Origin of the sequence: Rhizobium giardinii bv. giardinii H152, from assembly GCF_000379605.1 — a bacterium.
Lineage (GTDB): Bacteria > Pseudomonadota > Alphaproteobacteria > Rhizobiales > Rhizobiaceae > Pararhizobium > Pararhizobium giardinii.
On record NZ_KB902680.1, the window covers coordinates 451,062 to 492,704 of the forward strand.

The 41,643-nt window shown below is 59.7% G+C and carries 47 protein-coding genes and 1 tRNA gene (1 of these 48 cut by a window edge); 18 read left to right on the forward strand and 30 right to left on the reverse strand.

Features of this window, described 5'->3' with window-relative positions; translation table 11 throughout:
* Window positions 1–68: the final stretch of a GNAT family N-acetyltransferase gene (locus A3AY_RS0117960; RefSeq protein WP_018327053.1), read on the forward strand. It extends 373 nt beyond the left edge of the window; 68 of the gene's 441 nt are visible here — the last part of the coding sequence; the start codon falls outside the window, past its left edge; the stop codon is at window positions 66–68.
* Between the two features lie 149 nt (window positions 69–217).
* On the opposite strand, the gene A3AY_RS0117965 is transcribed toward A3AY_RS0117960, so the two are convergent.
* The 5 genes from A3AY_RS0117965 to A3AY_RS0117985 are packed head-to-tail and all read right to left on the reverse strand — an operon-like array spanning window position 218 to window position 3,181.
* Window positions 218–805 (reverse strand): DUF3291 domain-containing protein, encoded by a 588-nt coding sequence (locus A3AY_RS0117965; protein ID WP_018327054.1) that lies wholly within the window; start codon window positions 803–805, stop codon window positions 218–220.
* Entirely contained in the window at window positions 805–1,233 is a 429-nt protein-coding gene (locus A3AY_RS0117970) for a DUF1178 family protein (RefSeq protein WP_018327055.1), read from the reverse strand. The genes A3AY_RS0117965 and A3AY_RS0117970 overlap by 1 nt, the downstream gene beginning before the upstream one ends.
* Window positions 1,230–2,087: a carbon-nitrogen hydrolase family protein gene (locus A3AY_RS0117975; protein WP_018327056.1), complete on the reverse strand. Its 858-nt coding sequence runs from the start codon at window positions 2,085–2,087 to the stop codon at window positions 1,230–1,232. The genes A3AY_RS0117970 and A3AY_RS0117975 overlap by 4 nt, the downstream gene beginning before the upstream one ends.
* 12 nt (window positions 2,088–2,099) lie before the next feature.
* A complete protein-coding gene (grxC, locus tag A3AY_RS0117980; RefSeq protein WP_018327057.1) occupies window positions 2,100–2,357 on the reverse strand; it encodes a glutaredoxin 3 in 258 nt (85 codons plus the stop codon).
* Between the two features lie 47 nt (window positions 2,358–2,404).
* Window positions 2,405–3,181 (reverse strand): ComF family protein, encoded by a 777-nt coding sequence (locus tag A3AY_RS0117985; protein ID WP_018327058.1) that lies wholly within the window; start codon window positions 3,179–3,181, stop codon window positions 2,405–2,407.
* A 103-nt stretch (window positions 3,182–3,284) separates the two neighbouring features.
* On the opposite strand from A3AY_RS0117985, the gene A3AY_RS0117990 reads away from it, so the two are divergent.
* Window positions 3,285–4,172 carry a methyltransferase domain-containing protein gene (locus A3AY_RS0117990; RefSeq protein ID WP_018327059.1) on the forward strand — a complete coding sequence of 296 codons (888 nt, stop codon included), beginning with the start codon at window positions 3,285–3,287 and terminating at the stop codon, window positions 4,170–4,172.
* Between the two features lie 6 nt (window positions 4,173–4,178).
* Here A3AY_RS0117990 and A3AY_RS0117995 read toward each other — a convergent pair whose 3' ends face one another.
* The 6 genes from A3AY_RS0117995 to A3AY_RS0118025 form a co-directional block, all read right to left on the reverse strand.
* A complete protein-coding gene (locus tag A3AY_RS0117995; protein ID WP_026203571.1) occupies window positions 4,179–4,352 on the reverse strand; it encodes a Flp family type IVb pilin in 174 nt (57 codons plus the stop codon).
* Window positions 4,353–4,488: 136 nt separating this feature from the next.
* On the reverse strand, window positions 4,489–4,809 hold the full coding sequence (locus A3AY_RS0118000) for a hypothetical protein (protein ID WP_018327061.1): 321 nt from the start codon (window positions 4,807–4,809) through the stop codon (window positions 4,489–4,491).
* Between the two features lie 196 nt (window positions 4,810–5,005).
* Complete coding sequence (mutT, locus tag A3AY_RS0118005; protein ID WP_026203572.1) at window positions 5,006–5,419, reverse strand: 8-oxo-dGTP diphosphatase MutT; 414 nt, start codon at window positions 5,417–5,419, stop codon at window positions 5,006–5,008.
* A complete protein-coding gene (locus A3AY_RS0118010) occupies window positions 5,416–6,186 on the reverse strand; it encodes a GNAT family N-acetyltransferase (RefSeq protein WP_018327063.1) in 771 nt (256 codons plus the stop codon). Before A3AY_RS0118010 ends, mutT begins: the two co-directional genes overlap by 4 nt.
* A gap of 15 nt (window positions 6,187–6,201) precedes the next feature.
* On the reverse strand, window positions 6,202–7,443 hold the full coding sequence (gene argJ / locus A3AY_RS0118015) for a bifunctional glutamate N-acetyltransferase/amino-acid acetyltransferase ArgJ (protein WP_018327064.1): 1,242 nt from the start codon (window positions 7,441–7,443) through the stop codon (window positions 6,202–6,204).
* 133 nt (window positions 7,444–7,576) lie between these two features.
* Entirely contained in the window at window positions 7,577–8,437 is an 861-nt protein-coding gene (locus A3AY_RS0118025) for a peptidylprolyl isomerase (RefSeq protein ID WP_018327066.1), read from the reverse strand.
* Window positions 8,438–8,671: 234 nt separating this feature from the next.
* On the opposite strand from A3AY_RS0118025, the gene secA reads away from it, so the two are divergent.
* From secA to A3AY_RS0118040, 3 genes are all read left to right on the forward strand, one after another.
* Complete coding sequence (secA, locus tag A3AY_RS0118030; protein WP_018327067.1) at window positions 8,672–11,383, forward strand: preprotein translocase subunit SecA; 2,712 nt, start codon at window positions 8,672–8,674, stop codon at window positions 11,381–11,383.
* A 399-nt stretch (window positions 11,384–11,782) separates the two neighbouring features.
* Window positions 11,783–13,204: a lipopolysaccharide biosynthesis protein gene (locus A3AY_RS0118035; protein ID WP_026203574.1), complete on the forward strand. Its 1,422-nt coding sequence runs from the start codon at window positions 11,783–11,785 to the stop codon at window positions 13,202–13,204.
* Window positions 13,201–14,484: a GNAT family N-acetyltransferase gene (locus A3AY_RS0118040; RefSeq protein ID WP_018327069.1), complete on the forward strand. Its 1,284-nt coding sequence runs from the start codon at window positions 13,201–13,203 to the stop codon at window positions 14,482–14,484. Before A3AY_RS0118035 ends, A3AY_RS0118040 begins: the two co-directional genes overlap by 4 nt.
* Here A3AY_RS0118040 and A3AY_RS0118045 read toward each other — a convergent pair whose 3' ends face one another.
* The gene (locus A3AY_RS0118045; protein WP_018327070.1) at window positions 14,485–16,113 is read right to left on the reverse strand and encodes an AMP-binding protein; all 1,629 of its coding nucleotides are present in this window, start codon (window positions 16,111–16,113) and stop codon (window positions 14,485–14,487) included.
* A gap of 161 nt (window positions 16,114–16,274) precedes the next feature.
* Here A3AY_RS0118045 and A3AY_RS0118050 point away from each other — a divergent pair, with 161 nt between their 5' ends.
* Entirely contained in the window at window positions 16,275–17,588 is a 1,314-nt protein-coding gene (locus A3AY_RS0118050; protein ID WP_018327071.1) for a calcium-binding protein, read from the forward strand.
* 32 nt (window positions 17,589–17,620) lie between these two features.
* On the opposite strand, the gene A3AY_RS0118055 is transcribed toward A3AY_RS0118050, so the two are convergent.
* The 9 genes from A3AY_RS0118055 to A3AY_RS41505 form a co-directional block, all read right to left on the reverse strand.
* Window positions 17,621–17,845 (reverse strand): hypothetical protein, encoded by a 225-nt coding sequence (locus A3AY_RS0118055; protein WP_018327072.1) that lies wholly within the window; start codon window positions 17,843–17,845, stop codon window positions 17,621–17,623.
* A 244-nt stretch (window positions 17,846–18,089) separates the two neighbouring features.
* On the reverse strand, window positions 18,090–18,398 hold the full coding sequence (locus tag A3AY_RS0118060; RefSeq protein WP_026203575.1) for a hypothetical protein: 309 nt from the start codon (window positions 18,396–18,398) through the stop codon (window positions 18,090–18,092).
* Between the two features lie 457 nt (window positions 18,399–18,855).
* The gene (locus tag A3AY_RS0118065; protein ID WP_234913063.1) at window positions 18,856–19,239 is read right to left on the reverse strand and encodes a hypothetical protein; all 384 of its coding nucleotides are present in this window, start codon (window positions 19,237–19,239) and stop codon (window positions 18,856–18,858) included.
* A gap of 561 nt (window positions 19,240–19,800) precedes the next feature.
* Entirely contained in the window at window positions 19,801–20,286 is a 486-nt protein-coding gene (locus A3AY_RS0118070; protein WP_154663304.1) for a hypothetical protein, read from the reverse strand.
* Window positions 20,287–20,311: 25 nt separating this feature from the next.
* On the reverse strand, window positions 20,312–20,878 hold the full coding sequence (locus A3AY_RS37090) for a glycosyltransferase family 2 protein (protein ID WP_162709233.1): 567 nt from the start codon (window positions 20,876–20,878) through the stop codon (window positions 20,312–20,314).
* Window positions 20,879–20,925: 47 nt separating this feature from the next.
* On the reverse strand, window positions 20,926–21,498 hold the full coding sequence (locus A3AY_RS35470; protein ID WP_026203576.1) for a polysaccharide biosynthesis C-terminal domain-containing protein: 573 nt from the start codon (window positions 21,496–21,498) through the stop codon (window positions 20,926–20,928).
* A 1,858-nt stretch (window positions 21,499–23,356) separates the two neighbouring features.
* On the reverse strand, window positions 23,357–23,560 hold the full coding sequence (locus A3AY_RS0118090) for a hypothetical protein (RefSeq protein ID WP_018327079.1): 204 nt from the start codon (window positions 23,558–23,560) through the stop codon (window positions 23,357–23,359).
* Window positions 23,561–23,819: 259 nt separating this feature from the next.
* The gene (locus A3AY_RS41500) at window positions 23,820–24,008 is read right to left on the reverse strand and encodes a BRO family protein (protein WP_268841559.1); all 189 of its coding nucleotides are present in this window, start codon (window positions 24,006–24,008) and stop codon (window positions 23,820–23,822) included.
* Window positions 23,944–24,117: a BRO family protein gene (locus A3AY_RS41505; protein ID WP_162709234.1), complete on the reverse strand. Its 174-nt coding sequence runs from the start codon at window positions 24,115–24,117 to the stop codon at window positions 23,944–23,946. Before A3AY_RS41505 ends, A3AY_RS41500 begins: the two co-directional genes overlap by 65 nt.
* Before the next feature lie 430 nt (window positions 24,118–24,547).
* On the opposite strand from A3AY_RS41505, the gene A3AY_RS35480 reads away from it, so the two are divergent.
* On the forward strand, window positions 24,548–25,483 hold the full coding sequence (locus A3AY_RS35480; RefSeq protein ID WP_083925987.1) for a M10 family metallopeptidase C-terminal domain-containing protein: 936 nt from the start codon (window positions 24,548–24,550) through the stop codon (window positions 25,481–25,483).
* Window positions 25,484–25,700: 217 nt separating this feature from the next.
* On the opposite strand, the gene A3AY_RS0118115 is transcribed toward A3AY_RS35480, so the two are convergent.
* Window positions 25,701–26,057 carry a hypothetical protein gene (locus A3AY_RS0118115; RefSeq protein ID WP_018327083.1) on the reverse strand — a complete coding sequence of 119 codons (357 nt, stop codon included), beginning with the start codon at window positions 26,055–26,057 and terminating at the stop codon, window positions 25,701–25,703.
* 606 nt (window positions 26,058–26,663) lie between these two features.
* Here A3AY_RS0118115 and A3AY_RS0118120 point away from each other — a divergent pair.
* Window positions 26,664–26,882: a hypothetical protein gene (locus tag A3AY_RS0118120; RefSeq protein ID WP_018327084.1), complete on the forward strand. Its 219-nt coding sequence runs from the start codon at window positions 26,664–26,666 to the stop codon at window positions 26,880–26,882.
* Window positions 26,883–27,107: 225 nt separating this feature from the next.
* Here A3AY_RS0118120 and A3AY_RS0118125 read toward each other — a convergent pair whose 3' ends face one another.
* Entirely contained in the window at window positions 27,108–27,806 is a 699-nt protein-coding gene (locus A3AY_RS0118125) for a recombinase family protein (protein ID WP_018327085.1), read from the reverse strand.
* Between the two features lie 637 nt (window positions 27,807–28,443).
* Here A3AY_RS0118125 and A3AY_RS0118130 point away from each other — a divergent pair.
* Window positions 28,444–29,277, forward strand: a complete 834-nt coding sequence (locus tag A3AY_RS0118130; RefSeq protein ID WP_018327086.1) for an IS5 family transposase — start codon at window positions 28,444–28,446, stop codon at window positions 29,275–29,277.
* Here the strand turns inward: A3AY_RS0118130 and A3AY_RS39220 are convergent.
* The gene (locus A3AY_RS39220) at window positions 29,203–30,369 is read right to left on the reverse strand and encodes a nucleotidyltransferase family protein (protein ID WP_154663305.1); all 1,167 of its coding nucleotides are present in this window, start codon (window positions 30,367–30,369) and stop codon (window positions 29,203–29,205) included. The two genes, A3AY_RS0118130 and A3AY_RS39220, sit on opposite strands and share 75 nt — an antisense overlap.
* 1 nt (window position 30,370) lies before the next feature.
* Window positions 30,371–31,024, reverse strand: coding sequence for a Cap15 family cyclic dinucleotide receptor domain-containing protein (locus A3AY_RS39225; protein WP_154663306.1), 654 nt, complete (start codon window positions 31,022–31,024; stop codon window positions 30,371–30,373).
* Between the two features lie 555 nt (window positions 31,025–31,579).
* Here A3AY_RS39225 and A3AY_RS0118145 point away from each other — a divergent pair.
* Window positions 31,580–32,161: a Cap15 family cyclic dinucleotide receptor domain-containing protein gene (locus A3AY_RS0118145; protein WP_154663307.1), complete on the forward strand. Its 582-nt coding sequence runs from the start codon at window positions 31,580–31,582 to the stop codon at window positions 32,159–32,161.
* 107 nt (window positions 32,162–32,268) lie between these two features.
* On the opposite strand, the gene A3AY_RS0118150 is transcribed toward A3AY_RS0118145, so the two are convergent.
* Both A3AY_RS0118150 and A3AY_RS0118155 read right to left on the reverse strand, forming a co-directional pair.
* A complete protein-coding gene (locus tag A3AY_RS0118150) occupies window positions 32,269–33,660 on the reverse strand; it encodes a tyrosine-type recombinase/integrase (RefSeq protein WP_018327089.1) in 1,392 nt (463 codons plus the stop codon).
* A 99-nt stretch (window positions 33,661–33,759) separates the two neighbouring features.
* Window positions 33,760–33,844, reverse strand: a tRNA-Leu gene (locus A3AY_RS0118155).
* Window positions 33,845–34,021: 177 nt separating this feature from the next.
* Between A3AY_RS0118155 and A3AY_RS0118160 the strand changes: the two genes are divergently transcribed.
* The gene (locus tag A3AY_RS0118160; protein WP_018327090.1) at window positions 34,022–34,609 is read left to right on the forward strand and encodes a YqaA family protein; all 588 of its coding nucleotides are present in this window, start codon (window positions 34,022–34,024) and stop codon (window positions 34,607–34,609) included.
* A 7-nt stretch (window positions 34,610–34,616) separates the two neighbouring features.
* Entirely contained in the window at window positions 34,617–35,138 is a 522-nt protein-coding gene (locus tag A3AY_RS0118165; RefSeq protein ID WP_018327091.1) for a disulfide bond formation protein B, read from the forward strand.
* Between the two features lie 31 nt (window positions 35,139–35,169).
* Here the strand turns inward: A3AY_RS0118165 and A3AY_RS0118170 are convergent, their stop codons facing one another.
* Complete coding sequence (locus tag A3AY_RS0118170; RefSeq protein ID WP_018327092.1) at window positions 35,170–35,727, reverse strand: HNH endonuclease; 558 nt, start codon at window positions 35,725–35,727, stop codon at window positions 35,170–35,172.
* 108 nt (window positions 35,728–35,835) lie between these two features.
* A complete protein-coding gene (locus tag A3AY_RS0118175; protein WP_018327093.1) occupies window positions 35,836–36,483 on the reverse strand; it encodes a DNA-3-methyladenine glycosylase family protein in 648 nt (215 codons plus the stop codon).
* A gap of 96 nt (window positions 36,484–36,579) precedes the next feature.
* Between A3AY_RS0118175 and gluQRS the strand changes: the two genes are divergently transcribed.
* A complete protein-coding gene (gene gluQRS, locus A3AY_RS0118180; RefSeq protein ID WP_018327094.1) occupies window positions 36,580–37,467 on the forward strand; it encodes a tRNA glutamyl-Q(34) synthetase GluQRS in 888 nt (295 codons plus the stop codon).
* Here gluQRS and A3AY_RS0118185 read toward each other — a convergent pair.
* Window positions 37,462–38,376, reverse strand: a complete 915-nt coding sequence (locus tag A3AY_RS0118185; protein ID WP_018327095.1) for a YihY/virulence factor BrkB family protein — start codon at window positions 38,374–38,376, stop codon at window positions 37,462–37,464. The two genes, gluQRS and A3AY_RS0118185, sit on opposite strands and share 6 nt — an antisense overlap.
* A gap of 91 nt (window positions 38,377–38,467) precedes the next feature.
* On the opposite strand from A3AY_RS0118185, the gene A3AY_RS0118190 reads away from it, so the two are divergent.
* From A3AY_RS0118190 to A3AY_RS0118210, 5 genes are all read left to right on the forward strand, one after another.
* On the forward strand, window positions 38,468–39,301 hold the full coding sequence (locus A3AY_RS0118190) for an SDR family oxidoreductase (RefSeq protein WP_018327096.1): 834 nt from the start codon (window positions 38,468–38,470) through the stop codon (window positions 39,299–39,301).
* Between the two features lie 22 nt (window positions 39,302–39,323).
* Window positions 39,324–39,521, forward strand: coding sequence for a twin transmembrane helix small protein (locus A3AY_RS0118195; protein WP_018327097.1), 198 nt, complete (start codon window positions 39,324–39,326; stop codon window positions 39,519–39,521).
* Between the two features lie 3 nt (window positions 39,522–39,524).
* Window positions 39,525–40,103 (forward strand): cob(I)yrinic acid a,c-diamide adenosyltransferase, encoded by a 579-nt coding sequence (locus tag A3AY_RS0118200; protein WP_018327098.1) that lies wholly within the window; start codon window positions 39,525–39,527, stop codon window positions 40,101–40,103.
* A 32-nt stretch (window positions 40,104–40,135) separates the two neighbouring features.
* Window positions 40,136–40,930, forward strand: coding sequence for a rhomboid family intramembrane serine protease (locus A3AY_RS0118205; protein WP_018327099.1), 795 nt, complete (start codon window positions 40,136–40,138; stop codon window positions 40,928–40,930).
* A 280-nt stretch (window positions 40,931–41,210) separates the two neighbouring features.
* On the forward strand, window positions 41,211–41,643 hold a 433-nt coding region (locus A3AY_RS0118210; protein ID WP_018327100.1), incomplete at its 3' end, for an electron transfer flavoprotein subunit beta/FixA family protein.

Sequence of the window (41,643 nt, forward strand, 5' to 3'; positions counted from 1 at the left end):
TCGCGCTTTATGAAAAAGTCGCCGAACGATCGGGCTACATCCAGTTTCGGAAGTCGGTTCCGAGCTAAATTTTCCCCCGAAGCGAAATGCAACCCAGGCCAAGCGGGGGGCCAACCTTCATAGGGCCGCATTGATCGGCATTCTCTTGGCTAAGGATTTCCCGAGCTAAAGCCTGCTCCGCGGGGCAGGCCCGACATCCCCGCCCCTTTCGGCCGTGCTAGACTTTCAGCGACTGAACATGGGCAAGAAGATCGGCCTGCCCACGGCTGTTTGCCTCGGCAATCGAGCGGACACGCTGCCGGTCGATAGTATAAGCTTCGCCATCAGCGGCGAAGGGTTCTTTGAACGTGAAGGCCCGGGCCGTTGCGCCATTGTCATGGAGATACTCCAGCCGCTCGACGCCTTCTGACCAGTCGGGAATATGCCGCCCGTCGACCCACCAAAGCACCAGTGGCGGCCAGTCCGGTTTGACGTTCCAGTTGCGCGCGTGTTTCAGCGCGTCGGCATGCACGCCGCTGTAGGCAAAGGCCATCAGCGATTCGATGTCTTTCCAGACGGACAGCGACGAGGGCGCGCTGTCGAAGCCGCTGCCGAGGATAAACCGGGGAAACACCTGGGGCCCCCAGCTTCGCGGGCCCGGTACGCCGCGGTAACCGGACCGGCCGATAAAACCGGAGGCCCGCGCCGCCGCCTCGAAATTGGCCGGCTCGCGAAGAACGAAGCCTTCGACGGCGGGATCGCCCTCAGGGCCGACATGCAGGCCGAAATTATAGATCGCCAAATGATACCGGCTGTCGCCGGACATCAGTTCACGTCGTCCGGCAACACCGGCAGCGGCGCGATCTCTATGCCCTCTTCCAGCAGCGCCCGCGCCTCGTCGGCCGTCGCCTTGCCGATCAGGCCGCGCTCCTCGGCTTCACCATAGTGAATCTTGCGCGCTTCCTCGGGAAACTTTTCGCCGACATCGTCGGAGTTCTCGCGAATCGCCGTCACCAGTTCGCGGATCTTGGCGACTGCTTCCTTGCGCGCCTGATCCATCATCAGGACTTTCGCTTCGTCCTTCTTGCGGCTGGTCGACACCGAGGGCGCCATCAGTTCCTTGGCGACGGACACGGAGCCGCAGACCGGGCAAGAAACCAGCCCAAGCTCCGCCTGCCGGTCGAAATCGGCGCTCGACGAAAACCAGCCATCGAAGGAATGGCCGCTGTCACAGGAGAGCGTGTATTTGATCAAGCCGCCACACCTCCCGCAGCAGGGAGCGGCACTTCCTCCAGCGAAAACGCCCGGCCGTTTTTCAGGTTCGGAATTTTCGCCCGCGCGGCTGCAACTGCCGCAATATCGATTTCGGCCATTACGACCGCCTCGCCGGTGCTGCCGGCCGAAGCCAGAACGACGCCCCAGGGGTCGACGATCATCGAGTGACCGTAGGTCTCGCGGCCATCCTCGTGCCGGCCGGCCTGCGCGGCGGCGATGACGAACATGCCGTTTTCGATCGCTCGCGCCCGAAGCAGCACTTCCCAATGCGCCTCGCCGGTCTGGCGGGTAAAGGCGGCGGGCAGCGACATGATCTCAGCCCCGGCCGCCGCCTGCGCCCGGAAGAGTTCGGGAAAGCGGACGTCGTAGCAGATCGCGCAACCGAGCTTGCCGAACGGCAGGTTCACCAGCCGCGCCGTGCCGCCCGGCGTATAGGCCGAGCTCTCCCGCCAGCTTTCGCCATTGTCGAGATCGACGTCGAACATGTGGATCTTGTCGTAGTGAGTGATCTTGCTGCCGTCGGGGCCGAAGAGGAACCCGCGATTGGCCATCTTGCCGTCCGCAAGTCCGATCGCCGTCGAGCCGACATGCAGATGGATGCCGAGCTCGGCCGCAAGCGCGCGGGCCGCCTTGACGATCAGGTCGCCGTCCTCGTCGCGCAAGGCCGCCTTCATCGCGGCGCGGTCGCGCTGCAGCGCGCCGGTCATTTCCGGCGTCTGGACATAGATTGCGCCGCGCGAGGCCGCGTCCCGGACGAGCCGGGCCATCGTCTCGGCGTTCCTCGCCGGATCGACGCCGGAACACATCTGGATCGCTGCAGCCTTGAACGTCATCGAAGCGTCTCCTTATGCGGCAAGCATCTCGTCGAGCTTGCCGGCACGGTCGAGCGCATGCAGGTCGTCGCAACCGCCGATATGAGCGTTGTTGATGAAGATCTGCGGGAAGGTCGTTCCACCGTTCGACCGCTCGATCATCTTCTGCCGCACCTCCGGCGCATAGGTGGCGTCATGCTCCTCGAATTCGACCCCCTTGGTTTCGAGAAGTTTCTTCGCCGCTGAACAATAACCGCAGAACTGACGAGTATAAATCACCACCGAAGCCATGTCTTACCTGCTCCTTCGCCGACCCTCTGCCGGCATCATCTTTCCTGTCATATAAGGCCGGACATGGCTCTTGCAAAGGTCAAAACCGTGACATCGCCGGCCCCTGCCTTCTTCAGCGCCCGCGTCGCCGCCGAAACCGTCGCACCCGTCGTGTATACGTCGTCGACCAGCACGACGCGCTTGCCGAACAGCGCCGTCTTGCCCGCCTCGGTGACGGCAAACGCGCCGCGCACATTGTTCTCGCGCGCCTGAGCACCAAGCCCGACTTGCCGCGCGGTCCGCTTGGTGCGGATCAGGGCGGTCGCCAGATAGGGCTTGCCCGAGAGCCGGGCGATGGCGCGGGCAAGCTCGGCCGACTGGTTGAACCGGCGTCCCCAAAGCCGATAGGCGTGCAGCGGAACGGGAAGGATCGCATCGCACGCCTCGACAGTCCCGTCGCTGGCACGGACCATCCAGCCAGCCATCATGATGGCGAGATCGGTGCGGTCACGATATTTCAAGCCGTGGACGAGCGAGCGGGCAATGCCGTCATGGATGGCGACCGATCGCAACCGGTCGAACACCGGCGGGTTGGCGATGGCATCGGCCGAAAGTATGCCGGCACCGAGATCATGTGAGAACGGTAGGCCGAGAACCTCGCAATACGGCCGCTCGATCAGCCGCAAGGTCGCCCAGCAGGCGGGGCACACGCCACGATGCTGGCCAACCATGCGGCCGCACCCGGTGCAGACCGGCGGATAGACGGCATCGACCGCCGCGGTGATCAGACCGCGCAAGCCCCTGCCCAGCCGCCATCCCGGATTTTCCGCCTCTTCGCCCCGCATGAGGTTGACTTTACGATGAGGCGGGTTTCATTGCGATCAGATTTTTGGGCGACCAGATTTTTGGGCGATCAGATTTGGGCGATCGGATTATTGGAGAGCCACCGTGGATATCGTTTTCGACCAGACACTCATCGAAGCCCGCCGCAAGCGGGCGCTGCGCAACGGCGACCCGAAGGCGCAATTCCTGCTTGAGATCGCCGGCCGCGAGCTCGCCGAGCGCCTGAGCGTCGTCGAGCGCCATTTCGACAAGGCCGTCGAGCTGCATGGCTATACCGGGCTGACCGCCGCGTTCCTCGCCGAAACCGGCAAGGTGTCCGACATCGAGCGCGTCGAGATCGACGAGGTCTTCGCAAAGGCCGATGATACCGTCTCTGTCGCTTCGCTCGAGACGGTGCCGCTGGCGCCGGAATCGGCCAATCTCATCGTCTCGCCGCTGTCGCTGCACCTGACCAACGACACGCCCGGCGTCTTCATCCAGATCCGCCGGGCCCTGAAGCCGGACGGCCTGTTCCTTGCAGCCATCCCCGGCAGCGGCACGCTGCAGGAATTGCGCGAGGTCCTGCTTGCGGCAGAGAGCGAGATGACCGGCGGCGCCAGCCCCCGCGTCATTCCCTTTGCCGATGTCCGCGACATCGGCGCGCTCTTACAGCGGGCCGGCTTCACGCTGCCGGTCGCCGACACGGAGACCTACACCGTGCGCTACGATTCCCTGTTTGCGCTGCTGAAGGACCTCCGGGCGATGGGCATGACCAATCCGCTCGCCGCACGCAGCCGCAAGCCCCTCACCCGTCAATTTTTCTTGAGAGCCGCGGAAATCTATGCGGATCGTTTCTCGGATCCGGACGGCCGCATTCGGGCGACCTTCTCGATCATCTACATTTCCGGCTGGGCGCCGCATGAAAGCCAGCAGAAGCCGCTGAGGCCGGGCTCGGCAAAACAACGGCTATCAGATGCCCTCAGCACACGCGAACTGCCGCTGAAAGATCAGTGAAACACGTCAGGAAGAAGCGCCGTTGATCGCGGTGCTGATTTTGTCGAACACCTCCAGCAGGGAATCCGAGAAGCCTCCGAGACCGACGATCAGCGCAACCGATATGAGGCTTGCCAAGAGGCCGTATTCGACCACCGTGGCGCCGGATTTGTCGGTCACGAAATGAGCGAGTGTCTTCATATGCTCCCAGCCTGTCAGGCGCATGTCCCGCGGATGACGTCATCCGGAAAGGACGGGCATGCGCGCATCGTTGTCGGACCGCGTTGGTCCAGGCTGGCAGCGAACGTGGACCGGGCGCATGCCCGGCACAAAGGCTTCAGCAGCCGCTTTTGGCTCCATCACCGTCGATGATGCAGACGGCGCCCGGCATTTCCTGCAGCACGCTCCGGCGCACCGTGTAGCGCTTGGCATTCGGGCTGCTGGGAATGGAGCCGGTCGAGATATTGTCGTAGTCGATCGGTGCATCCGCGAGCACCTTCTTGTCCGACTTCGACGCCAGCATCGGTGTCAGGATCAGGGTCAACGCGATGACGGCCGTTCCGAACAGCAGCGACAGATTGAGCACGCCAGTCCGACGGCTCTGGCTCGTCACCAGATCCTTGTCCTGAACCGTTCTCCAAAAATCGTCGTCAACCATCGTCTGCCTCTCGAATGCCTGCGCTAACCTGAAGACGGTACACTCTCACCGCTCCAGACCATGTCCGCGCCGATACACGACCGGTGCCAATCGCGGGAATCATCCCTTAACCGTAGACACCGGCACTTCACTGAAGGCGATTTTGCGTGAGGGTGATAAATGTTCGATTAATGAAATCGAAATTTCCAGGATTTGATCAAAGCAAGTCCATTAAGTAGGGGATAAGTGGCTCGTCCGCCGGTGGCATCGGATAGTCCCGCAAAGCTTTCGGTCGAACCCACTTTATGGCCTGCCCTTCCCGCCCGTGGGCAACGCCCTCGTAGCGCCGGCAGACATAGAGCGGCATCAGCAGATGGAAGCTGTCATAAGTGTGGCTGGCGAAGGTCAGCGGTGCGAGACAGGCGACCTTGGTGCGGATGCCCAATTCCTCGTCCAGTTCGCGAATAAGGGTCTCTTCCGGCGTTTCGCCCGGCTCCACCTTGCCCCCAGGAAACTCCCAGAGACCGGCGAGCGACTTGCCCTCAGGACGCTGGGCAAGCAGGATGCGGCCATCACCGTCGACCAGTGCGCAGGCCGCCACCAACAGAATGTTCCGCTCCGGAGAGCTCATCGCGAGACCCCCTGCCGCCTGTAGGAATAACGATAGACGTCCCTGAAACCGAACTTGCGATAAAGCGCAATCGCCGCCTCGTTGTCGCTGTCCACCGCAAGCCATGCCGTTCGGGCACCGCGCAAACGGGCCCAGCGCAGCGAGGCATTGACGACCGATGCACCGATGCCCTGCCGGCGGACACCCGGCGCGACGGCAACGCCGAGAATGCCGGCGAGATCGTTGTCGTGAACCGCAAGCGACACGGCGGTTGGACCGTGCTCGGGCGATTCGAACAGAAACAGGCCGCATTCCGGCTTGATGGCATTGATGACCTCGGCCAGGCCTGCCCTGCCCTGGGTGTTTTCACCGCAGATCTGCAAACGGGCGTCGACGAACCGGCCGACATCGCGAAGAGGCAGGTGTTCGATCGCTTCCGTCGTGTCGTTCGGTGGAATGTCGGCCATCATCACGATGGTTTCGGAAAACTCCTGCCAGCCGTTTGCATCCATGTGGGCGATCAATTGCGGCGGCGCCAGCGGCGTCTGCCGCACCGTCAGCGGCCGGCCGTATTCGGCAAAACGCCTGGCGGCTTTCTCGAGGCGGATTTCCAGATCGCGGTAGTCGGACGGGTCAAGCGGATTGACGGAGTTCAACCGCTTGGAATCATGCCCCGCCGTAAGCCGGACCAGCCAGCTGCCGTCATACTGCACCGATGCCGCCGGCCAGGCGCGAAAGCCGACGGCTTCCAGGCGGCGGACATTCGGCAGGTCGGCTTTGGAAATCATGTCCTGCACCTGGATTCAGCTCCGATAATCGCCGTTGATCTCGACATACTCCTTGGTCAGATCACAGGTATAGACCGTCGCCTTGCCGGAGCCGAGACCGATCTCGACGCGGATGGCGATGTCCTGCTCCTTCATCACCGCCGTTGCCGCGGCTTCCGAATAGGACGGATCACGCTCGCCCTCGACGGCAACGCGAACATCGCCGAACCAGATCGCCAGCCGATCGCGGTCAGCCATTTCGCCGGACTTGCCGACGGCCATGACGACGCGGCCCCAATTGGCGTCTTCGCCGGCAACAGCCGTCTTGACGAGCGGCGAGTTGGCGATTGACAGGGCGATACGCTTGGCGGCCTGGTCGCTTTCGGCGCCCTCGACCGTGACCGCGACCATCTTGCGGGCGCCTTCGCCATCGCGCACGACCTGCAAGGCAAGGTCACGCAAAAGGTCGTTCAGCGCGGTGCGGAAGCCTTGAAGAGCCGGATCGGCAGGATCCGACACCTTCTTCTGGCCATCCCTTGAGGCAGCACCGGTAGCAAACAGCATGAGCGTATCGGACGTCGAGGTATCGCTGTCGACTGTGACGGAATTGAAGGTCGGGCCGGTTCCCTCGGACAGCAGCACCTGCAAGGCTTCCGGCGCGATATCGGCGTCGGTTACGACGAAGGAGAGCATGGTCGCCATGTCCGGCGCGATCATGCCGGCGCCCTTGGCGATGCCGTTGATGGTGACCGTGACGCCGCCGATCTCGGTGCTGCGGGTCGAAACCTTGGGATAGGTGTCGGTCGTCATGATCGCCTTGGCGGCCTCGAACCAGAAATCGTCGGTCGCCTGAACCGTCATGTCGCCGAGAACGCCAGCGAATTTCGTCGCGTCGAGCGGCTCGCCGATCACGCCGGTCGAGGCAAGGAAGACTTCGCCGGTAGAGCAGCCGACGGCTTGCGCCGCAGATTGCGCCGTCAGCTCGGTCGCTGCCTTGCCCTTCTTGCCGGTAAAGGCGTTCGCATTGCCGGAATTGACGACCACGGCGCGGGCAACGCCGCCCCGCAGGTTCTGGCGGCAGAAATCGACCGGGGCCGAGGGGCAGCGTGACCGGGTGAAAACGCCGGCAACGGCGGCCGGCTCATCGAAGACCATCAGCAGCACATCTGTGCGGTTCTTGTACTTGATGCCAGCGGCGGCGGTCGCCATGCGGACACCGCGCAGAGGCGGCATGTCGGCGAAGGATTTCGGGGCAAGCGGAGAAACGGAACCGGACATGGATCTGCCTTTTAGCAAAAAACCCGGCAAGCCGGGAAAGGAGAAATTGTTTCCAGGACAAGGGCCCCTCACCCTGACCCTCTCCCCGCAAGCGGGGAGAAGGTGGCCGGCAGGCCGGATGAGGGGCGCCTGATTAATTCGCGGTCTCGGCCTTGTTGGCGTCGTCATAGGCCTTCTTGAGTGCCGGATCGGTGATGTCGACACCGGTCTCCTTTTTGGCGCTCGTCAGGAGGTCGATGTACTTGTCACGCATGACGAGCTGCTTGACCTGCTGCTCGACCTGGGCCAGCGGTGGCGGCGCCTGCTTGCGCTTGTCTTCGAGCAGGATGACATGGAAGCCGAACTGGGTCTTCACCGGCGCTTCCGTATACTTGCCCTTTTCGAGCTTGAAGGCGGCTTCCGAGAATTCCGGAACCATGCGGTCCTTGGTGAAATAGCCGAGATCGCCGCCGTCTGCCTTGTTCGGGTCGGTCGACTTTTCCTTGGCGAGCGTCGCAAAATCCTTGCCCGCGTCGAGATCCTTGATGATCGCCTTGGCTTCGTCCTCGGTCTTCACCAGGATATGGCGCGCCTTGACCTCTTCCTGCGGCGTGATCTTGGCGATTTCCGCGTCGTAGCGCGCCTTGACTTCTTCCGGCTTCACGGCGTCGACGACGTGCTTCTTGAAGAAGGCATTGTGCAGCTCGCGTTCGGTCAGATAGGCGATGCGCTGCTTGAAGGCTGCATCATCCTGCAGTCCTTCCTTGGAAGCATCCTTGGCGAGCAGCTTGACGTCGATCAGGCCCGAAAGGGCTGCAGCGCGCTTCTGCTCGTCCGGCAGCTGGGCGAGCTGCGGATCGAGGCCGGTAAGGGCCAGATCGAGCTCCGACTTGTGGATCTCGGCATCGCCCACCTTGGCGATGACAGGATCGGCGGCATCCTGCGCGGTCGCCGGCGTCTGGGCGGCCATGACGGCAACCAGGGCAACCGCCGCAAGCATCTTGTATTTCAACATCCTCGTACCTTCCACCTGTGCTATCCGGAACCGTGCTCGCGGCCGGCCTGAAAAACGTTCCACATCATCAGATTGTGGCCGTTCTGTAGCCTTGGCGCGCCTCAACTCCCGTTGACATAATTCGACCCCCCTCTTATCTGTCACGCAACCTCGCGTCCAGAACAGTTCCGGGCGTTTCATAGTATTTCGCGGAAATTCCCCCGCGTTGGCGACATACAGGAAAGGACCATTCTTATGGTCAGTCTCGGCGGCCTCGCCCGCAAAATTTTCGGGTCATCGAATGACCGGCGTGTGCGCGGCTACAAGGCCAAGGTGGATGCCATCAATGCGTTGGAAGCCGAAACCAAAGCGCTTTCCGACGAGGCACTGGCTGCAAAGACCGTGGAATTCCGCAAGCAACTGGCCGATGGCAAGACGCTTGACGACCTTTTGGTTCCAGCCTTTGCGGTGGTGCGCGAGGCCGCCCGCCGCGTCCTTGGCCTGCGGCCCTTCGACGTGCAGCTGATCGGCGGCATGATCCTGCACGAGAAATCCATCGCCGAAATGAAGACCGGTGAAGGCAAGACGCTGGTGGCGACGCTGCCGGTCTACCTCAATGCGCTGGCCGGCAAGGGCGTGCACGTCGTCACCGTCAACGACTACCTCGCGACGCGCGACTCGGGGATGATGGGCCGCGTTTACGGTTTCCTCGGCATGACCACCGGCGTCATCGTTCACGGGCTGACCGACGACCAGCGCCGCGCCGCCTATGCCTGCGACGTGACCTACGCGACCAACAACGAACTCGGCTTCGACTATCTGCGCGACAACATGAAGTACGAGCGCAGCCAGATGGTCCAGCGCGGCCACTTCTTCGCCATCGTCGACGAAGTCGACTCGATCCTGGTCGACGAAGCGCGCACACCGCTGATCATTTCCGGCCCGCTCGACGACCGGTCCGAACTCTACAACACCATCGACAAGTTCATCCCTCTCCTGTCCCCGGAAGACTACGAGATCGACGAAAAGCAGCGCTCCGCCAACTTCTCCGAGGATGGCACCGAGAAGCTCGAAAACCTGCTGCGTGAAGCGAACCTGCTGAAAGGCGAGACGCTCTACGACGTCGAGAACGTCGCGATCGTCCACCACGTCAACAATGCCTTGAAGGCCCACAAGCTCTTCCAGAAGGACAAGGACTATATCGTCCGCAACGACGAGATCGTCATCATCGACGAATTCACCGGCCGCATGATGCCGGGCCGCCGCTATTCGGAAGGCCAGCACCAGGCACTCGAAGCCAAGGAAAAGGTGACGATCCAGCCGGAAAACCAGACGCTGGCTTCGGTCACCTTCCAGAACTACTTCCGCATGTACAAGAAGCTCGGCGGCATGACCGGTACGGCGTCGACGGAAGCCGAGGAATTCGGCAACATCTATGGCCTCGAAGTCGTGGAAGTGCCGACCAACCTGCCGATCAAGCGCATCGACGAGGACGACGAGGTCTACCGGACGGCGGAAGAGAAATTCAAGGCGATCATCGCCGAGATCATGGACAGCCACAAGCGCGGCCAGCCGATCCTCGTCGGCACGACCTCGATCGAAAAGTCCGAGCTTCTGGCAGGGCTTCTGAAGAAGACCGGGTTCACCAACTTCCAGGTCCTGAATGCCCGCTATCACGAGCAGGAAGCCTATATCGTTTCGCAGGCCGGCGTTCCGGGTGCCGTGACGATTGCCACCAACATGGCCGGCCGAGGCACCGACATCCAGCTCGGCGGCAACCTCGAAATGCGCATGGCGGCCGAACTCGGCGACATGGAACACGGCCCCGAGCGGGAAGCGAAGGAAGCCGCCATCCGGGCCGAGGTCCAGCGCCTGAAGGACATCGCGCTGGCCGCCGGCGGTCTCTACGTTCTGGCAACCGAACGCCATGAAAGCCGCCGCATCGACAACCAGCTGCGCGGCCGCTCCGGTCGCCAGGGCGACCCCGGCCGCTCGAAATTCTTCCTGTCGCTGCAGGACGACCTGATGCGCATCTTCGGCTCTGACCGTATGGATTCGATGCTGCAGAAGCTGGGTCTCAAGGAAGGCGAGGCGATCGTCCATCCCTGGATCAACAAGGCTCTCGAGCGTGCCCAGAAAAAGGTTGAAGCCCGCAACTTCGACACGCGCAAAAACCTGCTGAAATACGACGACGTTTTGAACGACCAGCGCAAGGTGATCTTCGAGCAGCGCATCGAGATGATGGATGCGACGGACATCTCCGAAACCGTCGCCGACATGCGCCACGAGGTCATCGAGGACATCGTCGCCAAGCGCATCCCGGAAAAGGCCTATGCCGAACAGTGGGACGCCATCGGGCTGAAGACCGATGTGCAGAACTCGCTCAACCTCGACCTGCCGATCGTAGAATGGGCAGCCGAGGAAGGCATCGACGAGAACGACATCCGCGAGCGGATCATCGCCGAAGCAGACAAGGCTGCGGCTGACCGGGCGGAACGCTTCGGTCCCGATATCATGCTGTATGTCGAACGCTCGGTCGTGCTGCAGACACTTGATCACCTCTGGCGCGAGCACATCGTCAATCTCGACCACCTGCGTTCCGTCATCGGCTTCCGCGGCTATGCGCAGCGCGATCCGCTGCAGGAATACAAATCCGAAGCCTTCGAGCTGTTCCAGGCGCTTTTGACCAATCTTCGCCAGGCCGTTACCGCACAACTGATGCGCGTCGAACTGGTGCGCGAAGCAGCAGAGGCGCCGCAGCCGGCACCGCCGCAGATGGTCGGCCACCATATCGACCCGATCACCGGCGAGGACGATTTTGCCGACAGCATCAACCTGAATGTCGTTCCGCCGCAAAACCGCAATCCGCAGGATCCGTCGACCTGGGGCAAGATTGCCCGCAACGAAGCCTGCCCCTGCGGTTCCGGCAAGAAATACAAGCACTGCCATGGGGCTTTCGAGGCTTGAAAGCCCGCAACTTGATTTTACAAGCGGCATCGCTTATTTCTGGAGTGGAAGGCGGGATTGCCCTCCCGCCTGCCTGAATTCTTACCTGAAGTTGACCCGGACAGCCATTGACCAGCCTGTCCGGGTTTTTCTTACGGTAAGCGTGATGCTAAATGGCTTTGGCCACATAGATCACCTCCAGATTCGACAGCAAGGCCGTTGCCTCGGCCGGGAGGCCCATCCCCCCGGTTGCGCAAGCTGATTTTACGCACGCTGCTTCTGCCACCGAATGCAACCGACAATAGCATATCGATTGTTGTTGTCAGCAGCGCGGCCGCGGCCTCGTTCTCCACCCTTTGTTAACGCTGTTCTGGCAAGACTGGCGGCCTGTTTTGCGTAGTTTCGGGTACTCCCTTGTTCATGGCAGCGTGTCAAACGGCCGGACGAATATTGCCGCCCGCATTGCGGAGTTGGCTGTCGCCGCTGCTTGAAAAGCTCGGACCCGTCCTGACGAGCAATGATCCCAAGCATCTTGCCCAGCGCATGGCGCTTGTTGCCTTTGCCATCCGCGTCGTCAGCGCGGCCATCGCCTTCGTCTCGCAGATCATCCTTGCCCGCGTCATGGGGGACTTCGAATACGGCATCTTCGTCTTCGTCTGGGTCCTGGTCGTCCTGTTCGGCAATCTCTCCTGCCTCGGCTTCCACACGGCGATCATCCGCTTCCTGCCGCAATACCACGCCCGCGGCGCGCTGGCGGAAATCCGCGGGCTGACGATGACGGTGCGTATCTTCGCGCTGGTCTCGGCGACGGCGCTTGCGGTCGTCGGCATTGGCGGGCTCTGGCTGTTCGGCCACCGAATCGACAGCTACTATCTGGTACCGCTCTATCTCGGCATCTTCACACTGCCGATGATCGCGCTCGGCGATGTGATGGACGGGACGTCGCGCGCCCACAGCTGGGCGGTTTCGGCGCTGAGCCCAACCTATATCATCCGGCCTGTGCTCATCCTCGGCTTCATGCTCTTTGCCGTGGCGATCGGTGAGCCGCACACCGCGCAGACCGCGATGATCGCTGGCATGGCTGCCACCTATCTCACCAGCGCCACCCAATTCTTCATCCTCACCTTTCGGCTGCGCCGGCGCTACCTCAAGGGGCCGCGCCGGATCGAATTCGCCACCTGGATCCGCGTCGCCGTGCCGATCTTCCTGATCGAGGGGTTCGGCTTCATGCTGACCAATTCCGACGTCGTCATCGTCGGCCTCTATCTCGATCCGGAGAACGTCGCGATCTATTTTGCTGCGGCAAAGACGATGGCGCTGGTGCATTTCGTCATGTTTTCCGTGAAAGCCGCCGCCGCCCCCCGTTTTTCGGCCGCCATGGCCAGTCCGGATCGCCAGCAATTGGCTGTCATCGCCGTCGAAAGCGCCAAATGGTCGTTCTGGCCGTCTCTCTGCGTCGGCAGTCTCGTCCTTCTCTGCGGCACCTTTCTGCTGTCTCTGTTCGGCCCAAGTTTCGTTTCCGGCTATCCGCTGATGGCGATCCTGTTTGCCGGCATCATGGCCAAGGCGCTGGTCGGTCCCGCCGAAGCCCTGCTCACCATGGCCGGCCGCCAGACGCTGTGCGTCGCCCTTTATGCCGGCGCGCTGGTTGCCAACTTGCTGCTCAACGTCACATTGATTCCGATGTTCGGCCTGTTAGGCGCGGCCTTTGCGACGACCGGCGCCATGGTGGTCGAGGCCATCCTTCTTCATGTCGCGGTTCGCCGCACCTTCGGCATCGTTCTCTTCGCCTTCGCCGACCCGCACACCAGACCCATCAAAGCAGAGGCCACCCGACCATGACCGGCAACACGCACATTCCCGACGATGCCAACAGCCGGTCGGCGCGTATCCTCGGCGGCCTGGTTCCGCCGGCGCCCGATCGTCCGATCGCTGAAAACACAATCGACATCGGCCGCCCCGGCCGGCAGCTCTGCCTCTATCCGGCCCGCCAGGGTTACGAACTGCAGCCGGAGCTCGATTTCCTCTCCAACCGGGCGCTGGAGCCGAACGTCTTCTTTACCGGCCGCTTCCTCGCGCCCGCCATGCCGCGCCTGGAAGACCGCATCATCCGCCTGGCCCTGATCCGCGACAATGACGAGCGCCGCAGCCGCATCCGCTTCCTGATGCCGTTCTCGATCGAAAAACCGGGGTTCTCGATCGGCGCGCCGATCATCCGCGCCTGGTCCAACCCGTTCGGTCCGCTCGGCGTGCCGCTGCTCGATGCCGAAGGCGCGGCAGAGACCATCGACAATCTCTACGAGGCCTTTGCCAGCCCTTCTGCCGGCCTGCCCGGCGTGCTCGTGCTTCCCGACGTGCGCCTGACGGGCAAGTTCGCCCAGCTCGCCCGCGCCGTCGCCATCGGCCGGAACCTGCCGCTGACCGTTACCGACACCTTTACCCGGCCAATGCTGGAAAGCCTGGAGGACGGCGAGAGCTACCTGCGGCACGCGATCAGCCCGTCGCATTTCCGCGAGTTGCGCCGCCAGTGGAATCGCCTGCAAGCCCTCGGCAGCGTGTCCTACAATGTCGCCCGCCAACCGGCCGACATCCGTCTGCGGATGGAGGAGTTTCTGGCATTGGAAGCGAGCGGCTGGAAGGGCCGCCAGGGCACCGCCATGGTGCTCGACCGCTACCGCTGCGCCTTTGCCCGCGAGGCGATCACCAACCTGGCCGAAGCCGACAGCGTGCGCATCCACACGCTCGACCTCGACGGACATGCGATTGCGTCGATGGTCGTGTTCATGATGGCCGGCGACGCCTATACTTGGAAGACGGCCTATGACGAACGCTATGCGAAATATTCGCCCGGCAAGCTGCTCATGGCCGAGCTGACGGAATGGCATCTCGACGACGCCAACATCGTGCGTTCGGATAGCTGCGCGACGCCGGATCATGCCGTGATGAGCCGCTTCTGGGAGGAACGGGATGAGATGGGCACGCTGGTGATCGGTCTTACCCAGAACCGCGACCGCGATGTGCGCCAGGTCGCCGCCCAGCTCCACCTCTATCGCAACACCCGCAACATGGCGCGGTTGCTGCGCGACAAGATCAGGGCACTGACGCCCCGGCGCTCGAAATGATCATGCCTCCGCAATTGCCCTGTCGCGCAGGATGCGGCGGATGACCTTGCCGGAGGTCGTCAGCGGCAGGCTATCGAGGAATTCGATCTCGCGCGGATATTCGTGCATCGACAGCCGCATCTTGACCCAGTCGCGGATCTCGGCGGCAAGCTCGGTGCTTGCCGCGTGCCCCCGCTTCAGCACCACGTAGGCCTTGACGATTTCGGTGCGCACCGGGTCGGGCTTGCCGATCGCGGCTGCCAGCTGGACGGCCGGATGACCGGCCAAACAGTCCTCGATCTCGCCGGGACCGATCCTGTAGCCTGACGAGGTGATGACGTCGTCATCGCGCCCGAAGAAGGTGATGTAGCCGTCGGCATCCTGAACACCCTGATCGCCGGTCGTCATCCAGTCGCCGATGAACTTTTGCGCCGTCGCCGCCTCGTTGCGCCAGTAACCGAGGAACATCACCGGATCGGGCCGGCGCACCGCGACCTGGCCGACGGTGCCGGCGGGAAGCTCCCTTCCCTCGGCGTCAATGATTGCAACCTCATGACCCGGTGCGGCCTTGCCCATCGAGCCCGGTTTCAGCACGCCGAGATTGGCAGCCGACGACAGGACGATGTTGCATTCGGTCTGGCCGTAGAACTCGTTGACGGGAACGCCGAAGGCCTCGCTCGCCTGCTCCCAGGTTTCGCGCCCGAGCGATTCCCCGGCCGAGCCGATGGTGCGCAGGTTGAGCCTGTAGAGAGAGCGGGGATTTTCGACCGCTTTCATCAGCCGCAGGGCCGTTGGCGGGATAAAGGCGTTGCGCACCTCCATTTCCTCCAGAATGCGGAAAGCCATGTGCGGATCGAATTTCTGCCCGGGCGATGACACGACGGGAACGCCGAGCAGCAGCGACGGCAGCAGCGCATTCAACAGCCCGCCAGCCCAGGCCCAGTCGGCCGGCGTCCACATCCGGTCGCCAGGCTGCGGCAGGAAGGCGTGATGGAACTGGAAGCCGGGGACATGGCCAAGCAGGACGCGATGGCCGTGCAGCGCGCCCTTCGGCGGCCCGGTCGTGCCGGAGGTGTAGATCATCATCGCCGGATCGTCCGGCGTCGTGTCGGCGGCAACGAAAACCGGTGAATGGCCTTGCGCCAGCGCGGCAAAGGCGATGGTTGCCGGCTCCTCGGCATCGACAAGCACGACGCATTTCAGATCCGGCAGCCGCGCGCGGATGGCCGCGATCTTTTCCAGGCCGAAACGATTGGTAACGACGGCCGCGGCGCCCGCGTCGCGCAACCGATATTCCAGCGCTTCGACCCCGAACAGCAGCGCCAGCGGCAGGGCAATGGCGCCGAGCTTGTAGATACCGACATGGGCGATCGCCGTTTCGAAACTCTGCGGCAAAAGGATCGCGACCCGGTCTCCGGGCAGGATGCCCTCCGCCCGGAGCCCATGGGCGAATGAGGAAGACCGTGCAGCAAAGGTGCCATAGGTCAGCGACAGATGCGCCCCCTCGGGGCTGAAATGCTGAAGGCAGACCCTCTCCGGCTCGCGCGCTGCCCAGGCATCGCTGACAGCGGTGCCGATATTGAATTTTTCCGGAATCTGCCAGCGGAAGTCGCGCCGCAGGTTCTCATAGGTATCGCAGATCGGAAGCATGAACCCGCCGGAAAGAGGTGTTGTTGCAGTGCACCTAACACTTCTGTGGGAGAGACTTCAACTCTGGACGTAGCGTCCGGCGCCGGTTTGCGACTTTACCGCGATAATATTCTAAAATACTAATTTAGGTAATTTATTCAAATTCGCGGGAGGATATTTACGTGGCGACTTTTACATCCTTTTTCCCCGGCGGCGTAAACCCGGACCATTACAACCCGCCCCTGCCGGGATTCGACTACATGCCGTTTTTCGAGGAAATCGTCAAAGCCAATGAAGCTGTCCGCGGCGCCACGACATCGACAGACATCTGGTACAACCTGACGAACGGATTGAAGCTGAAACTGGTCGGCACCGGTTTCGCCTTCGATTCCACGGAGGACCCGATCGGCGGAACGATTACCGCCATCGAGATCTATCTCAACGACGGCACGACGAAGATGCAGACGCTGACGGGCCTGAATATCCTGCTCGCGGCCTTCGACGATGCAGTCGATACCCTCAGCCAGAACGGGATCGCACGGCTGCTGATGAATGGAAACGACATTCTGAAAGGCAGTGCCGGCGACCAGGACCTCATCGGATATAGCGGCAACGACAGGTTCATCGGCGGTTCCGGCAACGACTTCGTCTACGGCGGCGAAGGCAAGGACACCTATGACGGCAATGGCGGCAGTTTCGATACGCTCAATTTCGACGACGCCTACTATACGCCTTCGGCCTTCCGCGGCATCAATCTGGATGCAAATACCAAAAAAGTCATTGACCCCTGGGGCAACAGCGAGACCTTCACCGAGTTCGAACAGTTCCGTGGAACCCAGTTCGCCGATATCTTCAAAGGCGCCGCCGTCAGTGAATCATTCATGGGGCTTGGCGGCGCCGACAAGATCAACGGCGGCCTCGGTTCCGACCTTGCCCTGTATCATCGCGACGACCGGCGCGGCGGCACAGGGAACGTGACCGTCAATCTCCAGACCGGCAAGGCGATCGACGGCTTCGGAAAGATCGATACGCTGACCAGCATCGAGAACGTGCGCACCGGCGGTGCGGCAGACAAGCTGACAGGCAATTCGGCTGCGAATATCCTCCGGGCAGGCGGCGGCAACGACTTGCTCGCCGGTGGACTGGGCAAGGATACGTTGCTCGGAGAAGGCGGCAGGGATACCTTCCTCTTCAACACCACGCTCAACAGATTTACAAACGTCGACAAGATCCTTGATTTCAACGTCGTCGACGACACGGTGCGGCTCGAAAATGCGATCTTCACGCAGATTGCCGGTACTCGGACGCTGACATCGGCGCAATTCTACAAAAGCGCGGCGGGCGTTGCCCATGATGGATCTGACCGCATCATCTACGAGACCGATACCGGAAAACTGTTCTATGACAGCAACGGCAGTGCCGCCGGGGGCTCCGTGCATTTTGCGACGATCAGCAAGGATCTTGCCCTGACGTCCGCCGATTTCTTCATCATCTGACGCATGCCGGGCGGCTGCGGCCAAGAGCAGTCTTACGACGCAAAGATCGCCTCGCGGCTGAGGCGATCGCTGAGGGCCCCGAGCAGTTCATCCTGGGTGGTGTAGCCGGCAAAAAATAGCTCGATGACAGCACCGGCGGCGCTGACGCCCTCTTGGCTGCGCAGGCGAATGCTTCGTTCCGCGCACCAGGAGAGCAGGGCACCGGACAGCGCTTCGACATCCTCGAAAACGCCGGCGGACGTAACAGACTGGGACATATTCGATCTCCATGTGCCGATTAGGGATGTGCCGATTGGGGACTGACCTGCTCCAGAGTGAGCGTCCATAAGACGTTTTGCAATCACGATGCGGAGTGGCGGTTAACAGCCTGCAGGACCTGTGCTGAATTGGGGCAAACGGCCTGCACTATCCACTGCCGGCACGCCTAAAGGTTGTATAGCGTTAAGCAAGTTGCGCGCTGCGCGCATCAGCCAATGCAGCCATGCGAGCCTAAAGATGCCGTCATTCCCCCATATCCGGGACATAGAGGCACTTGGTCCGGCCCGTGGGGCCGAAATCGTTGAAGGCGGCGCACCGATGGAACTGGCCGTCGGGAGACCGCTTGAGGGGCCAGGTATCGTAACTGATGATCTCGCCGGTCGCCCGCACGAGCCATCCTTTCTTGGTTGGCGTCACATCGCTTGCGGGTATCGGCCTGCAGTCGCGCCCGGCGCAGCACGCGACTTCGTAGATATCATGCGACCATGCCGGAATAGCCAGGCCCGGAATACCCAGGCAAAGCGAAACCAAGAGTGCCAATGTCCTGCCCACTGGAACCTCCTCCGTGCTCCTCAGTCCGGTGGCCTGCCCGCGGCTCGATCTTACGGTCGACGGGCCTTGGGTCAGCTCAGACTTTCACACCAACCCTTCGAGGAGGCAACACGCGCAATGGGATTTGTTGCTCCGAGCCGTCCGGCAGCATTCCCTGTGGAGGGCGGCGGACCAACCTGGAGAGACGGGTCAAGAGCGCTTTCGCTGTAAAGGCCGATGCTATTCGACCAGCATACAACCGCCGCGGACGCGTTTCCATCCGTCGTCGGCGCTGTACATCACCCTAAAGCATTAGTCCTTAACACCTCTGCCGCATTGCTTGCTGCAACCGGAAGGTAGTAAACTGAGCGAGTCGGCTACGGCCATAGGGGCCAGCGCTTCCGGTGGTGCTTTTCGCGCTGGCCCCGCCCAACTCGTTCCAAGCCCTATCGCCCGGGCCTGGGTTTGGGCCCGAGGGTCATCCGATGCGCGGGCACCCTTCGCGATTGGCAAGACGCAGGGTCGTGTATTCACCACGACGGCCGATGCCGTCAACGACGATCTGCCGGCGTCCGATGGACGTCACAGCCGGATCGCGCATTCCCAGCCTGTAGGCGCGGCGGATGGCCTGTCGTTGGCTGCAGCCGCCCCGCCATTCATAGTCCCTGCGATATGGCTCTCGGTATTCCACGTCAGGGCCGCCCGGTCCAATGTACAGGTCCAACGATTGCGCCAGCGGAGCAGACGGCAGCGCGGTCAGGACACCGGCAACAACAAATGCCGCAGCAAGATGCTTATCAACCACTCTTGTCATATCTTCCTCCTGCACTCGATCGTTCTCGATAAAGACTAACGAAATCATGAAAAATAGGTTCCGCGAAGCGGGCCTTGACCTGCTCAACTAGAGGAACATAATGGGAACAGATGCGGCGATGCAGCCGCCAATCCGAAAAGTTGTCCACAGGATATCCACCGTCTTTCCACAGCGGAAAGGAGTATCGACGGCGGGGCGCCGAGCTTGGAACGGGAGGATCTCGGGCGGCACTGTCGCTGGACCGATGTCGCGGCGACACCGGGCCGACTTCCGGGAGACGCACCACCCCGCAGAACTAACGCGCGGGGTGGATCAGGTCGCGCCGCATTCACAAACCAGCATTAGCATCTTCTGAAATCAATGGCTGCAGCGTTTCGGCCACAGTCAGATGCTGACGTTAACCTCTTACCCGGCGCGACCGCGACTGCCGGTCGTATCCTTGCACCGCGCAACTACGGATAAGTGCGGATCGAGCGTCGCGCCTTGACTGACGATGGCGGCACGCGTCGTTCAAGGCTTTGCGGGGGATTCAGGATAACGAGGCGATCTATCAGATCGGCGAGTAGGTCCAAAAAACGGGAGAGCCCTCCCGCTTTTCCAGAAAGGGCTTCATTGGCGGCGCAGCAGGGATGGCACACGCTTGAGCAACACTGACAACCTCCAAGCTACTGTCGATCGCATTGCCTTTATCTCGCGCGCCTGCAGCTCAATTTTCTCATTCGCCGCAGCAAGCATTCCATCCAGTATACGATTGGCGTTTTGCGCCTCAAGAACCTCACTTTCGGCCCGCCCGAGCTCACTTATCGTCAAATTGGCGCGATCCAGCGACTCCGCAAGTTCGCTGTATGTGACAGATAACTTCTCCTCCACCTGTGCCAGGTATGGCCTCACCGTTTGAATGTCTTCCCAGGCCAACCGCGCGATAAGGTCAGACGTCGCGCCTCGAATTTTCTCGCGCCAGCCCTCCGGATCAGCCCGCATGTGGCCTGCATAGACATCTTGCTCAGTTTTCCCGTCAGGCACTGAAACGCGCAGCGGTGATGGCCACCAGGTTACCTGATCAGCAACATCCAGCGCGGTCGCAAATTCGGGCATTCTCGCATATCGCGAGGCCATGCGTTTAGCGCTGAAGAACAGTTGGTGTACGGCAATAAAAGATAGGCTGGTTTGGATTTTCCCGAATTATTCTGCGCCAAAGGATCCAGTCGGCGGCAGATTCCACATCCTCAGGCCACGCATCTCTGACCGGAAGGCTATCCGCGCGATAGAGAAAACAGCTCGCCGGTATACTGTTCCGGCGCTCCATAAAGGTTGCGAGCTCATCATCTGCCGTCAAGTTCGTCATGAACGGCGCGGAAATTCCGTCAGTCGAGACCCAGAGCGCCTGGCTGTAAGCCAGCGCGCTGCCCGCTTGAAGTCCTTTCAACAATATCTCTAGGTGGTCAGGGAACAGCAGATCATCATCAGCGGCGAATCCGATGTATTTTCCCCGCGCCTCCCTCATCGCCACATTTCGATTGGCGTAGCCGAAGAATGGTGCCTTAGGCAGATCAAAGAATCGAATTCTCTGGTCGCAGTAGCCTGAGACAATTTCGGCTGTTCCTGGCGCGCAACCGTCGCCGACCACCAACAACTCAAAGTCTTCGACTGATTGGGCCAGCACTGATTCAATTGCGAATCCAATCACGTCCGTGCGTGAGTGGGTCGGCATAAGGATTGAAATACAGGGTCGGCCTACCATCCCTTGGCATTTCCAAAACTATAGGGGATCAGATCTGTATCCAACGGGAGACGGTATTTGTCCGGGTTGGAATGATCATATTGAATTGTTGGAAAATTCAGAACAACCACATCTGATGTACCGATGTTGCGGTCGGCGTGCCACACGAACTTCGGCACATTGACCAGCCGAGGGCGAGACCCGGACAGGTAAATTTTGCAGATTTTGCCATGGGTGCTTGATTCAGGCCTCGGATCGAAGAGCACGAGTTCCATCTCGCCGCTCAGCACGAAATAGCGGTCCTCATGCAACTTATGCAACCCCCACCCCTTGACCATCCCAGGTCGGATTGTGAAGGCATAGGAAAAGACGAGCGGGTCACCGTGCCAGCCCCATCGCGGATCGAATATTTCAGTCACGCTGCCGCGATCATCGTCATGTCGGATACTATCGTGGAAGGACATTCCATCCAGTAAAGGAGAAGTACTTCGACGTTGGTCATCGACCGTTCGCTGATCCTGGGCTGCGGCCGCCAAGGTAGATTCAAGCAACTCTGCTCGATTATTTAACTCTAAGCCGTCTCGCATGTCCTTGTTCCTCACAGCGGGTGTCAGTTGCAACTCCTAACATCACAGTATGGTTGTGCGCTAGACGGCCCACATGGTGCGGCGGCGCTCCAGCACAGTGTCGCGCCTGCTGGATTTTGGGCGCAGCAGAGATCTGCGCCGAGGGAAACCGCGATCGATCGTCGGGCCAAAACTGTTGAGGTTAGACGGCGCAGCGTGTATGGGTGCGCGCGCTACCGAGTACTCGACACAGGGAAGAGCTAAAGCGAATGGTTTCCACTCTTCAGCTGGGATTGACAAGGCAGATCCGCGTGATCACAGCCTTAATGATCCGTGAAGCCAGACTACGCAACAGCAAGCACGCGTTCAGTCAGTTGTTTGACGTGCTTGAAGGCCGTTGTGTTTATCGTGGCTCATTGGATCATTTTCACCTATTTGCACCGCCAGCTTTTGATAGGCGACAGTCTTCTCTTGTTCATTACGACAGGCATCCTGCCCGTATTGTTGTTCCGCACAATCAGCCTGAGAGCAGCCTCAGCCATAGAGGCGTCTAAGTCTGTAACAAGCATACCCACCGTTCAGCCTGTAGATTATGCAATCGCTAGAAGCTTTGTGGAACTCCTTTCCTTTGGGCTGATGTTCGTGGCTTTCTTTGGATTCATCAATTTATTCAATCTTTCGCGCTACGCATTGCCTTACAATCCATTTGCGCTAATGCAATTCATACCCCTCCTTTATCTGTTTTCATTTGGACTAGGTCTTATTAATTCTTTTATTACATATGTATTCCCGCTGTGGAAATTTATATGGTCCATGTTTTCTCGCGTTCAAATTTTCTTTAGCGCAGTGTTCTTTATCCCCGAATACATGCCGCCGCAGGTCAGGAATCTACTATCGTACAATCCAATAATGCATTTTGTTTCGTTATTCAGGACGGCATTTTACCCGACGTACCCCACCCAACTTCTTTCCGTCAGTTACATAGCTTTGTGGACGTGCTGCGTTCTGGTGCTTGGGCTGACGATTGAAAGGAACCTGAGAAACCAAAGGGCCTCCCACTGACGGGACTGATATTGACGTTGCGTTTTGCTTTCGCGTAGGAAAGCCGCACAAGATCGTCCCAGTTGCCAAGGTTCGTGCGAAATCTGACCTTGCCGCCATGCCCTTCGACGTTGCTCCGCCAGGGTAACGCTTTGGCTTGCCGATCGAATTGATGTGGTTCCGCTAGTCCCGTGATTTACCCGGCTATTACTAATCGGCAGATCGACCCGCGTGCAGTCGGCAAACGCAGTGACTGATTACAGCATTGATATGCACATCGTTCGCGCCCCCGGCAGCCGCATACGCAGCGCCCGCAAGGCTGGCTGTGGTTACGGCTATAGCCGCGACAACATTCGTGATTAGCAGGCCGCAACGCCGCACGCTGGCGTCGATGTCCACGCCTGCGGACACGGGGTGGTCTTCTCTGTAGATCCCGCACGCAGTAGTGACGGCAATACGGTCGCCTCTTGGACTGCATCGAGCACCACGGCTTTCCGGAGGTCTGACGTGCCGCAATGTAGCTGATGACGAAGCCTGACGAGGATGTCGACTGAGCCGAAAAAACAGAACAAATGTGTCCAGCCCTCAACCCTGTTTCGGGCAGTCTGGACATTCAGACGCAAAAAAGACGACAAATTCCACGCTATTTTAGATGTTGGTGGTGCCCCATGCCGGAACGCGGCGATGATTTCAAGAAGCACCGTACGGGAATTATCATCGTATAATCAATAGCTTGAGCCTTTGGCCTCTCCAGCCTTAGACCGAGTGAATGTACCAGATCAGTCGGGAAAGTGTACCAGTTTCTTGGCGCTCAACAGCTTTGTGCGCGACCATGGGCTTAGCCCTTCACGGTCTCCCACGCGCCCCCTGCATACTTGCTAGCGGTCTGCCCTGTCCTTCGATCAGTCCAATCCTCCGTTGTCAGCCCTTGGCGGGACCAATCACGGAACGTCTGGTAGCGCCAATGCCTTCCGAGGTTGATGCCGAGGAATAGGCTGCGGCGCGAGGCTTCCATTTCGAAGCCACCGATCTTGATGAGCATTGCGTTTGTCTTCCTTTCGCAAATCACTTGGGGTTGATCCCCGAGCGGGTCTACGGAAGCCGCACATCTTTTGTCAACTGATGAAATGTCTAATTCTTCAATGAAATCATTGCACTAAGGCAACCGTTCCATCGGTGGAGGAATTGAGCGACCATGCCGACATACTGGTTGACGATGGAAGGAAGCGGCCGGGATGCCACATGCTCCTCGCCCAGGACGTAGCCACCGTCTTTGCGGATGGCCGGGAGGACAACGCGGGTCACCCAGTTCTGAGCGCCAGCGGCTGGAAGTCCTTGGCCACGGCTTTGTCGGAGCGCAGGACCAGCTTGTAGAGGCCGCTCTCCGAGATCACATTTACCGCAGGGCCTTTCCCTAAATCCGACTTAGCTCTCTCTTCCGTGCTGGTCAGTCGGACGGCAACGGTTGTGCCCGAGGACGCGGCAGACATCCGCAGCCACGTACCAAGGCTCCCCGCCGATGGTGACCACGCGGACCTCGTCCTTGAATTTGAAGAGGGAGACGACCGGCGCAGCGGTGCTGGTGAGGGTCTTTTTCATGGCGAACCGCTTCTCCATCTCCCACAGAATAGCTGGGGTATTCCGAGCGATCCACCATCTGCTTCTGGTCCTTGCTGAGGCCAGCCCGGTTGGCGAGGATGTGAACCCCTGTGCGGTTCTCAGCCACTGCGTTCAGCCACCAATCACCACCCCAAGTCTTTGTGCGGCAGATACACCTGAACCTGCCACCTGATCTCGTTCAACGGACCCTTCGTCAGGGTGTTGACCGAGGCGCGGAAGAAGAACCGCCAGCCGTCGCCGGTCGCCGGGATCGCACGGTGGTAGTCCCGAGCGTTGAACTCGTAGATTTCACCGGATTGAGCTGTGGATACGACCTCGGTGTCAGCGTCCCGGGTCTCCTCGCAACTTGCTCTTCCAACTTGCCACTGTTACGTGTAGCACGGTCACCAGCAAGATAAAGAGACCCACGATGAGCCAAGCGCCTACTGCTCCTACCCTTTCCAACCTTTCGGTCCTTGAGAACGCACCGGCTGGAACTGTGGTGGGGACCTTGGCTTCCGTCGATCCAGATGGAACGTTGGTGACTTATAGCATCCGACCGGCGTCACGGTACTGGCACGAACTCACCTGGGCCAGTTGGGAAGATGCGTACGCCGGGGATGAGCCAGTGCATTTCGAGGTACTGGGCAACCAGATCGTGCTGACCAACAGCTTTGACTACGAGGCGATCGAGAATTTGGTCATGGTCGGCGTCACCGTCACAGCTACAGACCTCCAAGGAGAGAAGTCCGTCTCGTTCTTCGACATCGACGTGATTGACGTTGACGAGACAATCTACGGCAACGATGGCGCAAACACTATCATGGGGACTGCGCTGAACGATAAGATCGACGGTAAGGGTGGCAACGACCGTCTGGAAGGCGGCGACGGGCACGACGACATCATCGGCGGTTCTGGCAACGACGTTATCAAAGGTGGCAACGGCCACGACACGCTCAAAGGCGGGACCGGCGACGACCGTATATTCGGTGAGGCTGGCGGAGATGTGATTAGCGGCGGGCTCGGCTACGACGTGATGTCTGGCGGCGTTGGCACGGCCAGAGACACATTCTTGTTTGAGAACCACCACACCTCCAAGGTGGCCAACCCCGATGTCATCACCGATTTCACCGGCTGGGACCGCATCGACCTAACGGGGATCGATGGCAACACCAAGGTGAGCGGGAACCAAGATTTGACTTGGATTGGAACCAAGGGCTTCTCCGGTCATGCCGGTGAGACACGGTTCGTGAAGGACCAGTCCGACACCTATGTCTACGCGGACATCAACGGTGACAAGAAGGCCGATTTCGCCATCCATTTCGATGATGCCCTGTCCTTAAGGGATGACTACTTCGCTCTGTAACTGCGGACAAATTCTCACTGGCACAGGCGTCAACCGTTACGACACAAGTACCCTGGAAGTGGCTCTTCGCAAAGACACCGATAGGCGGACAAGCGAGCATAACATACCGATGGTGAAGGTTTCTCGGAAACCCGGAACGGTGAAAGCCTGACGGGAAGCTAGCGCCGGATCGCCAGTCCCCGCCAAGGAAGCGTTTTACCGGTACCATCCGAAGGCGCTAACCCTTCGGAAGCGCCCCTACCGCAGCAGGAAACGGGCGATATTTCTGGACGTACAACGAGCGCGTTTCGCTTTCGACACAATCGACGCCAGCCCAAGCCTTTAGCGCCCGGTCTCGCTTGAAGACAGGGATATGTCCGTCTCTATCGAGCGCCTTGCGGATGACGTGGACCGTTCCATCGGGGTCATGGCCAAGCTCCACCAGCTTCCGACACAACGGAGAGATCGGCCCCTTGGTGGTACTGCGGTTTCGACGGGAGGTGAGATCGACCGTGAGGCCGCTTTCGACATGACGGGCGACATAGGAGCCGATCAGTTCGATGGTGTGCATGGCGGTGATGACCGCTGGGATCAATGCAGGATACCTTTCCTGTTTTGTGGTGTGATGGATGAACTCAGGGCTACGTTTCGTTCAGACCAGCATTCTTTGTGATGCGGTGGACGCAATTGAGCAGCCCTATGGATTTGGCCGGGGCACGGTGCCACAGCAGCCTGATGCTCGTCTGTGGTAGATACCGGGGGAGACGCAGACCATAGCGCAAGAATGCTCCGGCGATGCCCTCCGAGGATGGAGACCACCTGTCACAATTCGTCCAGGGTGATGAACCACGGTGGGGCTGTGGTCTGCCTTGGGCTACCTCTTGTCAGGAAGGGGACGCTGTCCTCCTCTTCCCGGCTAACAGCCTCGGTCAGGCCATCGAAGGCTCCTGCCTGGGTTCCACGGTGATCACCTGCGAGAGGGGCCACAGTCCCAAGGCTCATACGCAGGGGCAGACCGTGGTTACCTGCAGTCCTGCCATGGTGAAGCGGAGGAGGTGTGGACACCCTCCCCGTCTCACAGGAGCTTGGGTCGAACCTCAGTCCACACGGTATAACCATAGTGTGAAACCTCGGCTCACCTACTGTTGCCCCCATTCGCCATTCTCGGCAGCCAGTGCCCGTCAGGTCATCCGAGACGTGATTGGTACGCCCCTCGCCGCCGATTGAAGACGGAGAAGCTGATCTCGACAAGCTCCATCCTGTCGGCGCGGTCTGGCATGTTGGAACGGGCAATGCGTTTGGCTCGGTTCAGTCTCTTCGAACGAAAGACCGACTGACGGCCATGGTGAAGGACCAGATCGCCATCGAAGTAGGTGACCGCGAAACAGCGGGTGGGGCGAACAATGGGGCGCTGCGGTGAACCGGTGGCGGCTGCGGCGGAAGAAGGGCGATCATGGCGGCGTTTCCTTGTGAGCGGGACGGGAGGCGAAATCGAGAAACGAAATCGCTACTGTTGCCCCGATCCGGCCCCGCCTTGTGACGCCGTAGGAGGCCACTGAGGGCTTCCCCGGCTTGGCTATGTCGGACCCCCGAATTGCGCTGAACGCCGTGAAGGGGCGTTACCGCACCAGAACTCGCACCCTTCCTAGCCAACTATTGTCCCCCGCTCCAGCACCCGCGATACCTGCGTAGGTGTCCACTTGCCGCCTCGGGATGTCGGAATGTTCATGCTGTCCAGCGTCTCGGCAATCGCGCTCAGGGTCTGCCCCGCCGCCCTCAACGGGCCGATGATCTTCATGACCTTGGCCGCTTCGTTGCCTGCCTTCACTTGGATCGCCTCGTTGCGCTTCATCGTCTTGTCGCGGAGACCACCGATACGCTTGGCATAGCCCGGGTCTTTCGCCCTTGCATCCTGATGGCGCACCTTGGCCGCTTTCAGTGCCGCCTTGGTCCGCTCCGAGATGAATGTCCGCTCCTGCTCTGCCAATGCCGCGTAGATGTGGAGCTGGAACTTGTCAGCCTGTGGCATCTGCGCGACCCGGAGCTTGACCTTCTTGTCATCCATGAGCGTTGCGATGAACGACATCTTGCGGCTCAGCCGGTCCAGCTTGGCGATCAGCAGCTCGGCTCCGGTCCGCCGTACCATGTCCAGTGCCTTGGACAACTCGGGCCGCTCGCTATCAGCACCCGACTGGATGTCTTGGAACCGCCCGAGGACTTCGAAGGGAATATCGGAGAACTTGTCGAGGAAGATAGCGATGTCGCGCACCTGAGCTTCAAGCCCGAGACCGCTGCGGCCTTGGTCTTCGGTGCTAACCCGGGTGTAGATGACGTACTGCTGCATGGCCTGTTCTCCTGTGTTGGAAGAAACATGTCAGGCCGATTATCAAATGTCAACGAACGTTGTGGATGTAAACAACAATGAAATCAGTGATGGCCTCGATCGGCTTTGCGGGGAACAGCCAAAGGCACAGCAACCCCACATCAGAACCTGGGCGTCGTCCCTCGACCAAACCAGCGCCTCGCTGCGGTCCGCCTCCGGGTGGAGCGGAAAACATGTTATGTGCCGGGGCAATCGCCACCCTGTGTAATAGATCGGAAGGGGGCGACGGGGGAAACCTGCCTGTGCAGCTTATTTGACCGGGTGGCGGCGAAATTTTTTACGGAACATTTCAGTCGTCGCTCGAAGGCATGGCCGCCTCACCGCCATGCTTTCGTACCACGCACATTACCCCGCGCCATTCGCCCGCCTTCTGGGCTTGTTGGTGGCTTCCGTATACATCTCCCGGCAACCATGAAGGCGACCATGGTGCTTCTGACGGCTATCCTCATGGGCCTTGGTTGAACCGATACGCGCGCCTAAAGTGCCGGAGCTACGTACGACTCTCTTAATGTTCGACTAAGAGGCTGCCTCAAAAAGATGTGAGTGATTTCAGTCAGTTGTGATTCCTTCGGATTTGCAAGATTCGATGGAGAGCACAATGGCCTGGACTGAAACCACCCGGCGGAATTATGTCCGTCGGACGAGCCGATATGCAAGCGATGTTACGGATCGCGAATGGGAATTTATCGCACCCTTCATGCCTTTACCTCGCCGTCTCGGCCGTCCGCGCAAGACCGATTTGCGCGATGTTTTAAACGCCCTTCTCTACATCGCTTCGACAGGCTGTCAGTGGCGGATGCTGCCGAAGGATTTTCCGCCCTGTTCGACGGTGCAGCGGTATTTCTATGAATGGCGGGCCATGGGTCTTTGGTCACGGATCAACCATCACCTTGTCATGGAGGCGCGGGAACTGGAGGGGAGGCAAGCCTCTCCGACGGCCGGTGCCATCGACAGCCAAAGCGTCAAAACGACTGAAAGCGGTGGTATCCGGGGCTTTGATGCGGGCAAGAAGATCAAAGGGCGCAAGCGTCATATCATCGTCGATACGCTCGGGTTGATGGTCGGCCTCATGGTGCACAGCGCCGATATCCAGGACCGCGACGGCGCTCCCGATCTCTTCAAATCCATCCGCAGCCGATGGCCATGGCTCCTTCATGTCTTCGCCGATGGCGGCTATGCGGGCGACAAGCTGAAAAAGCGGCTGCAGAAAATCGGGAAATGGACGCTCCAAATCATCAAGCGTTCCGACAAGGCGAAGGGTTTTGAAATTCTCCCCCGTCGCTGGGTTGTCGAGCGGACCTTCGCATGGCTGGGTCGATGCCGCAGGCTGGCAAAGGACTTCGAGAAATCCATCGCTTCAGCAGAAGCCTGGATAACCATCGCCCACATCCGCATGCTCACCAGACGTCTTGCAAGATATGGATATCGTTGAAGCCTTTTCGAGTCCGACTCTAAGATCTTCTGTCGTAAAGACAGGAAGTCCCTTTAGCTCTTTCGCGACCTCATTCACCAGATCGGTTACCTCGCTTGCCAACGTCCTCAGCGATCTGAACTTAACCTCTTTGTCTATTATCCGACGCGTTCCATCAGGAGTTTGCAAGTTGCGCGTCGCGACTTCATTCGCAACCATACTGTCTAAATTCGCCTTTGCCACCCAAAGCAACGCCAGTTCGTTCCAATTCTGTACGTTTAACTGTGTATTGTCAAAGTACCAGACCAAAGAAGCCACATCATAGCTACTCAATTCGATCGATGGGTAACCTTCGAAATCGGACACTAATGTTTTAAGTAATCGGATCATTTTCTTAGTGTTGCCTCCACTAAGAATGTCCTTATTTTCTATATGGTACATGTGCAGAAACGGGTAGTTTAACGCTCGATCAGACTCATGCTTAAGGTAAATATATACCCCTCGATCTTTCTTTAAGTTATTACGCTGGTAATCTGCCGAGTCATACCAATGAGATGGGATAACATCAACCTCACGGCGAAGCGAGCCTCCGGATACTGTTATTGCTTTCGATCCAGACACATCCACTTTAGCCTCAGGAAAGGCATCAGTCAGTATTTGCTCAGCCTCATTCCTTAGCTCGCCCAGCAGAGTTGGTCCCGGCTTCCCCGTCCAGTCGAAATAACCCGAGCTAGCCTTTGGGCCGCTTGGGTCGATTACAACATAAACGGTTCGAAGGAGAAGCAAATCGATGTCACTGACCCCTCGGATATGAACGTTAAGCGGCACTGAACCTTGGTAGTCGAACTCGACAGGTATTTTTCCAGCAAGCGCTTTCTCAAGCTGGTTCTTGATGCGATCGCCCTCATCGAATGATTTCGACGTATAGGTAGGGTCCACTTCTTGCATGGCACCCAGCGCGTACGTGGAGGCAGCTTTAGTAGCGCGTTTTTGATATGATTCTTCTAACGGGACATAAAACCCGTCGAGGGTTTTCCGCAGTTTGCGAACTTCTGCAGGGCCTTGCCGTCGCGTCTGCAGCTTCTGAAGCCGAGAATTAAAGTTTGTTGCCATTCTAAATCTTCCTTAGCTCCATGCGACCGCAAGTGCCGCGCCCTCTGGCCGTGAAGTAATCGCCGTCACCACTTCTAAGATCAGGCGCAAAAGACAACTCGGAGTATCCGAGATGAGGGTTCATCTGCTCGCCTATTCGTGGCTCGTTACGATAGCTGTACATGAGCATCCACCGCTTGCCACCCTCCGGAACGAGCGCAGCTGAAACGCTATGGGATGAAGATTGCGCCGTTCGAAGATAGACCCTGATCTTCTCCCAAGTCTGCGTAATGGTGATTTCGCCCTGCCACTCGAAGGTAACATCCCCCACCGTGTCGACCGTTTTTCCAGTGCAACTCCACGCCCCACTAATGTTTGGAAGTCCCATTACATAGAATAAATACGACCACCCCCATTTATTGAAAAGAAAATGAAGAATGAAATAAACAGTCCCTGCGGACACAGGAACAACAACTATATTTGCCCAAGAGGGCAACCCGAAATAGTTAGCTAATTGAACCCAGACCGCCCCAATGGAAACAACCCCAGAAGCCAGTAAGGCTGAAAAAATTGCGAGATAGCGGGCTATATTAGTCCGACTGTGCCCGACTACGGAATATTCGTGATCCGTCAAAATATACCTCGAATGAAAAAATTTATGAAAGAATGGGGTCATAAGTTGAGTCGTTCAAGGGTTAATAAAAGAATTGTGGAGAAATTCACAGAATGACTGATCAGCCTATGACTATTTCATGGCCCATCCGGTCAAATCGACGGATAGAGCCTTCCGATCTGAGATACATTGCATCGACATGCTGACATGCAGCCATCGCAAGGCAACTGTTGAAAGCAGAACCCCGATTTGGTGGAGCAATAACATCGGCATCGGGAGCAAACAGCCTGAACGACCAACCCGTGATCCTGTAGTGCGAGAGTGAGTTTGTGCGGCCCACCATAACTGCTCCGTCATGTGTAGCAGGGTTTATCGATAATGCGTTCCGTAGGTGTAGGTCAAAATCCAGATCAAACTCCGCTCCGGTCGGCGGCGAGGGTGATCTCGCCATAGGCGAACAAAACTTCGGAAGCCCCACTCCAGTGTAAAAGCAAACAATGAGCGTCGCTGGCTCCTTGGAAGTGTTTGCAAAGTTCCTGAAAATTGTATCAATGCCCTTCATTACCACTCCAGCATATTAGGTGATCGCCGATGCTACATTTGTGGCCCATTAGGCCCATGCTAACAGTCATACTTGGTCTCGCAGTTGTCATCGTTATATTGTTTATGGCCACCACGTCGACTGGTGCCGGAGACATCTACACGTCAGGTTGGCGCGTTTTGAGGTGGGTCTCCACCTACATCGCCGTAGTCATCGGCTTGATAGTCATGGCATGGCGTTGGAGCAGCCGCGTCCAACGGGCAATCTTCCCCTACCTCGGCGGGAAGTGGGTTGGAAAAGTCCACTTCAGCGGCGCAGGAGGAGAGGAGGAACACCGCGATGTGACCTTGCATATTCGGCACACCCCATTCTCAATCAAACTGATCCTCGAAAGCCAGGAATCGATTTCTTGGACCCTGGCCGTGCAAGCCAGCAGGTCTGCAGATATTGATGACTATAAGCTGTACTATGTTTACTCAAATCATCGACGCGAAGGCGGCATCAAACGCAATTTCGGATACCGGGGCGTGGCAATCCTTCGGGTTTCCATGGGCTCCAAGCTCGAATTGATCGGTGACTACTTTACTGAGACGCATCGACGAGGTCGACTAAAGTTTGAGGAGGTCAAGTCGAACCCATGGTGGATGCTCTGGCAATAAGTCCCCACCTATTCGTGTGGAATGTCATAACCCTGTCATTCAAGACCAAAGGCGCGGTATAGCGCTCTCCGGTTCTCAGAACTTTGGCCCCTTGGGAACCTTTATGGCTACTCCGAACCGAACGCCCGTTTCATCGCCTTGGTTATCGCCCTGAGTTTTGCTCTATCGCCGCCATAGGTTCGGTTTCCTACGCCACCAAGGGAATGGCCAAGGATAAGATTCTGCTCCATCTCGGAGACCTCGGCCAAGATCAACCGATCCTTCATGTTGTGGCGCAGCGAGTGGACAGCGTGGGCCGTGTCCTCAGTTACCTTGCGCACATACTTCATGAGGGAGGCAGAGGCGTTCGTTGGGCCGCTTTCTTTTCCGTATCGGGCGAAGAGCATCTTCCGATCCCCTGCCCCTACTACGGCCTCCTTCGCTGCATCCAGAGCATCACCCACCAGTGGCACCTCCCGCTTGGAAGCATTGGTCTTGATCCTCCGTCCTTCGTGCCACGTAACGACGAAGTGTGGACACTCGCCGTGAAGAACGATGTCCTCGGTTCTGAGGCCAACGACCTCAGCCAAGCGGCAGCCGGTCCCCTCCAGAAGACGCCAGATAAACTGAAGGTCATCATTGGCGCTATTGAGGACTAGGCGTCGGATAGACTGGAGAATGTCATCAGGCAGTGGATCGCGAAGTTCGTCCTCCGGGTCTTCGTTGAGGCCAGCGATGGGCAGCTTGGCAAAGGGGTTCATACATCCCGCCAACTGCATTTCCGTTATGATGTGATTGAACATCGCCTTAACAACGTTGAGGTCACGCTTCACCGACGACGGTTTAAGTTTACCGGACAGCATGTGATCGCGCACCAGCTTTGCGTCGGAACGGCTGAATTGCGGGATCGTCGGAGGGCGACCCAAGGCAGCTTCGATATATCCGGTGATGCGGTCAAGGCGCTGGACCTTCTTCTTGATCTCCGTCTCGGTTCCCGTAACTCTCTCGGCAATGTAGAGCTTCTTGGCATCCTCAAGTGTTGGCTCGGGTGCCGGAGGTGCGCCACCGTTGAGCGCTCGCACCACGAACTCATCCATCTTGGTGACGCCTACCGGGTCGCCAGAGGCTGGGTCTTTCGGGTATTCCTCAAGGATCGCATCGGCCACGTAAGTTCGGGCCGCATCTTCGGCTACACTTTCCGGGTCATCACGATCAACGACAGCGTCGTGAGGGTCGAAACCCATACGGCGGACTTTGGCGATGCCCTCAAGGTAAAGTTCTAGCTTCGTGAGAATGGGCAATTCGTGAGGTTCGGCCTCTGCTGCGAGGACCTGCTCCGCTTTCCGAATTAGCAGTTCAAACTCGGCATGAACCTTCGGATAGGCACTGAGCGCTTCCGCATAGGTGCCGCCAAGTTTTTTGATCAAGTTCCGCTTAGCCACAATCGGCTTGAGGCGGTCGGGGACAGGGCGGCGGTAACGCCATTTACCGCACGGAAGCTGCTGGGTGTATGGTAACATCAGACCCACGATTGTACTCTCCATGTACCAAAATATGTACCAAAGGAGAGGCCTAAAGCATTGAAGCTATTGATTTATCTGGTGAATACCAGCGATGATTGGTGCCCCATGCCGGAATCGAACCAGCACTCCTTTCGGAACTCGATTTTGAGTCGAGCGCGTCTACCAGTTCCGCCAATGGGGCACGGATACCGTCGAGGTAGCAAAAAGCGTGTACACGAACCGTTTCGCGCCGGTCAACCGGGATTTTGAGGATCGGGCCTGCCGGAATCACAAAACTGTGCGCTTCGCAGGCGCAGCACATCATTTACAGCATCGGCAATCCTGCCTAAAAGGCTTCGAGATTAACAGGAAAGCCCGCATGCTTCGTAGCCTTTACGACTGGACAATGTCGCTCGCCGCCCGGAAATCCGCTGAAGTCTGGCTGGCGGTCATAGCGTTCGTCGAAAGCTCCGTCTTCCTCGTTCCTGCCGACGTGCTCTACCTGCCGATGGCGCTCGCCCGACCGGAGCGCGCCTGGCGCTATGCTTTGGTTGCGACGGTCGCGTCGGTGCTCGGCGGTATCGCCGGCTGGTATATCGGCCACTACGCCTTCGAGACGCTGGCACGGCCCATCCTGCAGTTCTACGGCAAACTGGAAGCCTTCGAACAATTGAAGGCATCGGTCGGGTACGAGACGCTGGTACTGCTCCTGGTAACGTCGGGCCTTGCGCATCTGCCGCCGATCAAGGTGGTGACGATCCTTTCCGGCGCTGCCAACATCAATCTCGGCCTGTTCATCATCTCGGCGATCATCGCCCGCGGCGCACGCTTCTTCGTGCTCGCCTGGCTGCTGCGCCGCTACGGCGAGGAAATCCGGCATTTCATCGAAAAGCGGCTGGGCATGCTGGCGGCGGCCGTTGCCGGCCTGCTGATTGCCATGTTTGCCGCCTATCGTTTCCTTGCCTGAGACGCCAATGGAGCTTTCCTTGAGCCCTAGCCCGACACAGCCGGTCCGCGGCCTTGCTGCCTCCCTTATCGCCACGTTCGGCATGGCGGCAACCGTCGGCGGCGCGCTCGCCTTCGAGCATATCGGCGGCTATATCCCCTGTGCGCTCTGCCTGATGCAGCGCACACCCTATTACTGGGGCATCCCGATCGGCATTCTCGCCATCGTGACATCGGTCGTGAAACTGCCGGTCTGGCTGACGCGGTCGCTGCTTTCGATCATCGGCATCCTGATGCTGGTCGGTGCCGGGCTCGGCGTCTATCACGCCGGTGTCGAATGGCATTTCTGGGAAGGGCCGGCTACCTGCGCGACCACGGCATCCGGCGTATCCTCGAATGTCGGCGACCTGCTCGGGGATCTCGACAGCAAGCACGGCCCCTCCTGCACGGATGCGGCGCTGCGCGTTCTCGGCCTTTCGTTCGCGGGATGGAACGTCATCGCCAGCCTCATCCTGGCTGCCATCGCCCTGCGCAGTGCCGCCAAGGCATAGGCAGCGTCAGCTTCGGCTTACGGTCCGGCCATCAAGGCTGCAGCTCGACATCCCAGTAGAGATAGTCCATCCAGCTGTCATGCAGATGGTTTGGCGGGAAGAGCCGGCCGTTGTTGTGCAGATCCTGCACCGTCGGGTGGAACGGCTTCTGGTGCGGGAACATGCCCGCCTGGCGCGGCAGCTTGCCGCCTTTGCGAAGATTGCAGGGCGAACAGGCGGCCACGACGTTTTCCCAGGTGGTCTGGCCGCCGCAACAGCGCGGAATCACATGGTCGAAGGTCAGGTCATCCGGCGAACCGCAATACTGGCACTCGAACCGGTCACGCAGGAAAACGTTGAACCGGGTGAAGGCCGGATGGCGCGACGGCTGCACATAGCTTTTCAGGCAGACGACGCTCGGCAGGCGCATGGTGAAGCTGGGCGAGGAAACCTGGTGGTCGTATTCTGCGAGGATATGCACACGGTCTAGAAAAACGGCCTTGATCGCGTCCTGCCAGGACCAAAGCGACAAGGGGTAGTAACTCAGCGGCCTGTAGTCAGCGTTCAGCACGAGCGCTGGAAGGCCGTGTGGTGAGACTGCAATCGTCAAGCCAGTATACTCCTGCTCGATTCGGCACCTGCACCTTCTATATTAGGCGCGTTGCGTCAGGATTGTGAAGCCAAAAGGAAAAAGGAAACAAAAGATTCGCTTTTTACCTTATGGCGCCACCGGCAGGCCGTCCCGGCGCATCTCGGTGGCATAATACGCCCAGAAAAGCCTCGCGGCGACACTGCGCCACGGAGCCCAGAGCTCCGTCAGCGAATCAAGCTCGCGCGCCGAGGGTCTGACCTCCAGTGTCAGCGCATGGCCGACGGCATTCTGCAGCGCCACGTCGCCGACAGGAAAGACGTCGGGATGACCGGCGCAGAACAACAGGTAGACCTCCGCCGTCCAGCGGCCGACCCCCTTGATCGAGGTCATTTCGCGAATGGCGGCGCTGCCGTCGATCTCGCAAATCGCCGCGAGATCGAGTTCACCGCGCGTTACGGCTCTTGCAACGGCGCGCAGAGCATCTGCCTTGGCGTGCGACAATCCGAGCTCGCGGCAATCCTCGTCGCTCGCCGCAAGGACCGTCTCGGCGGAGATGTCGCCGAGCTTCTCTTCCATGCGCCGCCAGATCGCCGCGGCGCTGGCCTTCGAGACCATCTGCGAGACGATGATATTGGCGATGCCGCGATAGCCGGGATCGGCGCGGCGCAAAGGCACCGGTCCGGCCTTGGCAACCACCGGCTCCAGTCGCGCATCGAGCATCACCAGCCCGTGCAACCCGGCGGCGATATCCTCATGCGTGCGGATGATCCGCATCTCCCACCCTCCAACGCAAAGCGGCGTCCACGCGATTCGCCACACAACGGAATTAAACGAATGGCCCGGCGCCTTCTTCCATGGCAAGGAGAAAGCATGAACGCGCCATTGCCAAAACAACCGGTCTTTCGATTCGCGCCGAGCCCCAACGGCCAGCTTCACCTCGGTCACGCTTTGTCGGCCATTCTCAACCATGACATGGCGAAGGCGACGAGCGGACGCTTCCTGCTGCGGATCGAGGATATCGATCTTACCCGCTGCACGCCGGAATTCGAAGCCGGGATTTTTGACGATCTCGGCTGGCTCGGATTGTCGTGGGAAACACCGGTGCGCCGGCAATCCGAGCATCTCGATCTCTACCGGCAGGCACTCGGCCGATTGATCGACCGGGGCCTGGTCTATCCCGCATTCCTGACGCGTGGTGCGATCAAGACCGCGGTTGCGGCGCTCGAAGCCAAGGGCAAGGCCTGGCCGCGCGATCCGGACGGCGCACCGCTCTATCCCGGTGAGGAGCGCAAGCTCTCCGCCGCCGGGTGGCAGAGGATGCTTGCCGGAGGCAAGCCGCATGCGTGGCGGCTCGACATGGACAAGGCAATTGCCGAGCTGGACGCGCCGCTGACCTGGCAGGAAACCGGCGCCGGCCCGAACGGCGAAACGGGCCAGATCACGGCCGACCCGGCCGCCTGGGGCGATGTCGTCCTGTCGCGCTCCGATGCGCCCTCAAGCTACCATCTCGCAGTCACGATGGACGATGCGCTGCAGGGTGTGACGCATGTGGTGCGCGGACGCGACCTCTATCACGCGACCGCGGTGCACCGGCTGCTGCAGCGATTGCTCGACCTTCCCGAGCCCGTCTACCATCACCACCGCCTGATCCCCGGGCCGGACGGGCGCAAGTTGTCGAAGAGCAACAAGGACACGGGGATTGCGGCTTTCCGGGAAGCCGGAAAAACGCCGGACGATGTTCGGGCGTTGATCCTATAGGATATTTTCCTTGCGGGTTTCCGCCGCCTGCGTCCCGCTTTCCTTCGTCCCCCTGAAGCTGCGCATCACCATGCGCTTGACCTTGTATTTCATGATCGCCGCATTGATCTCCGCGCCGATGATGAAGATGGCGCCGACGATGTAGAGGAAGACCAGCGCGATCATGATCGAGGCGAGCCCGGCATAGGTCGAAACATAGTTGGCGAAGGTGGCCAGATAGGAGGCAAAGACGTAGGCGCCGATCGACCAGGCAACCAGCGTCAGGATGATGCCGGGCAGCACATCGAGGATTTTCCGGTGTCCATCGGGCAACCACAGATGGCTGACAATCAGCCCGGCCGTCAGCATGACGAAGACGCCGGCAAGGCTCCAGCTGTCGAGCAGCGCCAGAAGATTGTTGAACCATGGCAGGTAGGTTCCGGCATAGCGGACGGCGAGCGGCACCGCCACCAGCAGGATGCTGACCATGGCAAGCACCAGGACGCCCGCCAGCACGAAACCAAGACTGGCCACACGCGTCTTGTACCACGGCCTGCTTTCGGCGACGCGGTAGGCGCGGTTGAGCGAGATCCGTAGCGCCTCGACGCCGTTCGAGGCGAAGTATGCGGCCGCCAGCACCGATACGGTCAGAAGCCCCCCGCGCGGGATGGTCAGCACCCGCACGACCTCGTCGGAGATCGGCTTGGCGATCGATTCGGGCCAGGTATCGAAGATGAAATGCACGGCGGTGGTGGCAAACTGGTCGGCGCCGAGAAAGCTGCCGAGCGCCGTGCCGAAAATCAGGAAGGGAAAGATCGCCAAAAGGGTGGAAAGCGCCACATGGCTCGCCATCGCCCAGCCGTCATCCTCGCTGAAATGCCAGACCGCGTCGAACACGACCTTCCAGGCTATGCGAATGAAGGCCGGCATTTCCTCTCCAGTGTTGCGCGATGCTGTTCGGATTGTAACCTGTTCATGAATATGGGAAACCGGGCGGTAATTTCTACAGGGTTCGAACAGAATGACCGACCGTCGCTCGATAATCGTCACCGGCTGCTCTTCCGGCATCGGCGCCTGGTGCGCCCGGGCACTCGCCAGCGACGGCTGGCGGGTGTTTGCGACTGTCCGGCGGGTGGAGGATCTGGGGCCACTGGAAAGCGACGGCATTGAAGCCTTCCTTATGGATTATACCAAACCGGACACCATATATTCTCTTGTAGAACAGGTGCTTGCCCGCACTGGCGGCAGGCTGGACGCGCTGTTCAACAACGGCGCCTATGGTCAGGCTGGCGCGGTCGAGGACCTACCGGTGGAAGCTCTTCGTCTACAATTGGAAACCAACGTCATCGGCTGGCACGATCTGACGCGGCAAGTCATCCCGGCCATGCGGGCGCAGGGCCACGGGCGCATCGTGCAATGCTCATCCATTCTCGGCATCGTGCCCTATCGATGGCGGGGCGCCTATAATGCGTCGAAATTCGCACTCGAAGGCCTGACGCTGACGATGCGCATGGAGCTTGCCGGAAGCGGCATCGAGGTGAGCCTGATCGAGCCCGGGCCGATCACATCGCGCTTCACCGCCAATGCGGTCGCCTATGTCGAGCGCTTCATCGACCTCAAGGGCTCGGTGCATGCCAAGGAATATGAACGGCAGATGCGGCGCCTGAAAGGCGAGAGCGGACCTGCCAGAGGCAAGCTGGAGCCGGATGCGGTCTATGCTGCGCTGAAACGCGCATTGACCGAAAGGAAGCCGAAGCCGCATTACATCGTGACGCAACCGGCCAAACAGGGCGCACTTCTGAAGAAACTGCTCCCGGCCGGTCTGTTCTATCGGATCATCGGCCGTCTCGGCTGACGGGAAAGACGAAGGTAATCACATGAACAGTTTTATGACCGGTCTGACGCTGCTCGTCATGGGCCTTGTCGTCATCGTTCTCATTCGCGGCCTCTTCAACATGCTGAAGGGCGGCGACGGCAATACATCCAACAAGCTGATGCAGGCGCGCGTGTTTCTGCAGGCGGTCGCGATCGTTCTGATCATGCTGACGCTGTGGTTCACCGGTGGCGGTCGCTGACAGATGGTGAAGCTCAACAAAATCTACACGCGGACCGGCGATGACGGCACGACGGGCCTGGCCGCCGGGCCGCGCCGGCTGAAAAGCGATCTGCGTGTCGAAGCCTATGGCACGATCGACGAGGCCAATTCCTTCATCGGACTGGCGCGCCAGCATACCGCCGAGCTCACGGCACTCGATGCAATGCTGATGCGCATCCAGAACGACCTCTTCGACCTCGGCGCCGACCTCTCGACGCCGGATACAGGCGCCACGCTCCCTTACGAGCCGCTGCGCATCATCGCGGCGCAGGTGACCCGGCTCGAAACCGAGATCGACGCGTTGAATGCCGACCTCGACCCGCTGCGCTCCTTCGTGCTGCCCGGCGGCAGCGGCGCGGCGGCGGCGCTGCACATTGCCCGCACGGTCGCCCGGCGAGCCGAGCGGCAGATGGTCGAACTGGCGCGGATGGAGGGCGAGGCCGTCAGTCGCGAAGCGCTCGCCTATATCAACCGCCTCTCCGATTTCCTCTTTGTCGCGGCGCGCTGGACGAACGACAAGGGCAAGTCGGATGTGCTTTGGGTTCCGGGAAAAAACAGGTAGCCTCGTGACGCTACCAGCCTACAGGGGATTTCATGTTCATACCGCTGCACGACGCGAATTCCCTGAAGCACATCAAGGTGCAGTATGTCACGATCAGCCTGATCATCGTCAATGTGGCCATGTGGCTGCTCACCGGGCCGCTCGTGGTGCCGGAGGCCTTTTCCAACGCCACCATCCTGGGGCTCGGCTACATTCCCGCCATCGCCTTCGATTATGCGCAACTGACACCCGAGCTCGTGCTGGTGCCGGACGAGGCCACCTACGTGACCTATGCTTTCCTGCACGGCGACTTCTGGCATCTGGCCGGCAATATGCTGTTCCTGTGGGTGTTCGGCGACAATGTCGAGGATGCGCTCGGGCATGTTCGCTACCTGATCTTCTATCTCCTGTGCGCTGCCGCCGGCGCCCTGACGCACGGCCTGGTCAACACGGCATCCGAGGCGCCGCTGATCGGCGCTTCCGGCGCGATCTCCGGCGTCGTCGCCGCCTATTTCCTCCTGCATCCGAAAGTTCGCGTCTGGGTGCTGGTGCTGTTTCGCATTCCGCTTCCGCTGCCCGCCTTCATTCCGCTCGCCTTATGGATCGGCCAGCAGTTCTTCATGCTCGTGGCGGATCCCGAGAGCGGCGTCTCGTGGGGTGCGCATGTCGGCGGCATCATCGCCGGGCTTATCCTGGTGGTCATTTTGCGACGCCGGGACGTGCCCCTGTTCGACCGTACGATCGTTACCCCGCGCGCCGTCCAGCATGTCGAGGCGACGCCCGCCATGCCATCGCCCATGCCAGCAGAAGCCACAAGAAAGCCCACGCCTTGGGGAAGACCGTCCTGAATGGTGTCCGGGACAACTGAAGGATGTCGGTTGAAAACAGGGCTTTAGCGTCAGTCGAGACGTCTTCCTTTGTAAAAGGGCCGCAAACTTCTGCCGTGCGATCACGATTCAATATTGACGCACACGTAAACGTAAGTATTTTTCCCGCTGCATTCTTTTGGCCGCGGGAGAGGCAAAGATTGTAATTGGAGAAAAAACGCGTATCGATGTCGCCAACCGACAATCAGGCACCTGCGTTAAAGCGCATTTTCTCGGCAAACGTCTTGTAAGGAAGGACACTATGAAAGTTCTTGTCACCGTGAAGCGGGTCGTCGACTACAACGTGAAGATCCGAGTGAAGCCGGATGGATCGGGTGTCGAGCTTGCCAATGTGAAGATGTCGATGAACCCGTTCGACGAGATTTCGGTCGAGGAGGCCTTGCGCCTGAAGGAGGCCGGCAAGGCGTCGGAAGTGGTGGTCGTCTCCGTCGGTCCGGCCAAGGCTGAAGAGACGCTGCGCACGGCGCTCGCCATGGGCGCCGACCGGGCGATCCTGGTCGAGACGGATGATCAGGTCGAGCCGCTCGCCGTCGCCAAGATCATCAAGGGCGTCGCCGAGGCCGAACAGCCGGGGCTGATCATCGTCGGCAAGCAGGCGATCGACGACGACAGCAACCAGACCGGCCAGATGCTGTCGGCCCTGCTCGGCTGGGCGCAAGGCACGTTCGCCTCCA

What these genes read in the sequence shown, in the direction of transcription:
- mutT (WP_026203572.1), bottom strand. Translation starts at nt 5,419, where the DNA reads ATGAGCTCTCCGGAGCGGAACATTCTGTTGGTGGCGGCCTGCGCACTG.
- A3AY_RS0118200 (WP_018327098.1), top strand. Translation starts at nt 39,525, where the DNA reads ATGGTGAAGCTCAACAAAATCTACACGCGGACCGGCGATGACGGCACG.
- A3AY_RS0118190 (WP_018327096.1), top strand. Translation starts at nt 38,468, where the DNA reads ATGACCGACCGTCGCTCGATAATCGTCACCGGCTGCTCTTCCGGCATC.
- A3AY_RS0118175 (WP_018327093.1), bottom strand. Translation starts at nt 36,483, where the DNA reads ATGCGGATCATCCGCACGCATGAGGATATCGCCGCCGGGTTGCACGGG.
- A3AY_RS0118125 (WP_018327085.1), bottom strand. Translation starts at nt 27,806, where the DNA reads ATGCAGCAGTACGTCATCTACACCCGGGTTAGCACCGAAGACCAAGGC.
- A3AY_RS0118185 (WP_018327095.1), bottom strand. Translation starts at nt 38,376, where the DNA reads ATGCCGGCCTTCATTCGCATAGCCTGGAAGGTCGTGTTCGACGCGGTC.
- A3AY_RS35480 (WP_083925987.1), top strand. Translation starts at nt 24,548, where the DNA reads ATGAGCCAAGCGCCTACTGCTCCTACCCTTTCCAACCTTTCGGTCCTT.
- A3AY_RS0117995 (WP_026203571.1), bottom strand. Translation starts at nt 4,352, where the DNA reads ATGAAGACACTCGCTCATTTCGTGACCGACAAATCCGGCGCCACGGTG.
- A3AY_RS0117975 (WP_018327056.1), bottom strand. Translation starts at nt 2,087, where the DNA reads ATGACGTTCAAGGCTGCAGCGATCCAGATGTGTTCCGGCGTCGATCCG.
- A3AY_RS0118035 (WP_026203574.1), top strand. Translation starts at nt 11,783, where the DNA reads ATGGCAGCGTGTCAAACGGCCGGACGAATATTGCCGCCCGCATTGCGG.
- A3AY_RS0118160 (WP_018327090.1), top strand. Translation starts at nt 34,022, where the DNA reads ATGCTTCGTAGCCTTTACGACTGGACAATGTCGCTCGCCGCCCGGAAA.
- grxC (WP_018327057.1), bottom strand. Translation starts at nt 2,357, where the DNA reads ATGGCTTCGGTGGTGATTTATACTCGTCAGTTCTGCGGTTATTGTTCA.
- secA (WP_018327067.1), top strand. Translation starts at nt 8,672, where the DNA reads ATGGTCAGTCTCGGCGGCCTCGCCCGCAAAATTTTCGGGTCATCGAAT.
- A3AY_RS0118165 (WP_018327091.1), top strand. Translation starts at nt 34,617, where the DNA reads ATGGAGCTTTCCTTGAGCCCTAGCCCGACACAGCCGGTCCGCGGCCTT.
- A3AY_RS0117985 (WP_018327058.1), bottom strand. Translation starts at nt 3,181, where the DNA reads ATGCGGGGCGAAGAGGCGGAAAATCCGGGATGGCGGCTGGGCAGGGGC.
- A3AY_RS41505 (WP_162709234.1), bottom strand. Translation starts at nt 24,117, where the DNA reads ATGAAAAAGACCCTCACCAGCACCGCTGCGCCGGTCGTCTCCCTCTTC.
- A3AY_RS0118195 (WP_018327097.1), top strand. Translation starts at nt 39,324, where the DNA reads ATGAACAGTTTTATGACCGGTCTGACGCTGCTCGTCATGGGCCTTGTC.
- A3AY_RS0118000 (WP_018327061.1), bottom strand. Translation starts at nt 4,809, where the DNA reads ATGGTTGACGACGATTTTTGGAGAACGGTTCAGGACAAGGATCTGGTG.
- A3AY_RS35470 (WP_026203576.1), bottom strand. Translation starts at nt 21,498, where the DNA reads ATGCGAGACGGCTTAGAGTTAAATAATCGAGCAGAGTTGCTTGAATCT.
- A3AY_RS0118010 (WP_018327063.1), bottom strand. Translation starts at nt 6,186, where the DNA reads ATGATTTCCAAAGCCGACCTGCCGAATGTCCGCCGCCTGGAAGCCGTC.
- A3AY_RS39225 (WP_154663306.1), bottom strand. Translation starts at nt 31,024, where the DNA reads ATGACCCCATTCTTTCATAAATTTTTTCATTCGAGGTATATTTTGACG.
- A3AY_RS0118070 (WP_154663304.1), bottom strand. Translation starts at nt 20,286, where the DNA reads ATGCCCGAATTTGCGACCGCGCTGGATGTTGCTGATCAGGTAACCTGG.
- A3AY_RS0118205 (WP_018327099.1), top strand. Translation starts at nt 40,136, where the DNA reads ATGTTCATACCGCTGCACGACGCGAATTCCCTGAAGCACATCAAGGTG.
- argJ (WP_018327064.1), bottom strand. Translation starts at nt 7,443, where the DNA reads ATGTCCGGTTCCGTTTCTCCGCTTGCCCCGAAATCCTTCGCCGACATG.
- A3AY_RS0118025 (WP_018327066.1), bottom strand. Translation starts at nt 8,437, where the DNA reads ATGTTGAAATACAAGATGCTTGCGGCGGTTGCCCTGGTTGCCGTCATG.
- A3AY_RS0118130 (WP_018327086.1), top strand. Translation starts at nt 28,444, where the DNA reads ATGGCCTGGACTGAAACCACCCGGCGGAATTATGTCCGTCGGACGAGC.
- A3AY_RS0118150 (WP_018327089.1), bottom strand. Translation starts at nt 33,660, where the DNA reads ATGTTACCATACACCCAGCAGCTTCCGTGCGGTAAATGGCGTTACCGC.
- A3AY_RS0118145 (WP_154663307.1), top strand. Translation starts at nt 31,580, where the DNA reads ATGCTAACAGTCATACTTGGTCTCGCAGTTGTCATCGTTATATTGTTT.
- A3AY_RS41500 (WP_268841559.1), bottom strand. Translation starts at nt 24,008, where the DNA reads ATGTCTGCCGCGTCCTCGGGCACAACCGTTGCCGTCCGACTGACCAGC.
- A3AY_RS0117965 (WP_018327054.1), bottom strand. Translation starts at nt 805, where the DNA reads ATGTCCGGCGACAGCCGGTATCATTTGGCGATCTATAATTTCGGCCTG.
- A3AY_RS0118065 (WP_234913063.1), bottom strand. Translation starts at nt 19,239, where the DNA reads ATGATTTCGTTAGTCTTTATCGAGAACGATCGAGTGCAGGAGGAAGAT.
- gluQRS (WP_018327094.1), top strand. Translation starts at nt 36,580, where the DNA reads ATGAACGCGCCATTGCCAAAACAACCGGTCTTTCGATTCGCGCCGAGC.
- A3AY_RS0118040 (WP_018327069.1), top strand. Translation starts at nt 13,201, where the DNA reads ATGACCGGCAACACGCACATTCCCGACGATGCCAACAGCCGGTCGGCG.
- A3AY_RS0118090 (WP_018327079.1), bottom strand. Translation starts at nt 23,560, where the DNA reads ATGCTCATCAAGATCGGTGGCTTCGAAATGGAAGCCTCGCGCCGCAGC.
- A3AY_RS0118045 (WP_018327070.1), bottom strand. Translation starts at nt 16,113, where the DNA reads ATGCTTCCGATCTGCGATACCTATGAGAACCTGCGGCGCGACTTCCGC.
- A3AY_RS0118055 (WP_018327072.1), bottom strand. Translation starts at nt 17,845, where the DNA reads ATGTCCCAGTCTGTTACGTCCGCCGGCGTTTTCGAGGATGTCGAAGCG.
- A3AY_RS39220 (WP_154663305.1), bottom strand. Translation starts at nt 30,369, where the DNA reads ATGGCAACAAACTTTAATTCTCGGCTTCAGAAGCTGCAGACGCGACGG.